The following is a 56,360-nucleotide window of genomic DNA, read 5'->3' on the forward strand; positions in this document are numbered from 1 at the left end:
CAGCTCGTCGTAGGCCAGGTAAGGCGTTAGCGGATAATCACTCAACGCTTGTGCGTAACGCAGGTAGGGACCCTTGTCACCCTTGGCCAGGGCGCGTTTGGCCTCGTCATAGTACTGGCGCTGCACGGTGATGTCGGTGGCCTGGGCGACGCTGGCTGCGGAGGCCGAGAGAAGCAGGCAGGAAACTAGATTTAACAGGCGGCTGCGCATGAGACTTCCGGGCAGTTTGACCATGAAAAGTGACGGCGAAGCCAGCACTGTTGGGATTGCGTTGCTTAAGCTTAGCCGTTTGCCATAGGCGGATGAAAGCATTGTGCTTGTATCCAGTTGTAATCACACGGCCTGTCGTCGGATCTGTCCGGAGGTGCGCCTGCTTAATGTGAAGCGGGCCCAAGTCGGGTAGAATGCGCGCCCGGTTTTTGGAGAAGATCATGACCCTGCTCAAATTAAGCGATGTGTCCCTTGCATTCGGCGCCATGCCGTTGTTGGACAAGGTGTCGTGGCAGATCGCCCGTGGTGAGCGGGTGTGCATTATTGGCCGCAACGGTACTGGCAAGTCGAGCATGCTGCGCCTGGTCAAGGGCGATCAGAAGCCTGACGACGGCGATGTCTGGCGCGCTCCTGGGCTGAAGATTGGCGAGCTGCCGCAGGAACTGCCGGTGGCCGACGGTCGTACCGTGTTCGACGTAGTGGCCGAAGGCCTCGACGGTGTCGGCGCCTTGCTGGCCGAATATCACCACCTGAGCCAGAACATCCACAGCGATGCCGACCTGGAAAAGCTCATGCACGTCCAGCACGACCTGGAAGCGCGTGATGGCTGGCGTTTGCAGCAACTGGTCGACAGCACCCTGAGCCGTCTGCAACTGCCAGCCGACAAGACCCTGGCCGAGCTCTCCGGTGGCTGGCGCCGCCGCGTGCTGCTGGCCCAGGCGCTGGTCTCCGAGCCTGACCTGCTGCTGCTCGATGAACCGACCAACCACCTGGACATCGGGGCCATTGCCTGGCTGGAAGAGGCCCTCAGTGGCTTCGGCGGCGCCGTGCTGTTCATCACCCACGACCGTTCCTTCCTGCAAAACCTGGCCACGCGCATCCTCGAACTGGACCGCGGCGGCCTGATCGACTGGAACGGCGACTACGCCAGCTTCCTGGTGCACAAGGAAGCCGCGCTGGCCGCTGAAGAAACCGCCAACGCGCTGTTCGACAAGAAGCTGGCCCAGGAAGAAGTGTGGATCCGTCAGGGTATCAAGGCTCGGCGTACCCGTAACGAAGGCCGCGTGCGGGCCCTCAAGGCCCTGCGCGTTGAGCGTAGCGAGCGCCGTGAGCGTCAGGGCAAGGCCAATATCATGCTTGATGTTGCGGAGAAATCCGGCAAGCAGGTGATGGTCCTGGAAAACGTCAGCTTCAGCCATCCGGGTGGCCCGCAACTGGTCAAGGACTTCTCCATGGTCCTGCAGCGCGAGGACCGTATCGGTCTGCTCGGCGCCAACGGTACCGGCAAGACCACCTTGCTCAAGCTGATGCTTGGCGATCTCGAGCCTACCAGCGGTAAAGTCGAGTCCGGCACCCGTCTGGAAGTGGCATATTTCGACCAGCTGCGCCATCAGCTGGACCTGGAAAAGACCGTCATCGACAACTTGTCCGAAGGTCGCGACTTCATCGAGATCGACGGCCAGAACCGTCATGTCCTGAGCTACCTGGGTGACTTCCTGTTCAGCCCGCAGCGTGCCCGCACGCCGGTCAAGGCGCTGTCCGGTGGTGAGCGTGCGCGGTTGCTGCTGGCCAAACTGTTCAGCAAGCCGGCCAACCTGCTGGTGCTCGATGAGCCAACCAACGACCTCGACGTGGAAACCCTCGAGCTGCTCGAAGAAGTGCTGTCGGCGTTCAAGGGCACCGTGCTGATGGTCAGCCACGACCGGGCCTTCCTCGACAACGTGGTCACCAGCACCCTGGTCTTCGAGGGTGAGGGCAAGGTGCGCGAGTACGTCGGTGGTTACCAGGATTGGATTCGTCAGGGCGGTTCGCCAAAATTGCTGGGCGTTACCGAGAGCAAGTCGGGCAAGTCAGAGCTGAACACGGCGGTGGTTGAAGCTGTTGCTCCGGCTCCCGTTGCAGCACCGGCAGCCGAGGCGCCGAAGAAAAAGCTCAGCTACAAGCTGCAACGCGAGCTGGAAGCCTTGCCGGGCCAGATCGACGAACTGGAACAGAAGATGGCGGCGGTGCAGGAAGAAATTTCCGACCCGGCCTTCTACCAGCGCCCGATCGACCAGACCTCTGCCGTGCTGGCGCGTCTGGAGCAGATGCAGGCTGAACTGGATGTTCTGGTAGAGCGCTGGGCTGAACTCGACAGCTAAGGGGAGGGGCCCGGCGCAGGTTGCGCCGGGCTGCCCCAGTTACTCTTTTTTCAGCAGGCGTACGGCCAGCACATCACAGGGCGCGCCGTGCAGGACGTCGTTGGCGGTAGAGCCCAGCAGTAGCGCCAGGCCGTGGCGGCCGTGGCTGCCGACCACGATCAGGTCGCAAGCATTCTCCTTGGCCAATTGATGGATCTCCTGGCGGGGTTGGCCGTAGGTCAGATGCGAATCGCCGCGCTTGATCTCGGGATACTTGACGAACAGGCGGTCCATACGCTCTTTGGCCTGGTCGAACTGTTGTTGTTGCAGTTGGGACAGATCCATCGGCACATCGCCACCAAATGCCATGGCCATGGGCTCGACGATATGCACCAGAGAAACTTTGGTCTCGGTCGATGCGGCCAGTGTCATGGCGCGCTTGATGACCGGATCGCATTCTTCGGTCAGGTCGACGGCAACCAGTATGTGTTCGTAGGGCATGAGAGGCTCTCCTGACAGTCGCGATAGTTCAAGTATGGTCGTTTTCAGGCTGATCGCTCAGAACCTCGGCTAACCAGCTCATTTGCAAAGCTTTATGGGAACAACAGATATGACGGTCTGGGTAGTGGTGTCAATCCTTGCGCTGATTCTCAGCCCCTTGGCCTGGTTGCGTCCTTCGCGTAACCAGAGTGGCCGTATGGCCCTGCGTATGGAAGCCCGGCGTATGGGCTTGAACATGCAGCTGGCGCCTCAGCAGTGGCCGCACTGGCTGCCCAAAGAGCCGCCCAGCCCTTGTGCGCAATACGTGCGGCCGCGGCGCCAGGGCAGGGCAGACAGCTGGAGCTACTGGCAAACCACCCCGGGCACCTGGCTCAACCAATGGCGCGAACCCTGCACCGATCCTGTGCTTGCAGAACATTTTGCCCGCTTGCCGGAAAGCGTCTACAAGGTCGAAGCCGGCCCGCAGATGGTTGCCCTTTATTGGGGTGAACGAGGTGAAACGGCTGTATTGCAGGATATTGCCGCGGTGCTGAAAGCCCTGGCCTGATCACGCTCAATAAAAAGCCCGATATACGCATCGGGCAGGCGGGCCAGGCAGGCCGGTCTAAGTCTTGATTCCCTCCCAGTGTAGCGGGCCCTGCGCTACCCGACGTTTTTCCTGCCTTTTTTGTTCGCACTCAGCGTGTATTGATCCTGTGCATGAGTGTGTAAGCCTTTGTCCATTATCGTTGGCGTGAATGCTCATCGATCACCGAAGCCGGTGTTTGCCCACGATCAACAGAAAGTGACCGTAAAGTCGCGTTTTCACACCGCTTTCGGGCATTTGACAACGGCGATCTTTTCGTTGAATGTGTGCATACCCAAATCAAACGGGCGTATGAATTGAGCGTTTGTATTGTCAGAAGGCTCTTACAGAATCCCGACTATCGCGCTGACGGGTGTGCCTGGCGCAAGGATTCGGCAAATCACGGCCAGCGGCCGGCCGGGTCCTTCACCAGCGTTCGGCGTGTACAGTTCAGCTTCCATATCGTGGAGATCAGTTGATGATTTACGAAGGTAAAGCCATCACGGTTAAGGCTCTTGAAAGCGGCATCGTCGAACTGAAGTTCGACCTCAAGGGTGAGTCCGTCAACAAGTTCAACCGTCTTACCCTGAACGAATTGCGTCAGGCCGTAGACACCATCAAGGCCGACGCCTCGATCAAAGGCGTGATTGTCAGCAGTGGCAAGGACGTATTCATCGTCGGCGCGGATATCACTGAGTTTGTCGATAACTTCAAGCTGCCCGAGGCCGAACTGGTCGCCGGCAACCTGGAAGCCAACCGGATTTTCAGCGACTTCGAAGACCTGGCCGTGCCGACCGTTGCCGCGATCAACGGCATCGCCCTGGGCGGTGGTCTGGAAATGTGCCTGGCTGCCGACTTCCGCGTGATGTCCAGCAACGCCAAGATCGGCCTGCCGGAAGTCAAACTGGGTATCTATCCGGGCTTTGGCGGTACCGTGCGCCTGCCGCGCATCATCGGTGCCGATAACGCCATCGAGTGGATTGCCGCCGGCAAGGAAAACCGTGCTGAAGACGCCCTGAAAGTCGGCGCTGTCGATGCCGTGGTAGCCCCTGAGCTGCTGCAGGCCGCCGCACTGGACCTGATCAAGCGCGCCATCAGCGGCGAGTTCGATCACAAGGCCAAGCGTCAGCCGAAGCTTGAAAAGCTCAAGCTCAACGCCATCGAGCAGATGATGTCGTTCGAAACCGCCAAAGGTTTCGTTGCCGGTCAAGCAGGCCCGAACTATCCGGCGCCGGTTGAAGCGATCAAGAGCATTCAGAAGGCAGCCAACTTCGGCCGCGACAAGGCCCTGGAAGTCGAAGCCGCCGGCTTCGTCAAACTGGCCAAGACTTCGGTTGCCGAGAGCCTGATCGGCCTGTTCCTCAACGACCAGGAACTCAAGCGCAAAGCCAAGGCCCACGACGAAATCGCTCACGACGTGAAGCAGGCTGCCGTACTCGGCGCCGGTATCATGGGTGGCGGCATCGCCTACCAGTCGGCGGTCAAGGGCACCCCGATCCTGATGAAGGATATCAACGAAGGCGCCATTGCGCTGGGCTTGAACGAAGCTTCCAAGCTGCTCGGCAAGCGCGTTGAAAAAGGCCGTCTGACCCCGGCGAAAATGGCTGAAGCGCTGAACGCGATTCGCCCGACCCTGTCCTATGGCGACTTCGCCAACGTCGATATCGTCGTTGAAGCTGTGGTCGAGAACCCGAAGGTCAAGCAAGCGGTACTGGCTGAAGTGGAAGGCCAGGTGAAGGAAGACGCCATCCTCGCTTCCAACACCTCGACCATCTCCATCAACCTGCTGGCCAAGGCCCTCAAGCGTCCGGAAAACTTCGTCGGCATGCACTTCTTCAACCCGGTGCACATGATGCCGCTGGTCGAAGTCATCCGTGGTGAGAAGTCCAGCGATGTGGCGGTTGCCACCACCGTTGCCTACGCCAAGAAGATGGGCAAGAACCCGATCGTGGTCAACGATTGCCCGGGCTTTTTGGTCAACCGTGTACTGTTCCCGTACTTCGGCGGTTTCGCCAAGCTGGTCAGCGCCGGTGTCGACTTCGTGCGCATCGACAAGGTCATGGAAAAATTCGGCTGGCCGATGGGCCCGGCCTACCTGATGGACGTGGTCGGTATCGACACTGGCCACCACGGCCGTGACGTCATGGCCGAAGGCTTCCCGGACCGCATGAAGGACGACCGTCGTTCGGCCGTCGATGCGCTCTACGAAGCCAACCGCCTGGGCCAGAAGAACGGCAAGGGCTTCTACGCCTACGAGACCGACAAGCGCGGCAAGCCGAAGAAAGTCGCCGACGCGGCCGTCCTCGAAGTGCTCAAGCCTGTCGTCTACGAACAGCGTGAAGTCACTGACGAAGACATCATCAACTGGATGATGGTGCCGCTGTGCCTGGAAACCGTTCGTTGCCTGGAAGACGGTATCGTTGAAACCGCCGCCGAAGCCGACATGGGTCTGGTCTACGGTATCGGTTTCCCTCCGTTCCGCGGCGGTGCGCTGCGTTACATCGACTCGATCGGTGTAGCCGAATTCGTTGCCCTGGCAGACAAGTACGCCGATCTGGGTCCGCTGTATCACCCCACCGCGAAGCTGCGTGAAATGGCCAAAAACGGCCAGAGCTTCTTCGGTTAAGCGCCCAACGATAGAGAGCGAGAGAATATATGAGCCTGAATCCAAGAGACGTGGTGATTGTCGACTTCGGTCGCACGCCGATGGGCCGCTCCAAGGGTGGCATGCACCGCAATACCCGCGCCGAAGACATGTCCGCGCACCTGATCAGCAAGGTGCTGGAGCGCAACACCAAGGTCGACCCTAACGAAGTCGAGGACGTGATCTGGGGCTGCGTCAACCAGACCCTGGAGCAGGGCTGGAACATCGCCCGCATGGCGTCGTTGATGACCCAGATCCCTCACACTGCGGCCGGCCAGACCGTCAGCCGTCTGTGTGGCTCGTCCATGAGCGCCCTGCACACTGCGGCACAGGCGATCATGACCGGCAACGGTGACGTGTTCGTCGTCGGTGGCGTCGAGCACATGGGCCACGTCAGCATGATGCACGGTGTCGATCCGAACCCGCACATGTCGCTGTACGCCGCCAAGGCCTCGGGCATGATGGGCCTGACCGCTGAAATGCTCGGCAAGATGCACGGCATCAGCCGTGAGCAGCAGGACCTGTTCGGCCTGCGTTCGCACCAGCTCGCCCACAAGGCGACGGTCGAAGGCAAGTTCAAGGATGAAATCATCCCGATGCAGGGCTACGACGAGAACGGTTTCCTCAAGGTCTTCGACTACGACGAAACCATTCGCCCGGACACCACCCTGGAAAGCCTGGCGGCGCTGAAACCTGCTTTCAACCCTAAAGGCGGTACCGTGACTGCTGGTACGTCGTCGCAGATCACCGACGGTGCTTCGTGCATGATCGTGATGTCGGCGCAACGTGCTCAAGACCTGGGCATCCAGCCGCTGGCGGTAATCCGTTCCATGGCGGTAGCCGGTGTCGACCCGGCGATCATGGGCTACGGCCCGGTGCCTGCGACCCAGAAAGCGCTCAAGCGTGCTGGCCTGAGCATTGCCGATATCGACTTCTTCGAGCTCAACGAAGCTTTCGCCGCACAGGCCCTGCCAGTGCTGAAAGATCTGAAAGTGCTCGACAAGATGGATGAGAAGGTTAACCTGCACGGCGGCGCTATCGCCCTGGGTCATCCTTTCGGTTGCTCTGGTGCGCGGATTTCCGGCACTCTGCTCAACGTCATGAAGCAGAATGGCGGGACCTTCGGCGTTTCGACCATGTGTGTCGGCCTGGGCCAAGGTATCACCACCGTCTTCGAACGCGTTTAAGCGTTTCGCTGATGGAAACCGGGGCCTGGTGCCCCGGTTTTTGTTTTTGCAGGATTTTTTTTCAAGAGGGCGAGCAACATGCAGATACAACCAGGCGTATACCGGCATTACAAGGGGCCTGAGTATCGTGTGTTCGGTACGGCGCGCCATTCCGAAACCGAGGAGTGGGTGGTGTTCTACCAGGCCCTGTATGGCGAGTTCGGCCTCTGGGTTCGACCCCTTTCGATGTTTATGGAGTCGGTCGAGGTTGACGGCGAGCAAGTGCCGCGCTTTGCTTTGGTCAAGGCTGAAGCCGAGCTGTTTTCCCGGCCAGATGCCGAGGGTGGCTAACGCCTCGCGCTTGACCTCACTCTGTTGCCACTATATATAGCGGTGCCGCGTCAGGTACCTGCCGTGTTTTTATTTTCAGTATTCAGGAATTTTCCGATCCATGGGCAAATCGCTGGTCATTGTGGAATCCCCGGCTAAGGCCAAGACCATCAACAAGTACCTGGGCAGCCAGTACGTGGTGAAGTCGAGTATCGGCCATATCCGAGACCTGCCCACCAGCGGTTCGGCCAGCGCCAGCAAGGAGCCTGCCAAGCGCGGCAAGGCCGCTGCTGGCGAAGCGCCAGCCCTGTCGCCGAAAGAGAAGGCGCGCAAGCAACTGGTCGCGCGCATGGGAGTTGATCCGGACCACGGCTGGAAAGCCAAGTACGAGATCCTTCCGGGCAAGGAAAAGGTCATCGAAGAACTGCGTCGTCTGGCCAAAGATGCCGACACCATCTATCTCGCAACCGACTTGGATCGCGAGGGGGAAGCCATTGCCTGGCACCTGCGCGAAGCCATCGGTGGTGACGACAGCCGCTACAAGCGCGTGGTGTTCAACGAAATCACCAAGAAAGCCATCCAGGAAGCGTTCTCGCAGCCAGGCGAGCTGGATATCGATCGGGTCAATGCCCAGCAGGCGCGTCGCTTCCTCGACCGCGTGGTGGGGTACATGGTCTCGCCACTGCTGTGGTCGAAGATCGCCCGCGGCCTGTCTGCCGGTCGCGTGCAGTCGGTTGCGGTGAAACTGGTGGTTGAGCGTGAGCGCGAGATCCGCGCCTTCATCCCGGAAGAATACTGGGAAGTGCATGCTGATCTGGGTACCGCCAAGGACGCCAAGGTGCGTTTCGAAGTAGCGCGGGAGAAGGGCGAAGCTTTCAAACCGCTCAACGAAGCCCAGGCCATGGCGGCACTGGAGAAGCTCAAGTCTTCCAGTTACACCGTCGCCAAGCGTGAAGATCGTCCGACCAGCAGCAAACCGTCGGCGCCTTTCATTACCTCCACCCTGCAGCAGGCCGCGAGCAACCGTCTGGGCTTCGGGGTGAAGAAGACCATGATGATGGCCCAGCGTCTGTACGAAGCCGGCTACATCACTTATATGCGTACCGACTCGACCAACCTTTCGGTCGATGCGGTGGAAATGGCCCGCAGCTACATCGAAAGCGAGTTCGGCAAGAAGTACCTGCCTGAAGCGCCGATCGTCTACGGCAGCAAAGAGGGGGCCCAGGAGGCGCACGAAGCGATTCGTCCTTCCGACGTCAACACCCACCCGACCAAGCTCAGTGGCATGGAGCGTGATGCCGAGCGCCTGTACGAGCTGATCTGGCGCCAGTTCCTGGCCTGCCAGATGCCACCGGCGCAGTACCTGTCGACCACCGTCAGCGTCACCGCTGGCGACTTCGAGCTGCGCGCCAAGGGCCGTATCCTCAAGTTCGACGGTTACACCCGTGTGCTGCCGCAACAGAGCAAGCCGGGCGATGACGACGTGCTGCCGGAGATGAACCAGGGCGAAGTGCTCAAGCTGATCCAGCTCGACCCGAGCCAGCACTTCACCAAGCCGCCTGCGCGTTACTCCGAAGCCAGCCTGGTCAAGGAAATGGAAAAGCGCGGCATTGGCCGTCCTTCCACCTACGCAGCGATCATTTCGACCATTCAGGATCGCGGCTACGTGACCCTGCATAACCGTCGGTTCTATTCCGAGAAGATGGGCGACATCGTCACCGAGCGCCTGTCCGAGAGCTTCTCCAACCTGATGGACTACGGCTTCACTGCCGGCATGGAAGAGAATCTCGACGATGTGGCCCAGGGCGAGCGCGACTGGAAAAACGTGCTGGACGAGTTCTACGGCGATTTCAGCAACAAGCTGAAGCTGGCCGAGGATGGCGAGAAGGGCATGCGTGCCAACCAGCCGACCCTGACCAACATCGCGTGCAAGGATTGCGGGCGGCCGATGATGATTCGTACCGCGTCCACCGGCGTGTTCCTCGGCTGCTCGGGCTACAGCCTGCCGCCAAAAGAGCGCTGCAAGGCTACTGTGAACCTGGTGCCGGGCGATGAAATCGCGGCCGACGACGAGGGTGAATCGGAATCGCGCGTGCTGCTCAACAAGCACCGTTGCCCGATCTGCTCGACAGCGATGGATGCCTACCTGCTCGATGAGAAGCGCAAGCTGCACATCTGCGGTAACAACCCTGATTGCACCGGCTACGAGATCGAAGAAGGCAACTACCGCATCAAGGGCTACGAAGGGCCGAGCCTGGAGTGCGACAAGTGCGGTAGCGAAATGCAGCTCAAGACTGGTCGTTTCGGCAAGTTCTTCGGCTGCACCAACGCCGAGTGCAAGAACACCCGCAAGCTGCTCAAGAGCGGCGAGGCGGCGCCGCCGAAGATGGATGCGGTGAAGATGCCGGAGCTCAAGTGCGAGAAGGTCAACGATACCTATGTGCTGCGTGATGGTGCTTCGGGTCTGTTCCTGGCGGCCAGCCAGTTCCCGAAAAACCGCGAGACCCGTGCACCGCTGGTGATCGAGATCATTCCGCATAAAGACGAAATCGATCCGAAGTACCACTTCCTCTGCGAAGCGCCGAAGAAGGATCCTGATGGTCGTCCGGCCGTGATCCGCTACAGCCGCAAGACCAAGGAGCAGTACGTGCAGACCGAAGTGGATGGCAAGCCGACTGGCTGGCGCGCCTTCTATGACGGCAACGCCTGGAAGGTTGAAGACAAGCGCTGATCAATTTTTATTGATCTGATCGCGGGGCAAGCCCGCTCCCACAGGATTAATGGATCCCTGTGGGAGCGGGCTTGCCCCGCGATGCTTTTCAGGCCTGCAATGGTGTAAATTCACAGATCGCCTTGCAGCCTGTCGGAGGGCACCCAGATGGCCCAGGAACTTTACACCCGCACCAATCAGAAGATTTACTTTGCAGGCCTGGCCCTCGAAGCCATGGGCAGGGCACAGGAAAGCCGGGCCATGAATGCCCAGGCCTTGATTCAGGCTGAGCGTGAATCGGCGCTGTTCCACCTGTACGGGGCGCTGCTGGGCTTGTGTCACGAGATTGCCGGTTTTTACCGCTTGCCGCAGGCCGGTGCGCCACGTGCAGAGCTACTGCTGACCCGTGAGGTGCTGGAGGCGGTGGCGATTCCTGAGATGGCGGAGCTGGTCGAACTGGCTGAGCAGCGGGAAACCTGGCTGGCGCAACTGTTAAGCGCTTATGCCGATTTGTTCCGACCGCCGGTCGCGAAAAAAACGCCGAAAACTGACGTCACTCAACCGTTGATTCAGGCCGTGAGCCTTGATGAGCCTGAGGTAGCGCCACTTTCGCGGGAAGAGCTGGAGAGCTGGCGGCAGAATCTCAAGGGCCTGACCGTTCGTTTTCGCGAGGGCTTGAGTGAGTGCTGATTGGGGCGCTCGCTGGTACAATACCGGCCTTTCGTGGAGAACAGCCCCTTATGCCAACGTCCTTTCTAGAAATTGTCGAGTTGCCTGATGGCCGGATCGAGTTGCGCCGTGCCGAGGACGAAGGCTCCCTGGTAACCCTGGATTTCTCCGAGGACGCCAAGGCTTTCCTGCAAGGTCAGCACGTGGAAGTGGCCAAGGCCATGCTCAGTGTTGGCGTGCAGATGGCCGGCAAGCTGGTGGAAGGCGAAGTCGAGCGAGACGACGGGCCGCGCGTTCTGCATTGATCGTCATACAGGGCTTCCTCGTCCTGAGGAAGCCTGGCGAAACCAACCCCTGCGTATCCTGAGTATCAGCCGAGGCGGATGTTCAGGCTTTGTGCGTCTCCGGCACGTGCGGCGTTGCTCAGTTGCTGGCGGGCGCTGCTGCTGACCGTGCTCAGCCAGCTGACCACGGTATGGCTACGGCCCAGGCGCAGGGCTTCACAGGCCAGTTGCAGGGCGCTCTGGTTGCCGCGTGGTTGCAGTAGCAGAATGCGCTCGCGGTTCAGGCCAGCTTCGCGTAGCCATGCCTGGGTCAGGCTGGCCGGCGGGGCGATCAGGGTCAGCCAGCGCTCGTCCTGCTCTTCGCTCAGCTCGCTCAGTTCGCGCAACATGGGGGCCAGCAGGCTCTGGCAGTTGCCCAGCGCACCACGGAAAGACAGCTCGCTGAAAACCTGAGCTGCGCCAGGGTGCGGCGCAGGCTTGGCGGCTTTCAGTCCGGGCAGCACTGGCTGGGCCAGGAATGCTTCGAACAGGGGCAATTGTGCTTGCTGCGGTACGTTCTGTGACGCTGGGGGGAACTGCATGACGCCTCCTTTACCGGCGAATGACGCCGACACTCAAGCCCTCGATCACCAGTTCCTGGTCTTTCAGGTTGACTTCGATAGGGGCGAATTCGGGGTTTTCAGCAATCAGCCAGACTTTGCTGCCTTCGCGCTTGAAGCGCTTGACCGTTACCTCGTCACCCAGGCGGGCGACCACGATCTGGCCATTGCGGGCTTCGCGGCAGGTATGTACGGCGAGCAGGTCGCCATCGACGATGCCGACATCCTTCATGCTCATGCCGTGGACGCGCAACAGGTAGTCGGCCCGGGGGTGGAAGAAGGCCGGGTTGATGTTGCAGGATTCCTCGATGTGCTGCTGGGCAAGAATCGGTGCGCCGGCGGCGACACGGCCGATGATCGGCAAGCCGCTGTCTTCGGCCTTGGCTTCAAGACCGGGGATGCGGATGCCGCGCGAGGCGCCCGGGGTCATCTCGATTGCGCCCTTGCGGGCCAGGGCCTTGAGGTGTTCCTCGGCGGCATTCGGAGACTTGAAGCCCAGCTCCTGGGCGATTTCCGCGCGGGTGGGCGGGAAGCCGTTGTCTTCCAGGCAGCGCTTGATAAAAGCCAGAATCTCAGCTTGGCGTGGCGTCAGTTTTAGCATGTCTATCGCTCTGTCTTTTTATACAGTGACTGGGATTATATACAGTGGGTGGCAAGCTGCAAGCATCAGGCTGCAAGAAAACCCGGCGCCAGGTGCAGATGTCCTTGCAGCTTGCGGCCTGCAGCTGTGATTTAATACGTGACCGGGTAGGCACAAAACGGCTGCGCGGACTTGACAAATCACCGCTTTGAAACGTATGTTTCAAACAAGTGTTTGTCAGGCGGAGTAGTCATGGCCCAGTCGGAAACCGTTGAACGCATTCTCGATGCTGCCGAGCAGTTGTTCGCGGAAAAAGGTTTTGCCGAAACCTCATTACGGCTGATCACCAGCAAGGCCGGCGTCAACCTGGCGGCGGTGAACTACCATTTCGGTTCCAAGAAGGCCCTGATCCAGGCGGTCTTCTCGCGTTTCCTTGGTCCTTTCTGCACCAGCCTCGAGCGCGAGCTGGAGCGTCGTCAGGCCCGTCCTGAGCACAAGCCAAGCCTTGAAGAGCTGCTGGAAATGCTGGTCGAGCAGGCGCTGGTGGTACAGCCGCGCAGTGGCAACGACCTGTCGATCTTCATGCGCCTGCTGGGCCTGGCCTTCAGCCAGAGCCAGGGGCACTTGCGGCGTTACCTGGAGGACATGTACGGCAAGGTGTTCCGTCGTTACATGTTGCTGGTCAACGAGGCCGCACCGCGTATTCCGCCCATCGAGCTGTTCTGGCGTGTGCACTTCATGCTCGGTGCCGCAGCATTCAGCATGTCCGGGATCAAGGCACTGCGTGCCATTTCCGAAACCGATTTCGGCGTCAACACCTCGATCGAACAGGTCATGCGCCTGATGGTGCCGTTCCTCGCCGCCGGTATGCGTGCCGACAGCGGTGTCACTGACGAAGCCATGGCCGCTGCGCAGTTGCGGCCGCGCAGTAAATCCTCAAGCACCACGGTCACCGCCAAGGCCTGATGCCATGGCTGGGCGCGGCGAGCCGCATCGGCTAAGCTAGCGCCCATGCCCAGTCTCGATTTACTGCACATTTCCCTTGCCGATCAATGCCTCTATGGGTTTACCCAGGGGCAGTTGCGCCTGCGTCTGCCTGTGTCCACGGCATTGAAGGGTGCCGGCGAGCGCAATGGCTCCGGTTGCACGCCCCGTGGCTTGCATCAGGTCCGCGCAAAGATCGGCGCCGGATTGCCGCAAGGTGCGGTTCTACGCGGGCGGCGCTGGACCGGCGAAACCTGGACACCGACCCTGCATGCGCAGTATCCCGAACGTGACTGGATCCTCAGTCGTATCCTCTGGCTCAGCGGTTGCCAGCCGGGAGTCAATCGTCTGGGCCCGGTCGACACCTTCCGTCGCTACATTTATCTGCATGGCACGCCTGATTGCGAACCAATGGGTGTGCCGTTGTCCCATGGCTGTGTGCGCCTGCGCAATGCCGACCTGCTGCGCCTGTTCGATCAGGTGCCAGTGCATTGCCCGGTGCGAATCGAAGAAGCCGCGTGCCCCGAATGGGCCAGCGCGCCCCTGAACTGAAGGATCAATTATGAGTGCCAGCCTGCAAGGCTCCTTGATGGTGGACATCGCCGGTACCTGGCTGACCGCCGAAGATCGCCAGCTGTTGCGCCAGCCCGAAGTGGCCGGCCTGATCATCTTTGCCCGCAACATCGAAAGCCCGCGTCAGGTGCGTGAACTGACCGCTTCGATTCGCGCCATCCGCCCGGACCTGATTCTGGCGGTCGACCAGGAGGGTGGCCGGGTGCAGCGCCTGCGCCAGGGCTTTGTACGCTTGCCGGCGATGCGCGCGATTGCCGACAACGACAATGCCGAATACCTGGCCGAGCAGTGCGGCTGGCTGATGGCTACGGAAGTGCTGGCGGTTGGTCTGGACCTGAGTTTCGCCCCAGTGCTGGACCTTGATCACCAGCGCAGCGCCGTAGTCGGCAGCCGCGCGTTCGAAGGTGATCCGCAGCGTGCCACCGTGCTGGCCGGCGCCTTTATTCGCGGTATGAACGCCGCAGGCATGGCGGCATGCGGCAAGCACTTCCCCGGCCATGGCTGGGCCGAAGCTGATTCCCACGTCGCCATCCCGACTGACGAGCGTAGTCTGGAGCAGATTCGCGCCGTCGATCTGGTGCCGTTCGCGCGGCTCAGTGGCCAGCTGGCGGCGGTGATGCCGGCGCATGTGATCTATCCGCAGGTCGACAACCAGCCGGCGGGCTTCTCGCGCCGCTGGTTGCAGGACATCCTGCGCGGTGAGTTGGGCTTTGACGGGGTGATCTTCAGTGATGACCTGTCGATGGCCGGCGCGCATGTGGTGGGTGACGCGGCCAGTCGGATCGAGGCGGCGTTGAGCGCCGGGTGTGATATGGGCCTGGTGTGTAACGACCGGGCTGCCGCCGAGCTGGCACTGACAGCGGCGCAACGCCTGAAGGTCAAGCCTTCGCCACGTATCGCGCAGATGCGCGGGCAGGGCTTTGCGCGTACCGATTATCGCCAGCAGCCGCGTTGGCTGGAGGCGCTTGGGGCGCTCAAAGAGGCTCAACTGGTCGATTGAAACCAGTAGCCAATCGCCGGCAATGCCGGCTCCCACATGGATGCCAGCACCCCGTGGGAGCTGGCGTTGCCAGCGATGAACTCAACTGGTTTTCGACGCTTTGCGCTTGCCCGGCAATGGCGCAAACAACGCATCGATATCCTCGGCTGCCAAACGCCAATCTCCCGCCTGACGCCCATCCAGCACCCCTGCCGCCAATGCCGATTTCTCCTGCTGCAGCTGCTGGATCTTCTCTTCCACCGTGCCTCGGGTAATCAGCTTGTAGACAAATACCGGCTTCTCCTGACCGATACGATAAGCACGGTCGGTGGCCTGGTTTTCCGCTGCCGGGTTCCACCACGGGTCGTAGTGGATCACGGTATCGGCAGCGGTCAGGTTCAGGCCCACGCCACCGGCTTTGAGGCTGATGAGAAAAATCTGCAGGCGCCCGCTCTGGAAGTCCTGTACCGGTGCCCGGCGATCGCGGGTTTCACCCGTCAGCAGGGCGTAGGCGATGGCGCGCTGCTGCAGTTCTGCCTCGATCAGCCGCAACATGCTGGTGAACTGTGAGAACAGCAGCACGCGTCGCCCTTCGGCGAGCAGCTCCTCGAGCATTTCCATCAGGCTTGCCAGCTTGCCCGAGTGAGCACCGCGGGTGGTTGGCGCCTGGCTGTTGACCAGGCGCAGATCGCAGCAGACCTGGCGCAGTTTGAGCAAGGCTTCAAGGATGATGATCTGGCTGCGGGCTACGCCCTTGCGGGTGATCTCCGCGCGCACTTTCTGGTCCATGGCCAGGCGCATGGTCTCGTAGACATCGCGCTGCGCATCGCTGAGCTCGACCCAGTGGATCATCTCGGTCTTGGCCGGCAGTTCGGTAGCAACCTGTTCCTTGGTGCGCCGCAGCAGGAACGGCTTGATCCGCGCGTTGAGGTGCTGCAGGCGCTCATCGTTGCCCTGGCGCTCGATCGGTACCCGGTAGTCGCGATTGAAGGCCTTGGCGTCTCCCAGCCAGCCGGGCAGCAGGAAGTGAAACAGCGACCACAGTTCGCCCAGGTGGTTTTCCAGCGGCGTGCCGCTCAGGCACAGGCGTTGACGTGCTTCCAGCTGGCGCGCAGCCTGGGCGGCCTTGCTGCTCGGACTCTTGATGTACTGCGCCTCGTCGAGGATCAGTACATGCAGCACCAGGCCCTTGAAGTGCGCCAGGTCCTTGGGCAGCAGGGCATAGGTGGTCAGCAGCAGGTCGTAGTCCTGCAAGCGGTCAAAATGCTTGCGACGGCCAATGCCTTGCAAGGCCAGGACGCGCAGACCGGGAGCGAAGCGTGCCGCTTCGTCCTGCCAATTGGGGATCAGGCTGGTCGGCATCACCACCATGGCCGGGCGGGTCAGGCGTCCGGCATTCTTTTCCGTGAGCAGGTGAGCAAGCGTCTGCAGGGTCTTGCCCAGGCCCATGTCGTCGGCGAGGATGCCGCCCACTTCCAGTTCGCGCAGGGCTTGCATCCAGCTCAGACCTTCAAGCTGATAGGAACGCAGGGTGGCGTTGAGACCGTCTGGTGTGTGTGCCGGTTGCTGGCGGATGTCGCGCAGGCGTTCAGCCAGGTTGCGCACGCGGTCGCCGCCTTGCCAGCTCAACGGCAGCTCCTGCAGGGCATTGAGGCGAGTGGCGTCGGGAGTGGCCAGGCGCAGACTGGTTTCACCGGGTTCGCGCTGATAGAAATCGCCGAGGGTGGCCAGCACCGGTTTCAGTCGCCCGTAGGGCAGGGCAACCTGCAGCGGACGGCGGCCGCCGGTGTTGCCTGGAATCGTCACCAGAAGTTGCTCGTCCTCGCGACGCTTGGCCAGTTGCGTACTGTTGAGCAATTCCGGATGGGTACGTAGCAGATTGAGCAGGATCGGCAGCAGGCTCAGGCGCTCACCATCGACCACGATGCCCAGCTCCAGGTCGAACCAGTCCCGTTCCGGCGCTTCCTGGATGCGCGCATACCAGTCGTCCACCGGGGTCAGGTCGAAGGCGAAATCGTCGGCGAATTCGATCTGCCAGCCTTGCTCGCGCAGGGTCGGCAGTTCGCTCAGAACAAAGCGCAGCCAGGCGCTGTCGTTGGGCAGTTCGAAGGGGTCGCCGGCGCTTTCCGGCAAGGCTTTGCTCTGGCGTGTGGCGATCTTGAAACCCAGGCGCAGCAGGGTATCGCGCAAGTTGCGCTCGGCTGCGGGCTGACGCTGAATGCGCAAGGTCTGTTCGGCCTCGTGCTTGATGATGGCGATGTTCTTGGTGCCGCTGACGTACTCGCCAGCGTAACCAAAGGCCAAGGCTGCGCGATGCTGGATATGGCGCTGCATGCGCCCGTTGCGCGGTTCGAAGGCGCTGAATTCGATGCTGCCCAGCCACAACCGCGGTTGTGGCTGGAGGTTGTCAATCAGGTGCTCGGGCATTTTCAGGGCTTGCTGACCTTGAGCAGCAGGGCCAGGTGGCCGCCGTCAAGGAAGGTCAGTTCTCCGTTTTTCACCGTGCTGTTGCTCTGCTTGAGCTGTTCGCTCTGAATCACTGCGCCATTGCCATCGAACTGGTTGACCCAGAGGCTGGCCTCGACGCTGATGAAACGCTCTTCGTTGAGGTTCAGGTTGCCCTCGATCGGGAAGTGCCCGAACTGCTTTTTGCCGTCACTGATGGCGACAGTGCCGGCGTCCTGTGTCCAGGCCTTGTGCAGCAGCACGGTGTACTGGTTGTCGGCACTCAGCTTGGCTGCTTCGTCGGTCATGGCCGGTTGGCGCAGGTCGCCTTCGGCAATGGCCTGGGCGCCGTTGCTCCAGTCTTCCGGGGCGGACTGGCTGGTGATTGCCGGGACGGCGTTCTGCCGTACCAGGATCATTTCAACCTGATAAACGCCTTCAGCGAAAGCGGCTGGAGTAAACAACGCCAGCAGCAGGGTCAGGCAACGAATGGCACGCATGGATCTTCCTTCACGCAGATTGTGGGGTCAGGCGCTCGAACAGCGCTTCGAGGTTGTTGAAACGTTCTTCCGGGCGTTCCATCGGCACCATGAATTTGAACTGGGTGGCGCCTTCGAACTTGTAGCGCTTGGGTTGGCCCTGGATCAGCTTGATCAATACCAGCGGATCGACCGGGGTCTCGGCTTCGAACTCGATCTTGCCGCCGTTGGGGCCGGCATCGACTTTCTTGATGCCGAGTTTTTCCGCCTGCAGCTTGAGCAAGGTCAGGCGCACCAGGTTCTTGGTCGGCTCGGGCAGCAGGCCGAAGCGGTCGATCATCTCGACCTGCAGGTCCTTGAGGCCGTCTTCGTCCACCGCTGAGGCGATGCGTTTGTACAGGATCAGGCGGGCGTGGACGTCCGGCAGGTAGTCCTCGGGAATCAGTGCCGGTAGACGCAGGTTGATTTCCGGGCCGCCACCCAGCGGCTGATCGAGGTTCGGCTGGGTGCCCTTGCGGATGGCCTTGACCGCACGCTCGAGCATTTCCATGTACAGGGTGAAACCGACTGCCTGGATCTGCCCGCTCTGGCCTTCGCCGAGCAGTTCACCGGCACCGCGGATCTCAAGGTCGTTGGTGGCCAGGACGAAGCCTGCGCCCAGGTCTTGAGTATTGGCGATCGCTTCCAGACGCTTTTCGGCGTCCGGGGTGATCTGCTGGCGCGGCGGCGTGAGCAGGTAGGCGTAGGCCTGGTGGTGGCTACGGCCGACCCGGCCACGCAGTTGATGCAGCTGGGCCAGGCCGAACTTGTCGGCGCGCTCGATGATGATGGTGTTGGCGCTGGGTACGTCGATGCCGGTCTCGATGATGGTCGAGGCGATCAGCACGTTGAAGCGCTTGTGGTAGAAGTCGCTCATCACCTGTTCGAGTTCACGCTCGCGCATCTGCCCGTGGCCGATGCCGATACGTGCTTCGGGGACCAGTTCGGCAAGGTCGGCGGCGCATTTCTCGATGCTCTTCACATCGTTGTGCAGGTAATAGACCTGGCCGCCACGCAGCAGCTCGCGCAGCAAGGCTTCCTTGACCGTGCTCTTGTTCTGCTCCATGACGAAGGTGCGCACCGACAGCCGACGTGCCGGCGGAGTGGCGATGATCGACAGGTCGCGCATGCCGGCCACGGCCATGTTCAGGGTGCGCGGGATCGGCGTGGCGGTCAGGGTGAGGATGTCCACCTCGCTGCGCAGGGCCTTGAGCTGTTCTTTCTGGCGCACGCCAAAACGGTGCTCTTCGTCGATGATCACCAGGCCCAGGTCCTTGATCCTGACGTCGTCCTGCAGCAGCTTGTGGGTACCGATGACGATGTCGATCTTGCCTTCGGCCAGATCGGCAACGGCGGCGGCGACCTCCTTGGGCGACTTGAAGCGGCTCATCACTTCGACGGTCACCGGCCAGTCGGCAAAGCGGTCGCGGAAGCTGTTGTAGTGCTGCTGGGCGAGCAGGGTGGTCGGTACCAGGATGGCGACCTGACGCCCACCGTGCACGGCAATGAAGGCGGCGCGCATGGCCACTTCGGTCTTGCCGAAGCCGACGTCGCCGCAGACCAGGCGATCCATCGGTTTGGCCGCCAGCATGTCTTCGCGCACCGCTTCGATGGCGCTCTGTTGGTCCGGGGTTTCTTCGAACGGAAAGCCGGCGCTGAAGGTGGCGTAGTCCACCGACGGGTCGGCGAAGGCATAACCTTTGCGCGCCGCGCGACGGGCATAGATGTCGAGCAGTTCGGCGGCCACATCGCGCACCTGCTCGGCGGCCTTGCGCTTGGCTTTCTGCCAGGCTTCGGAACCCAGGCGGTGCAACGGTGCCAGGGCGTCGTCGCTGCCGGTGTAGCGAGCGATCAGGTGCAGGTTGGCCACCGGCACGTAGAGCTTGGCACCCTCGGCGTATTCGAGGGTGAGGAATTCGGCGGCCTGGTTGTCGATCTCCAGGGTTGCCAGACCCAGGTAGCGGCCCACGCCGTGATCAATATGCACCACCGGCGCGCCTTCGCGCAGCTCGGTAAGGTTTTTGATCACCGCGTCGTTGTTGGCGTCGCTGCGTTTGTCGCGGCGTCGGCGCTGCATGACCCGCTGACCGAACAGTGGGCTCTCGGCGATCAGGGCGATGGCCGGGTCGTCCAGCAGCAGACCTTCGTCCAGCGGTGCGATGGTGATTGCCAGGCGCTCTTTGCCCGCGACGAAGGCGTTCCAGCTATCGACGGTTTGCGGGCGCAGCTTCAGGCGTTCGAGCAGCTCCAGCAGTACTTCGCGACGGCCCGCCGACTCGGCGGTGAACAGCACGCGGCCAGAAAACTGGTCGAGAAAGCCCGACAGCGCTGCCAGGGGCTGGTTGGCTTTGGCTTCGATCGCCAGGTTCGGCAAGGTCCGGGCCGGGAAGCGCTCGCGGCCGACGCCGCTGTCGACGTCATCCTGGCTGACGACCACCCGCGGCCAGCTTTTCAGCCGGGCAAAGCAGTCTTCCACCGGCATGAACAGTTCGGCCGGTGGCAGCAGGGGGCGCGACGGATCGATGCGGCGCTCCTCGTAGCGGTTGCGCACATCGCTCCAGAAGTGCTCGGCGGCCTGTTCGGCGCCTGGCAGGGAAAACACCTGGGTGTCCTGCGGCAGGTAGTCGAACAGGGTCGAGGTGTCTTCGAAGAACAGCGGCAGGTAGTACTCGATACCGGCCGGGGTAATGCCGCTGGACAGGTCCTGGAAGATCGGGCAGCGGCGAAAATCGACGTCGAAACGCTCGCGAAAGCGTGCCTTGAAGCGGGTCACCGCCTCTTTCTGCAGCGGAAACTCGCGGGCGGGCAACAGCCGTACCGACTCGACCTTGTCGATCGAGCGCTGGGTTTCCGGGTCGAAGGTGCGCAAGGTCTCGATTTCGTCATCGAACAGGTCGATGCGGTACGGCAGTTTGCTGCCCATCGGGAACAGGTCGATCAGCGCGCCGCGCACGGCGAACTCGCCATGCTCGTACACCGTATCGACACAGCGGTAGCCGCTGGCTTCAAGGCGCGTGCGCATCTGTTCGACATCCAGCTTCTGGCCGATGTCCAGCACCAGGCTGCTACCGAGCAGGAAGCTGGTCGGTGCCAGGCGGTGCAGGGCGGTGGTGATCGGCACCACGAGAATGCCGTGATCAAGTTCCGGCAGCCGGTACAGGCTGGCGATCCGCTGGGAGATGATGTCCTGGTGCGGCGAGAACAGGTCGTAGGGCAGGGTTTCCCAGTCTGGGAAAGGCAGTACCGGCAGCTCCGGCGCAAAAAAGCGCAGCTCCTGCTCAAGCCGGTCAGCGCTCTGGCTGTCGGCGGTCAATAGCAGGGTAAAGCGCTTGGCGGCGCTGGCAGCCTCGGCAATCGCCAGGCTCAGGGCGGCACCCGGCAGGTTGCCCCAGGTTTGTTTGCCGGCAGTGGCCGGCAGGTGCGGTAGACGCAGAACAGGCACGGGAGGTCGAGCTCCAAGCGTTGCGACAAAGACGCCAATTGTACCGGTCAGAGGCCCGTGCTGTCAGGTTTGCACAGCCTAAATACATGTAGTGACCGAGTGGCGACAGGCGCTCATTGCTCGATGGGCTGCGGGGCGTCATAATGTAGCCCCTTTTTTCTGTCCCTACATGTGGAAGGTTCCCGTGACTCAGAAGCCCGACCAGTGTCTTGGTGAGTGGATTGATCGTGAAGCACTTGCAGAAGCGATGATCCCGCTTATCGGTCAGCTCTACCGCAATAACAATGTGGTGAGCTCGATCTATGGCCGCAGCCTGATCAACCGTTCGGTGATCTCGATCCTCAAAGCGCACCGCTTTGCTCGTCATCGCCAAACCGACGAAACCGAACTCTCTGTCCACGAGACATTCCCGCTGCTCAAAGCCATGAGCGAGCTGAAACTGGGCGCCGCTTCGGTCGACCTGGGCAAGCTGGCCAACAAATTCAAGCAGGAAGGCAACGGCCGCAGCGCCGAGCAGTTCGTGCGTGAAGAAATGGCTGACGTGGTTGGTCAGCAGAACGCTTCGGCGCGCAAAGGCACCGATGTTGTGCTGTACGGCTTCGGTCGTATCGGCCGCCTGCTGGCGCGCATCCTGATCGAAAAAACCGGTGGTGGCGACGGCCTGCGTCTGCGCGCCATCGTCGTGCGCAAAGGCGCCGAGAACGATCTGGTCAAGCGTGCCAGCCTGCTGCGTCGTGACTCGGTTCACGGCCCGTTCGATGGCACCATCACCATCGACGAAGCCAACAACACCATCACTGCCAACGGCAACCTGATCCAGGTTATCTACGCCAAGAGCCCGAGCGAAGTCGACTACACCCAGTACGGCATCGAAAACGCACTGATCGTCGATAACACCGGTGTATGGCGTGACGCCGACGGCCTGGGCCAGCACCTGGCCTGCCCGGGCGCTGCCCGTGTGATCCTCACCGCACCTGGCAAAGGCGCGCTGAAGAACATCGTCCACGGCATCAACCATGGCGATATCACTGCTGACGACAAGATCATCTCGGCAGCTTCGTGCACCACCAACGCCATCGTGCCGGTGCTCAAGGCTGTCAATGACAAGTACGGCATCGTCAACGGCCACGTCGAAACCGTTCACTCGTTCACCAACGACCAGAACCTGATCGACAACTTCCACAAGGGCAGCCGTCGTGGCCGTGCCGCGCCGCTGAACATGGTTATCACCGAGACCGGTGCCGCCACCGCAGCCGCCAAGGCGCTGCCAGTGCTCAAGGGCAAGCTGACCGGTAACGCGATTCGTGTTCCTACGCCGAACGTGTCGATGGCCATCCTCAACCTGAACCTGGAAAAGGCCACCAACCGCGAAGAAATCAACGAGTACCTGCGCCAGATGGCCATGCACTCGGATCTGCACAAGCAGATCGATTACGTCAGCTCCCAGGAAGTGGTATCCACCGACTTCGTCGGTTCGCGCCACGCCGGTGTGGTCGATGCCGAAGCCACCATCTGCAACGATAACCGTGTTGTCCTGTACGTCTGGTACGACAACGAATTCGGTTACAGCTGCCAGGTTGTGCGCGTGATGGAAGACATGGCCGGTGTAAACCCGCCAGCTTTCCCACGCTAAGCTTGGCTTGGTTGTGAAAGACGGGAACCTCAGGGTTCCCGTTTTTTTTGCCTGAATTTCCAGGAGGACGGATGCGCAACGTGTTACTGGTGGGTGTGCTGGTGAGTCTGTTGGGCTGTGGACAAGGCGACACGCTTGAGCGTATCAGCGGGCCGACCATGGGCAGCAGTTACACCGTGCAGTATGTACGCACGCCGCAGGGGCCGGCGCCGGAGCAGGTCAAGCGTGAGGTGGAAGCTATCCTTGAGGGCGTCGACAAGCGCTTCTCCACCTATCGCAGCGATTCGCTGACCGAGACGTTCAATCGTTTGCCCGCCAACAGCTGTCAGCCCATGCCTGCTGATGTGCTGGAGCTGGTGCGCGTTGGTGAGCAGCTGTCGCAACAGAGTGATGGCGCGTTTGACCTGACCGTGGAGCCGTTGCTCGATCTGTGGGGCTTCGGTCCGCAGTCGAGAATGGAAAAGGTACCCAGCGAACAGGCGTTGGCCAGCGCCCGCCAGCGTATCGGGCATGGGCATTTGCGCATAGTGGGTGAGCAGCTGTGCAAGGATGCGCCGGTGGAGGTGGACTTCAACAGTATCGCAGCCGGGCATGCAGTAGACCTGCTGGTTGAGCGCTTGCAAGCCTTGGGCGTCGCGGATTTGCTGGTCGAAGCCACGGGTGAGCTCAAGGCTGTGGGGCGAAAACCTGACGGCAGTCACTGGAAAGTGGCCGTGGAATTGCCCCGTGACGATCGCCAGATTGCCCAGCAAGTGCTGGCGGTGGATGGTTTTGGCGTATCGACCTCCGGTGACTATCGCAATTATTTCGAGGAGAATGGCCAGCGCTATTCGCACACCTTCGACGCGCGTCTGGGCAGGCCGGTGAAACACGACCTGGCGGCGGTGACGGTATTTGATCGTTCGACCTTGATGGCTGACGGGTACTCGACCTTGTTGTTGGTCCTTGGGCCGCAGCAGGGTTGGGACTTTGCACTCAAGCATCAGATCGCTGCGGTGTTCGTGACCCGGGTTGCCGACGGCTTCGTCTCTCGTAGCACCCCGGTGTTCGAGCAGGTGATCAGGCAATAGCAATGATCCTGATTGTGGGAGCTGGCCTTGCCAGCGATGCAGGCGGCGCGCAGTCACTGACTCGTGCCGATGCCATCGCCGGCAAGGCCGACTCCCACAGGGTTTGCACAAATGACATGTAGTGCAGAGAAAAATAGCCTACGACGCGACCAAGGGTTAATGTGCGCGGCGTTCAAGCTTGATTAGACTGCACCCGAATTTTTTCATGGCGCCGCTGGCGGCATGATCTAGCCCCGCTCGCCAATGTGGCGAGCGGGCCTGTTCTGAAGGAGTACGCATGGCTGTCTACAACTACGACGTAGTGGTGCTGGGTTCCGGCCCCGCAGGAGAAGGGGCGGCAATGAATGCTGCCAAAGCAGGACGCAAGGTGGCGATGGTCGATAGCCGTCGCCAGGTCGGCGGCAACTGCACCCACCTGGGCACCATCCCGTCCAAGGCCCTGCGTCACTCGGTGCGCCAGATCATGCAGTTCAACACCAACCCGATGTTCCGGGCCATTGGTGAACCGCGCTGGTTCTCGTTCCCGGACGTGCTTAAAAGCGCCGAGAAAGTGATTGCCAAGCAGGTCGCTTCACGCACCGGCTACTACGCCCGCAACCGTGTCGATGTGTTCTTCGGTACCGGCAGTTTTGCCGACGAGCAGACCATTGAAGTGGTCTGCGCCAACGGCGTGGTCGAAAAGCTGGTGGCCAAGCACATCATCATTGCCACCGGTTCGCGTCCGTACCGTCCGGCCGACATCGATTTCCATCACCCGCGGATCTACGATAGCGACACCATCCTCAGCCTCGGCCACACCCCGCGCAAACTGATCGTGTATGGCGCCGGCGTCATTGGTTGCGAATACGCTTCGATCTTCAGTGGCCTGGGTGTGCTGGTGGAACTGGTGGACAACCGTGGCCAGTTGCTGAGTTTCCTCGACTCGGAAATCTCCCAGGCGTTGAGCTACCACTTCAGCAACAACAACATCACGGTTCGCCACAACGAAGAGTACGAGCGTGTCGAAGGCCTGGACAACGGTGTGATCCTGCACCTGAAGTCGGGCAAGAAGATCAAGGCCGATGCCTTGCTCTGGTGCAACGGCCGTACCGGCAACACCGACAAGCTGGGTCTGGAAAACATCGGCATCAAGGTCAACAGCCGTGGCCAGATCGAAGTCGATGAGAACTACCGCACCCACGTGCCGAACATCTACGGTGCCGGTGACGTGATCGGCTGGCCGAGCCTGGCCAGTGCTGCGCACGACCAGGGCCGCTCGGCCGCTGGCAGCATCGTCGACAATGGCAGCTGGCGCTTCGTCAACGACGTGCCGACCGGCATCTACACCATTCCGGAGATCAGCTCGATCGGCAAGAACGAGCAGGAGCTGACCCAGGCCAAGGTACCTTACGAAGTCGGCAAGGCCTTCTTCAAAGGCATGGCGCGGGCGCAGATCGCCGGTGAGCCGCAAGGCATGCTGAAGATCCTGTTCCACCGCGAGACCCTGGAAATCCTCGGTGTGCACTGCTTCGGTTATCAGGCGTCGGAGATTGTCCACATCGGTCAGGCGATCATGGATCAGCCGGGTGAGCGCAACACCCTGAAGTACTTCGTCAACACCACCTTCAACTACCCGACCATGGCCGAAGCCTATCGGGTAGCGGCCTACGACGGTCTCAACCGGCTTTTTTGAGCGGCTCCGGCCGGTGGCCTGAGCCGGCCGGGGAGACCGATTTCAGCGATTCTCGAGGGTGGCGCTGGCCAAACCGGGAAAGTCTGTAATCAGGCTGTCTACGCCGAAGTCGGCGAGCCTGCGCATCAGCGCCGGCTCGTTGACTGTCCACACCGACACGTGCAAACCCTGGCGCTGGGCCTTGATCAGGCGCTCAGGGGTGCACAGTGTCCAGTTCAACGCCAGTAAGTTGCAGTCATAGTTCTGGGCGACCTTCAGCGGGTCGAGCCAGGCGTACTCGGCGACCAGTCCGCGAGAAATATCCGGCGTCAGCTCAAGGGCTGCCCCCAGCACTTCCCGAGAACTTGAGGTGATGGTGATTTTGTCGAGCAGGCCGTACTGCTGGGCCATTTCGCGAATGGCCAGCACCGTGGTCACGGCACGGGTGCGCGAGGCGCTCTTGACCTCCAGTTGCCAGTGCTCGAAGTCGCACTTCTCGAACAGCTCTTCAAGCCGTGGAATGGGGCAGGGCGATACCCAGCCCGGGCCACCTTCGCGTGCATCGTAAGTCACCAGGTTCGCCGCTTCGTGCTCGACCACCTTGCCGCGTCGGCCGGTGGTGCGCTTGAGGCTCGGGTCGTGAATGACCATCAGTTCGTTGTCAGCCGACAGGTGCAGGTCCAGTTCGCAGCGGCGCACGCCGTGCTTGAGACACTGCTGGAAGCTGGTCAGGGTGTTTTCGGGGGCTTCGCCCTTGGCGCCACGGTGGCCGTAAATCTGGGTCACGTTTGTTCCTTCAAGAAAGGGTGAGACTCAAGAAGCGCTCGGGGCGTTCTGTTCCAGTGCCTGACGTCGTTGTTGTGCCTGTCGTTGCAGGATGTAGCGAGCCAGCAGCTGGCGTTGGGCGTCGGTCATGTCGACGAACTCGGTACCGATTTCGTACAGACCGTCAGGCTGCTGATCGCAGTGGGTGACTCGGGCGCGCAGCAGCAAACCCAGGGCTTGCGGCATCAATACCATCTTCACCGCGACGCGGCTGCCAGCGGCGAGCGCTTGGGCCTGGTTGAACTCGATACCGCCTTCGGACAGCACTACCGCTTGTGGCGCGCTGAGCTGTCCGAGCAGTGTCTGCGCAACCACTGCGCTGAGCAGGTCGATACGTTTGTTCTGCGCCTTGAGGAAGGCGGCCAGGGTGCGATCCTTTTCGCTGAGCTGGCGCAGCAGGTGCTGGGACTCGAATTCGCTCAGGTGCAATTCGCTGAGCAGGTTGAAGAGTGGTGAATCATCTTGCAACAAGTCTGGGCCAAGGGCTTCAGTAGCACTCAGCGGGCTAATTTCCAGTGCGATCCTATCGTCGATACGGTAGTATTCGCGGCGATCTTCTTCATCTAATGTCGACATGGCGAACCCATGGTAGCGGCGGTGGTCTGAGTGTAAAGCTGCTATTCAAGCCCCGCCACAAGGACGTTCCTCTTTCATCCGAACAAGCCCCGACATGTTCAGACCTCTCTTCGTATTCATCGGCACGCGTTATACCCGTGCCAAGCGTCGCAACCACTTCGTCTCGTTCATTTCCCTGACCTCGATGATCGGCCTCGCCCTGGGCGTGGTGGTGATGATCGTGGTGTTGTCGGTCATGAACGGTTTCGATCACGAGATGCGCACCCGGGTATTGGGCATGGTGCCCCATGCCACCCTTGAAAGCGGACAGCCGATCAGCGACTGGCCCGCCCTTGCCAAGCAAGTAAAGCAGAACCCGCAGGTTATGGCGGTGGCACCCTTTACCCAGATGCAGGGCCTGCTGACCCATGACGGCAAGGTGCAGAAGGTGTTGCTCAACGGCATCGACCCGGCCCAGGAGCGGCAGGTCTCGATCATCGACAACTTCATTCGTGAAGGTAAGCTCGACGCCCTGGCGCCGGGTGAGTTCGGCATCATGATCGGTGACAAGGCGGCGGCCAAGCTGGGTGTCGGCATCGGCGACAAGCTGACGTTCGTCGCCCCGGAGGTCACTGTGACCCCCGCCGGCATGTTCCCGCGCATGAAGCGCTTTACCGTGGTCGGCATCTTCCATGTCGGTGCCGGTGAAATCGACGGCTACCTGGGGCTTACCAACCTGTCGGACCTGTCGCGTCTGCACCGCTGGAAAGCCGACCAGGTCCAGGGCCTGCGCCTGAAGTTCGACGACCTGTTCCAGGCGCCGCGCGCCGCCTGGGATATCGCCCAGAACCTGGGTGACCGCGAGTTCTATGCCCGCGACTGGACCCGCAGCCATGGCAACCTGTACCAGGCGATCCGCATGGAGAAGGCGATGATCGGCCTGCTGTTGTTGCTGATCGTGGCGGTGGCGGCGTTCAACATCATTTCCACCCTGGTGATGGTGGTCAACGACAAGAAGGGCGATATCGCCATCTTGCGTACCCTGGGTTCGACCCCGGGGCAGATCATGGCCATCTTCATGGTCCAGGGGACCGTGATCGGCGTGGTCGGTACCTTGATCGGCGGGGTGGTCGGCATCGCCGCGGCGCTGAATGTCAGCGCGGCAATCGCCGGGCTCGAGCGCCTGATCGGACACAAGTTCCTCAATGCCGACGTCTACTTCATCGACTACCTGCCGTCCCAGGTCATGGCCGAAGACGTGTGGATGGTCTGCGGTGCGGCATTGGTCCTGAGTTTCCTCGCCACCCTGTATCCGGCCTGGCGTGCGGCACGCACCCAGCCTGCGGAGGCGCTACGTTATGAGTGAGTTGGGCATGAGTAATAAAGCAGTGCTGAGTTGCCGCAACCTGGGCAAGTCCTACGAGGAAGGCCCGGAGAAGGTTCAGGTGTTGTCCGGTCTGCAACTGGAGTTGCACCCCGGAGAGCGGGTGGCCATCGTCGGCAGTTCGGGTTCGGGCAAGAGTACCTTGCTCAACCTGCTGGGCGGCCTCGACACCCCGACCGAGGGCAGCGTCTGGCTGGCCGGTGAAGAGCTGTCGGCCCTCGGTGAGCGTGCCCGTGGTCTGCTGCGCAACCGCGCGCTGGGCTTCGTCTACCAGTTCCATCACCTGCTGCCGGAATTCACCGCGCTGGAGAACGTGTGCATGCCGTTGCTGATCGGCCGCACCGCCATCCCCGAAGCGCGTGAGCGCGCCGAAGCGCTGCTCACGCGCGTTGGCCTGGCTCATCGCCTGGGCCACAAACCGGCCGAGCTGTCCGGTGGTGAGCGCCAGCGGGTAGCGATTGCCCGCGCCCTGGTCAACCGTCCGGGGTTGGTGATGCTCGATGAGCCGACCGGCAACCTCGACCACCACACCGCCCAAGGCATCCAGGACCTGATGCAGGAGCTGAGCAGCTCGTCGCAGACAGCCTTCCTGGTGGTCACCCATGACCTCAACCTGGCGCGGCAGATGGACCGTGTGCTGCGTCTGGACGACGGCCACCTGGTAGCGATCTGACCTGGCCGTGCAGGGTGCCCGCACACTTAGGCGGGCACCGTGTTTCTTTTCTTTACCTGGGTGCTTCCGTTCATGTTCAGACCCTTGTCTATTTTCATCGGCGCGCGCTACACCCGCGCCAAGCGCCGCAACCATTTCATCTCGTTCATTTCCATGACCTCGATGATCGGCCTGTCCCTGGGTGTGCTGGCGATGATCGTGGTGTTGTCGGTGATGAACGGTTTTCAGCGCGAAATGAGCGCGCGGATCCTCGGCATGGTGCCGCATGCCAGTATTCTCGGTGTGCAGCCATTGGCTGACTGGCGCCCGGCGGCCGAGGCTGCGCTGAAAGACCCGCAAGTGCTCGCTGTCGCGCCGCTGACCGAGATGGAGGGCATGCTTTCCTACAAGGGGGCGATGCAGCCGATCCAGGTCAGCGGTATCGATCCGGCCGAGGAGGGCAAGGTCTCGATCGTTGCCCAGCATATCGTCCAGGGCAGCTTGCAGGCGCTGGTACCGGGCGAATACGGAGTAGTGATCGGCGAGATCAGCGCCCGGCGTTTTCGGTTGAATGTCGGTGACAAACTGACCCTTATCGTGCCGGAAGTGAGCAGCGCTCCAGGCGGCATCACGCCGCGCATGCAGCGTCTGAATGTGGTCGGTGTGTTCAAGGTGGGGGCCGAGCTGGATGGCTCCATGGCCTATATCCATATGGCTGATGCAGCACAAATGCAGCGCTGGCAGCCGGGTCAGGTGCAGGGCGTGCGCCTCAAGCTCAAGGACCTGTACGCCGCGCCGCAGGTGTCCAAGGCCATCGCCGCAAGCCTGGGCGAGCAGTACCGTGCCGATGACTGGTCGCATACCCAGGGCAGCCTGTTCAGTGCCATGAAGATGGAAAAGACCATGATCGGCCTGTTGCTGCTGATGATCATCGCCGTGGCGGCGTTCAACATCATTGCCACGCTGATCATGGTGGTCAATGACAAGGGCGCGGACATCGCCATCCTGCGCACCATTGGCGCGACCCCGGCGCAGATCATGGGCACGTTCATGGTTCAGGGCACCTTGATCGGGATTGTCGGCACCTTGATCGGTGGCGTGCTGGGGGTGTTTGCCGCACTCAATGTCAGCCAGATTGTCGGCTGGCTGGAGCGGGTCAGCGGGCAACACATCTTTACCTCTGATGTGTACTTCATCAGCAGCCTGCCGTCGGAACTGCAATGGGGCGATGTGGCGCTGATCTGCAGTGCTGGCCTGGTGATGAGTTTTCTGGCGACCTTGTACCCGGCGTATCGGGCTTCGCAGGTAGAACCGGCGTACGCCTTGCGTTACGAGTGACCGCTGTTACGACCGCTTCGCGCTCGATCGCCGGCAACGCCAGCTCCCACAAGGGTTGCGTAGAGCGCGGGCTCTGTGGGAGCCGGCCTTGCCGGCGATTGCGGGCTACACCGCTGGCAAGTCAATCACAAACCGCGTCCAGCCCGCCGCCGACTCGGCACGAATACTCCCACCATGGGCCTGGACAATCGAACGGGTAATCGCCAGGCCCAGCCCCGCATGCTCGCTGCTGCCTTCGCGCCGCGCCGGATCGGCCCGGTAAAAACGGTCGAACAGGCGCGGTAGCAATGCCGGGTCTATGGGCTCGCCAGTATTGGCCACCTGCAGGCGCACCTGGTTATTTCCCACCTCGATACTCAAGCGAATCTCGCCCTGTGCCGGGGTAAAGCGCAAGGCGTTATCCAGCAGGTTGGACAGCGCCCGGCGCAGCATGTGCCGGTCACCTTCGAGGCTGGCCTGGCCTTCGCGGTGCAAAGTAATACCGGTTTCTTCGGCCAGCGGGGCGTAGTACTCCAGCAAGGCATCCGCCTCATCAGACAGGGCAAGGCGCTGGCGGCTGGGCATCAACAGACCGTGGTCGGCCTTGGCCAGATAGAGCATGTCGTTGACCAGCTGCGCCATCCACTGCAGCTCTTCAAGGTTGCTGTGCAAGGCTTCGCGGTATTCGTCCAGATCGCGTGGGCGGGTGAGGGTGACCTGGGTGTGCGTCAGCAGGTTCGACAGTGGCGTGCGCAATTCGTGGGCGATATCGGCAGAGAACGCCGACAAACGCTGAAAGGCATCATCCAGGCGCTCCAGCATGGCGTTGACGGTCTGTGCCAGTTCGGCCAGTTCGACCGGCATCTGGTTTTCAGGCAGGCGCGTGGTCAGCGAGCGCGCCGATACCTGTGAGGCGACCTCGCCCATGCGCCGCAATGGCCGCAAGCCGCTGCGCGCAGCCCAGGCGCCGAGCAGGGCGGTGGCCAGGGCGGAGAGGCCGACGGTCAGCCAGATCAGTTGCTGCATGCGTTGCAGGAAGTGCTGGTGGTGGGTGATGTCGAGAAACAGTGTCAGTTGTGCCGACTGTGGGTCGCCGTGCTGCAGATTGACGCACAGGCTGCGGTAGTCGCTACTGGTGCTGTGCACGGTGCTGATCCCGGGCACCTGAGGCGATTCGGGCAGGTTGGTCTGGCTGTCGAACCACACCCGGCCATCGCTGCCCCGCACGCGTACCGCGAGGTCGGCCTGATGGCTCAATTCGGTTTGCAGGGCCGGCAGGCGCGTAGCCAGGCTGGCCGGGTCGTGGACGCCTTCAAGCATCTGGCGCAACACCGACAGCCGACTCTCGAGCAGTTGCTGGTCCAGCTCGATGAAATGGCGTTCACTGGCGCGGCTGAACAACAGGCCCGCGGTCAACGATACCGCGGCCGTGCAAGCGGCAAACAACAGGGCCAGACGGCCACCCAGGGACAATCGGCGCATCAGGCAAGCCGCTCTTCAAGCACGTAGCCCATGCCGCGCACGGTATGGATCAGCTTGTGCTCGTGGCTGTCATCGATTTTCAGGCGCAGGCGGCGGATCGCCACTTCGATGACGTTGGTGTCGCTGTCGAAATTCATGTCCCAGACCTGAGAGGCAATCAGCGACTTGGGCAGTACCTCGCCTTGACGGCGTAACAGCAGTTCGAGCAGGGCGAACTCCTTGGCGGTCAGGTCGATGCGCTGGCCGTTGCGCTCGACCCGGCGGCGGATCAGGTCCAGGCGCAGGTCTGCAAGGCCCAGGCTGGTTTCCTGGGTCGGGCTGCTGCCGCGACGTAGCAGGCTGCGCACCCGTGCCAGCAACTCGGAGAAGGCAAACGGCTTGACCAGGTAATCATCGGCGCCCAGCTCCAGGCCATGCACGCGGTCTTCTACGGCATCGCGGGCGGTGAGGAACAGCACTGGCACCTCGCTGCCAGCTGCGCGTACGGCCTGGAGAATCTGCCAGCCATCGCGGCCGGGCAGCATCACATCGAGGATCAGCAGGTCGTAGTCGCCGGTCAGGGCCAGATGCTGGCCGGTATTGCCGTCGGCGGCCAGCTCCGTGGCAAATCCTGCTTCACTGAGGCCCTGGCTCAAGTACTGGCCGGTCTTGGTCTGGTCTTCGACGATCAACAGTTTCATCGGGGAGGCTCATGGACATGGGTTGCCGGCTGGTTATACCGCGCCGGAGGGGCCAGGTGGCCAAGCTGACAAAGTTGTAATGTTTTTGTCAGGTAGCTGCCAGCGCCGGTTTTCTACAGTGAAGCCTGATTCGTCGCAACCCTGGAGTGGGCCTGACATGAAACACCTTTTTTTCGCTGGCGCCCTGGCGCTATTCAGTCTGCCTGCACTGGCTTCTCCTGCGAATTCTTTTGCCTTTGGCGCGCCTGCAGCGGCTGCCAAGGCTGATCGTAGCGTGGAGATCATCATGGGCGACATGTACTACGCGCCACGCAGCTTGCAGGTCAAGGCCGGGGAAACCGTACGCTTCGTGCTGATCAACAAGGGCGCGGTGGCGCATGAGTTCAGCCTCGGCGACGCGGCCATGCATGCCAGGCATCAGCAGGAAATGATCGCCATGCAGGGGCAGATGGACCACGCGGCCATGGGGCACGGCAGCATGCAGCACGGTGCAATGATGAAGCATGACGACCCCAATACGGTGATGGTTGCCCCCGGCAAGCGTGCCGAGCTGACCTGGACCTTCACTCAGGCCACCCCCATCGAGTTCGCCTGCAATGTGCCGGGCCACTATCAGGCGGGTATGGTTGGGGAGCTGATCATCGGCCAATAACAGCCGATTGCCCTTTGCATGGCACAAACCGATAAACTAGGCACATTTCGTCCTTCAGGTTTGAGTCATGCATCCCGCCGCCGAACATTCCCCGCTGGGCAAGTCCAGCGAATACATCGCCACTTACACGCCATCGCTGCTGTTCCCGATTCCTCGCGCAGCCAAATGGGCCGAGCTGGGCGTCAGTGCCGAAACGCTGCCGTGGCAAGGTGTGGATTTCTGGAACTGCTTCGAGCTGTCCTGGTTGCTGCCGTCGGGCAAGCCGGTGGTGGCGATCGGCGAGTTCGCGATTCCCGCCGATTCGCCGAACATCATCGAGTCCAAGTCGTTCAAACTGTACCTGAACTCCCTGAATCAGACCGTGTTCGAAACACCGGCAGCGTTGCAGGCGTGCCTGGCAAAAGATCTCTCGGCCGCAGCCGGCAAGCCAGTGGTCGTGCAGATTCGTAGTCTGGCCGAAGTCGAAGGGCAGGGGGTGGTTGCCTTGCCGGGCGTGTGCATTGACGGCCTGGACGTCAGCATCAGCAACTACGAGCAACCGCAACCTGAGTTGCTGAGCTGTGACGCCACCCGCATCGTTGAAGAAACCTTGCACAGCCATTTGCTCAAATCCAACTGCCCGGTCACTGGTCAGCCGGATTGGGGTAGCGTTACTGTGCACTACCGTGGGGCCGCGCTGGATCACGCGAGCCTGCTGACCTACCTGATCAGCTTCCGCCAGCATGCCGATTTCCATGAACAGTGCGTGGAGCGCATTTACCTGGACCTCAAGCGTTTGCTCAACCCTGAGTTTCTGACGGTCTATGCCCGTTATGTGCGTCGCGGCGGGCTGGATATCAACCCGTACCGCAGCACCGAAACCGTGACATTGCCGAACCTGCGCCTGGTTCGGCAGTAACGAAAAAGCCCCGTTCGATGACGGGGCTTTTTATTTGAATGGGGTCAGATACCCATACTGTGCAAGCTTACGGCCAGGCGGCGCAAGATACCGGTCAGGCTGGGGTGGTTGGCTTCGAAGGTTTCGACCGCCAGGTTGACGCTATCGACCAGGTCGTTGTCCGGAACGGTGGCTTCCAGTTCAAGCTTGGCCTCGATTTGCCGCATCAGCTCATGCAGGTGTTCGCGCTCTTCTTCTGAAAGCGGTGGGTTTTGCTCCAGTTGCTCGCGCAGCTCGTTGAGTTGCTGTTGCAGTTCGCGGGCAGGCATGGGTGATCTCCCTCTATGAATAGGCACAGTCATGGACCCCGGTAGCGGGTGAAAGGTCCATACCTTGTCTACTAGAGTAATCCACTGCGCAACGCTTTGCATGACCGGGATCAACGGCCCTGTGTCAGGGTTTTTCACCCTTGAGGCGGCGCTGGGTAATGTCGGCCAGGCAGTCGCTCAGCGCTTCGAGATGATCGATCACCGAGTGTACGCCCAGGGCGAACAATTGCAGCGTCGCCTTGCCGCGTTTGCGTTCCTGTTCCTGCGGGCTGAGCGCTTGCCACTGCTGGCTGTCGACCGCGCAGAGCGAGCCGCAGGTGGCAAGGCCGATAGTCCACAGGCCGGCATTGAGCCCCGACTGCAGCAGACGTGGCTCACCGCTGACCAGCACGCAGCCTTCAAGGGTGTGGGTCTTGAGCGTCATTAACGCCTGCCAGCAGGCGTCCGGCGCAGGCCATGGCGCCGGCGCCTGATATTGCGCTTTGATCCAGGCTGGTAGTGGCCTGCCAAAGTGTTCGGCGTCGGCGCTGCTCAACTCGTCAATCCAGGCACAGGGCACCTGTTGCTGATTCAGCCAGTCGAGTGTCCGCAGCGCGCCGGGGGTGGGTTGCGGTTTCGCAGTGCCGCCCGCTTCGACGAGGCAGCCGCGCAGGCCAAACAGCAGAGCGGTGAAGGCGGGGGCGTCTGGCATGGCAACATCCCTGAAATAGCCTGCACACTACGCGCGCTGTATTACACCTTGGTTACGCCATCAGCGCACAGTTGTTCACAAAATCATGACCTTGTTTATGTCAGGCTGTTTATCAGTGGAAGACCCTTTATACTTGTTTCCTTTTTTAGCGTAGGACACGTAGTGTCTTATGCAGTGACTGTCGAGGAGTAACTCTATGCGTAGGATCGGTACAGGCGTGATCAATCGGATGACCCGGGCCTGTGTCTGTGCCAGCCTGCTGCTGGCGCCAATGGGCGCAGCCCAGGCGGCAACCGAGGAAGATCCGTGGGAGAGCATCAACCGGCCGATCTTTACCTTCAACGACACCCTCGACACCTACGCGCTCAAGCCGCTGGCCAAGGGATACCAGGCGGTCACCCCGCAGTTCCTGGAAGATGGCATTCACAATATGTTCCTCAACCTGGGCGACGTGACCAACCTGGCCAACAACATCCTGCAGCTCAAGCCGCATGCCGCCGGGGTCGACACCGCACGCCTGATCGTCAACACCACCTTCGGTCTGGGCGGTTTCTTCGATGTTGGCACCAAGATGGGCCTGCAGCGTAATGATGAGGACTTCGGTCAGACTTTGGGTTACTGGGGTGTAGGCAGTGGTCCTTACGTGATGCTGCCATTGCTCGGCCCAAGCACCGTGCGTGACGCTATCGGCAAATACCCGGACACTTACACCGAACCCTACCGCTACATCGATCACGTGCCGACCCGCAACAGCGCGATTGCCGTGGATGTCGTCGACACCCGCGCCAGCCTGCTGTCGGCGGAAAAGCTGATCCGCGGCGACAAATACGTGTTCATTCGCAATGCTTATCTGCAGAACCGCGAATTCAAGGTCAAGGATGGCGAAGTCAAAGACGACTTCTAATCCGCACAGCAACGAAACAGGCGGCCCTTGGGCCGCCTTTTTCATGCCGGCGATTCAGCGCATGCTGACAACGCAATGCTTCCATTAGGTTGCAGTGAAAGGGGTTTTTATAACTCTTGGTGATTTGCCCGGCAAAGAGCAGCCGCGAGCATCGGCGTACCCTTGAAACCCCCAGCGGATGGGAGTACCGTCTGCGCCTTACAGGGCACCTCTGCAAGTTGCCGGACAGCCTGTCTTGTCCTACAACTCATATAAGAGTGGCTAGAAGCGAATCCAGTACGTGTGCTCATGCCTTGTCGAGCCGCCTACGCCAACCTAATTCTGGCGCCGTTTGCCCACATGCAGAAAACCAGTGCCACGCTGCTGATAATCGATGACGACGACGTCGTACGTGCCAGTCTTGCCGCCTACCTTGAAGACAGTGGTTTCAGTGTCCTGCAAGCGAGTAATGGCTTGCAGGGCCTGCAGGTCTTCGAACAGGAACAGCCTGATCTCGTGATCTGCGATCTGCGCATGCCGCAAATGGGCGGTCTGGAGCTGATTCGCCAGGTGACCGAGCGCGCGCCCGAATTGCCGGTGATCGTGGTCTCCGGTGCCGGGGTCATGAACGATGCAGTAGAGGCGTTGCGCCTGGGTGCTGCAGACTACCTGATCAAGCCTTTGGAAGACCTTGCGGTGTTGGAGCATTCGGTGCGCCGTGCGCTGGATCGCGCTCGCCTGGTGCTGGAGAACCAGCGTTACCGGGAAAAGCTCGAAACCGCCAACCGCGAACTGGAGGCCAGCCTGCACCTGTTGCAGGAGGATCAGACCGCCGGGCGCCAGGTGCAGATGAACATGCTGCCGGAAAGTCCCTGGGTGGCCGACGAGCTGTCGTTCGAGCACCAGATCATTCCGTCGCTGTACCTGTCGGGCGATTTTGCCGACTATTTCCGCGTCGACGAGCGACGCATCGCCTTCTACCTGGCGGACGTTTCCGGTCATGGCGCTTCATCGGCGTTCGTCACGGTGTTGCTGAAGTTCATGACCACCCGGCTGCTGTTTGAATTCAAACGCAATTCCAGGCTGCGCGATTTCAAGCCCTCGGAAGTGCTTGGCCACATCAACCGCGGCCTGATCAACTGCAAGCTGGGCAAGCATGTGACCATGGTTGGCGGGGTGATTGATGAAGACACCGGGCTGATGACCTACAGCATTGGTGGCCACTTGCCGTTGCCGGTGCTGTATACCCCGGGCCAGAGCCGTTATCTGGAGGGCCGCGGGTTGCCGGTCGGACTGTTTGAAGAGGCGACCTACCAGGATCATGTCCTGGAGTTGCCACCACAGTTCAGCCTGACCTTGCTCTCTGATGGCATTCTGGACCTTTTGCCTGGCGGTACACTCAAAGATAAAGAGGCGGCCTTGCCTGAAATCGTCAAGGCCGCGGGTGGTAGCCTGGATGGGCTGCGCCAACGATTCGGATTGGCTACGCTTGGGGAGATGCCGGATGATATCGCCCTATTGGTGTTGAGCAGGAACCTTCAATGAGTACGGGAAGAATCCAGTTCGCCGAACAGAGCGGCACCTTCGTTCTGAAGTTTGTCGGCGAAGTGCGCCTGACCTTGTGTTCAGCGCTGGATGCGACTATTGAAAAGATCTTCACGGCGCTGAATTTCTCGGCGATCGTCATTGATCTGACTGAAACCGAAAGCATCGACAGTACCACCTTGGGCTTGCTGGCCAAGCTCTCGATCCTGTCGCGCCAGAAGGTCGGGCTGTTGCCGACAGTGGTGACCACCAACCCGGACATCTCGCGGTTGTTGCAATCGATGGGCTTCGACCAGGTGTTCAACATCGTTGATCGGCCGATTCCATGCCCCGAGTGCCTGACCGACCTGCCTTCCCAGGACCAGAACGAAGACGTGGTGCGCTCAAAGGTACTGGAGGCGCACAAGATCCTCATGGGCCTGAACGATTCCAATCGCGAAGCCTTCCACGACCTGGTCAACGCCCTCGAGCGTACCTGATCCGGTACTCAGGCGCCTTGCGGCGCCTGCACTAACTGACTAATCCGTTGTCCTGGGTGGAAACTCGGTCGGCGCCGCACCGTTGGCGTTGAGCTGGAAAATCCGCTGGGGTTGCCCCTGTTCATTGAAAAACACCTGGCCCAGGCCTGCGCTGTTCCACAGTCGCTCGCCGGCTTTGCTGTGGCTCGGTGTGCGGGGGATTACCTCCATCTGACGGCGTTTGGTAAACCAGTTGAGCGGTGAGCGGGGCGAATACAGCCAACGGTTGAGACGGTCGAAGGTGTCCAGCAGGCGTCGCGGGAATTCGTTCTTGATGCCACTGCTGGTGATCTGCCACAGGTGCGGACTGCGCTGGCGATGACGGATCAGTACTTCGTAGACGAACGAATAGTGCACATCGCCGGAGAGAACCACGTAATGCCCTGGCGTACGCGAGTGTCGGAAGATGTTCAGGATTACCTGCGCCGCACCACGATGGGCCATCCAGTTTTCCGCATCGACCAGCAGGGGATAGCCCAGCCAGCTGAACACCCGTTGCACGGTCTCAATCAACTTGACGCCGAAGATCGGCGCAGGCGACACGATGATGGCTGAGGGGTGATCGAGCAGGGCCTGTTGCAGCTCGCTCAGGGCTTCCCAGTCGAGCAGACCGGACGGCTTGTTGAAGTTGCTTTCGCTGCGCCAGCGACGAGTACGGGTGTCGAGGACCAGCAGCGGCGGGTCGCTTGGCAGTACGAACTGCCAGCCCTGAAAGCGCAGCACTTCATCGATCAGCTCATCCTGTAACGCGGCATCCAGGCGCTGGTCGGTCAGGGCGCTATGGCTCAGTACCTGGCATTTGTGCACCAGCGCGCGGCAGCTATCGGGGTCATTGCCCCAGCCCTGGCACAGCAGGTAGGCCAGCAAGGCATTGCCAATGATGCGCCTGGAAAAGGGATGGCCGTAGGCGGTTTCTTCCCACTGCGCAGACAGGTTCCAGTCGTCGGTGATGTCGTGATCGTCGAAGATCATCAGGCTAGGCACATGGGCCAATACCCGGGCGACGCCGCCCAGACCGCTGGCAAACGCGCCGATCAGCTGTTGTTCCTGACGGTAGCGGTCCTGACGCTGAACGGTAAGCCCGGATGGCATTTGCGGGTCGATCAGCGACCAGGGTACCGGCGACCAGACCAGCAGGTACATGGCCATGACCTCGGCAAAGGTCACCAGGTGATTATCGGCATTGCTGCTGGTGAAGATCGGCTTGCGCGCGCCGCCGAAGAAGCGCTCACGCAGGGTTTCATTGCTTTCCAGCGCCGGTAGCAGATCTGCGCGGTGGTAATAACTGGCCGGGTGCTGGTAGAGCGCAGTGCCGTTATCGACCACCGCTCCCTGCAGCGCCTCGTCAAACAATCCCAGGCGTTCGATCAGTGCATGTATCGCGCGCAGCATCGGCCCGGCGACATCGTCGGCGTAGACCTGGTCGCCGCTCATCATCAACAGGGCGGGGCGAGCCTTGGGGTCGGTGCATTCCATCAGCAGGCGATCGGCGCAGAGCAGGCCGTCGGCGGCCGGATGATGAGGCTTGCGGCAAGAGCCGTGAAGCAGCTGTTCAAGGCGCGAATGCAGGACAAAGCTGGGTTGCCGGGCGCCGTCGTAGAGCAGGTGTGGCGCCCATTGGGCGACGCCCTTAGCACCGTTGCCGGTTTGCAGGAGCAGGTCATAGTCGATCTGCACATCGCAGGGCAGAGGGCTGTCGAGGCGGATGTCGATCAGGTGCACGAATGCCTGGCGGCCAATGGCGATGACCTGGCAATCGAGGTCGGGCGTGATGCCCGGGCAGTGCAGTGACAGGGTCGGGTGCAACACTTGCGAGCCGACCAGCCAGAACACCATTCGCGTAGGTTCCAGGCGGCGCAGCACAGGGCCGGCCAATACTGCGGGCAATGCGGAAGGTTCAGGCATCAACATCTCTGGAAGCGCAATAGAAAGCATCGCGGGTCAAGCCCGCTCCTACTGTGGGAGCAGGCTTGACCCGCGATGAGGCCTCAAGGCCGCAAAAAAGCAAGGATACTCAGCATTCCCCGCCTCAGTGGCAAATGCGGTTTTGTATCAAGCCTTTGCTGCGAGCAGCGCCTCAAGCTTCTCCTGATCCCGAGCGAACTGGCGAATGCCCTCGGCCAGTTTCTCGGTGGCCATGGCATCTTCGTTCGAGGCCCAGCGGAACTGTGCTTCGCTCAGTTGCTGACGGGCTTCGCCGGCGTTGCCCGGCCTGAGGATACGTGGCAGCTCGCCCTGGTCATCGCTCAGCTGCTGTAGCAGCTCGGGGCTGATGGTCAGGCGGTCGCAGCCCGCCAGTTGTTCGATCTGGCCGATATTGCGGAAGCTCGCCCCCATGACCACGGTGTTGTAACCGTTGGCCTTGTAGTAGTTGTAAATCCGCGTGACCGATTGCACGCCCGGGTCTTCAGCGCCGACGTACTCCTTGCCGGTGGATTTTTTGTACCAGTCGTAGATACGGCCTACGAACGGCGAAATCAGGAATACCCCCGCGTCAGCACAGGCCTGGGCCTGGGCAAAGGAGAACAGCAGGGTCAGGTTGGTCTGGATGCCTTCCTTCTCCAGCACTTCGGCGGCGCGGATGCCTTCCCAGGTCGAGGCAAGTTTGATCAGCACGCGATCGCGACCGATACCGGCTTGTTCATAGAGCGCGATCAGTTGCCGGGCCTTGGCCAGCAGCGCGGGTTGGTCGAAGGACAGGCGCGCATCGACCTCGGTGGAGATACGCCCCGGAATCACCTTGAGAATGCCGGCACCCACCGCTACGGCAAAGGCGTCACAGGCAAGACCGACATCGCCTTTGCTGTGTTCGACCGATTGCTTGAGCAACTCGGCATAACCGGGCATGGCCGCAGCCTTGAGCAGCAGGGAAGGGTTGGTGGTGGCGTCGACCGGTTTCAGGCGGCTGATGGCATCGATATCACCGGTGTCGGCAACTACAGTGGTGAACTGCTTGAGTTGTTCCAGCTTGGAGGTCATGGGCGTGCTCTGTCCTGTGCGATGGATCGACATTACCCGAGCGCTGCCAGCCGCTCAAGGGCTGGCTGGCAAGCAGGGCGAAGGGATAAACCTTCGAGTGTCCAGGCGCGCACAGGTTCCGGAACTAGCGGCCCTGTAGCAACTCACCGGCCTGATCGAGCAGGGCCAGCGGATCCTTGCTCTTGTGGATGTCCACCGAAAGCAACTGACGGAACTTGCGCGCCCCCGGGAAGCCCTGGCCGAGGCCGAGGATGTGGCGGGTGACATGGTGCATGGCGCCGCCGGCAGCCAGGTGTGCAGCGATGTAAGGGCGCAGCTTGGCCAGTGCTTCACTGCGGCTGATTACCGGCGCCTGGCTGCCGAACAATTGCTGGTCGACCTCGGCCAGCACATAGGGGTTGTGGTACGCCTCGCGTCCGAGCATCACCCCATCGAACGTCTGCAGGTGTTCCTGGCACTCGGCCAGGGTCTTGATGCCACCGTTGAGGATGATCTCCAGCTCCGGGAAATCCGCCTTCAACTGCGCAGCTACGTCGTAACGCAGAGGTGGAATCTCGCGGTTCTCCTTTGGCGACAAACCTTCAAGGATCGCGATGCGTGCGTGTACGGTAAAACTGCGGCAACCGGCATCACGCACCTGGCCGACGAAATCGCACAGCTGGGCGTAACTGTCGCGGCCATTGATGCCGATACGGTGTTTGACCGTCACCGGGATCTGCACCGCATCCTGCATTGCTTTGACACAATCGCCGACCAGCGCTGGATGGCCCATCAGACAGGCGCCGATCATGTTGTTCTGCACCCGGTCGCTCGGGCAGCCGACGTTGAGGTTGACCTCATCGTAGCCGGCGTCCTGGGCCAGCTTGGCGCACGCGGCGAGATCCGCCGGCACGCTGCCGCCCAGTTGCAAGGCAAGCGGATGCTCGGCTTCGTCATGACGCAGGAAACGCTCGGCATCGCCGTGCAGGAGGGCGCCGGTGGTGACCATTTCGGTGTAGAGCAGGGCGTTACTGGAAAGTAGGCGTAGGAAGAAGCGGCAATGGCGATCAGTCCAGTCCATCATCGGCGCAACAGAAAACCTCCTGACTACCGGATTCACTGGGTTTACCAGGTTTTCTGCTTGTTGTGTCTGCATCTACATATTTCTCATTTGCTACTGTTTATCATTATCACTGGGTTTGCATGTTCTCGAAACCGGTGCTGCCGCACACATTCGCATCATGCAAAAAGGCGACACAGTTTATCAGGAAAGCCAGGCGCTCGACCGTAAGACAATGGCCCTGCAGTTATGTGCCTGGGGTGATCATGGGCGTCCGCCATGCCTCGATCGCTGATGGCGAGCAGCAGGTTCCAAGCAAGCCGGTATCGTTCGGGGTCGCCTTCATTTAGACTGAAGGCTCTACACTGAGATTACCGATGCAACTAGTGATAGGATAAGTAGCATTACACCTGCACTTTCGGCTATTGATTGAGGCTTGTGAGCTTGAGCGCGACATTCGCAAATGTAAGCTGAAAAATACTAATGCAGCACGGATTTAATTTAGGGTTTTTTTATGTCTGCTCAACGTCACGATGTTTCTGACACACCGTTGGTGACAGTAATCATCGCTTCTTACAATCACGCGCGCTATATAGAAAAGAGCGTAAATAGCGTCATCAACCAAACCTACTCCAATATCGAGTTGCTTGTCATCGATGATGGTTCAACGGATGAGAGCCCGGCGATTCTGAAGCAGCTCCAGGAAAAGCATGGTTTTGATTTACGCTTTCAGGCCAACAAGGGTTTGGCGGCTACGCTTAATGACGCAATTGAGCGTGCAAGAGGCGAGTTAATTGTCCCGTTCGGGTCCGACGACATCATGGTTGCCCATCGTATCGCCACGCAAGTGGAGTACATGAAAGGCAAACCTGAAGTGGGTATTTGTTCAGCCAATATCGAGACCATTGACCAGGATGGTCGGGTTATGGGCCCACGCGAGCAGCGTAAGCGGAATCTGCCCTTCCGCCGTCTGGATTTTGACGATCTTTTTCTAGACCGCAAGCCCGGGCCAATGGCTGCGACGTTGATGCTGCGACGTGAAGCCCTGGATAAAGTCGGTGGCTTTAATGCGAACATTCGGCTGGAGGACGTGTATATCGAGTTGGCGATTGCTCGTGCCGGTTACTTCATCGACGTGCTTGGCGAGGTGCTGGCGCAATACCGTGATCATCCGACCAACACCTTCAAGAATGGCCGGTTCATGGTGGATAACGTACTGAAAACGTATGAGGTGTTCCGTGATCACCCGCAGTACGAGAAAGTGTGCATGAACTTCCGGAACTCCATGGTGCTCAAGTACGCCAACCGCGACAAGACGCTGACTCGGGAGATCCTGGCGGAAATCCCGGTCAAGTACTGGAACAAGAAAACCTTGCGCGGTATCTGGAGGCTGATCAGCTCTTGACTGCTCGATTGCGCGTCCAGTGGATCAGCGATTGGCCATAGACCATGGCCAGTGGCAGCCAGATCAGAAACCAATGTTCTTTGGGGCGTGACATGAAGGCGCTGCCTTCGGTCAGGCCCGCAGCAAAGCCGAAGACAAGCCAGGTCGCCGCGAGGGTGACAGCGGGTTGCTTGCGGTAGATCCAGCTGAAGTACATCGCCAGGCCATACAGCGTCATCCACAAGGCCAACCCCAGGATGCCGCCCGCGTACAACACGCCCAGTTCAATGTTGTGCGGATCGGCGAGGGTTCTTTTCATGCCTGGAATGATCACCGTCATGGGTGAGTCGTAGCCATGGCCCAGCCATGGATGCTCGCTGATCTGGCGCAGCGACTCCATCCAGATGGCAGGGCGGTAGGATACGCCGCGCTGGGTGATGGCTTCGGGATGAATCAGCACAAGACTGAGAATGCCAACAGCTACCACCCCTATGGCAATCATGCTGCGTCTGCGGTCGCCGACGATCATGAGCCACCCAAGGGCTGCCGCTAGTCCCACCAAAGGCGTCCGTGAGCCGGTAGCGATGATCGCTACGCCCAGTACCGCCAGGCAGATAATCGGCAGAGGGCTCAACGCGTTACGTGCCTGGAACCATGACCCCAGCCAGAACGCGGCGAATGCGCCGAATACATGGGCGGTGAGCAAGGGATTATAGAGCGCGCCATAACCGCTTAAACGGTTATCCAGTTCGGGCATTTTGAAGAACATGAAGTAGATCAGCGACAGGCCTGCCGCCAATGCGGCGAAGATAGACGCCAGGCGCGTGCACTTTTCCAGTTGCGCTGGGGTGCGCAGAGCGATGATGCCCGCAGATAACAGCAGCATTGCGATATACAACGGTCGTTTGACCAGGCTGCCCGTTGAATTTTCCGTGTCAGACCAGGCAATGCTCAGGAGGGTGTACGCACTGAAGACCAGGAAGGCCAGAAACAGCGGGTTGCTGGTCAGGGGTTTGAGTAATCGCGGCTGCAGGATCAATGCCAGGAGGGTGGGAAAGGCCAGGAAAATGTAAAAGAGCTTGTGGTACATCGCTCGTTCCCCAGCCCAGAACATCCCTGTGAGGATGACCAGCCAGCCAATCGGCAATACGTAGCTATTGATCATGTTCCCCAGGCGTTGGGCCTTGGTGTCTATCGGTACATCAATCGACATCTCGCGTGCTCTTCCTAATCAATGCCATATTTGTATGTCCTGCGTGGTATTAATTCTGAAACTCTTGGACACCATGAAAGATCGCCTCCTTGCTGAATAAGGGCGGCACAGCAGCCCATGGCCACGGTTCAAGTGGCTGAAGAAATTGTGGGCAGGGGCTGGCAGGAAAATAGCATCAATCGATCATGGGTGCCACGCTGGAGTGGCATCAGGCTTACGGCTTTGGCAGTGATTCGCAGGTACAGCCGGACCACATGGGATAGTCGACTCGGTGTGATGGTCGATGAATCAGGGCGGCAAGCTCGGGAGCTCTGCCGCGGCGTCAGAATGCCAGCTTATAACCGATCATCAGCAGCATGCCAGCCAGGCACGGACGCAGGACGCTGTCGGAAATGCGTCCGGTCAGGTGGCTGCCCAGGTAGATGCCCGGCAGCGAACCCAGCAGCAGGTAACCCAGCAGCGACCAATCCATATTGCCCATGCTGGCGTGGCCCAGGCCGGCGACCAGGGTCAAGGGTACCGCGTGTGCGATCTCGGTGCCGACCAGGCGGCGGGTGACCAGGTAGGGGTAGAGCAGGAACAGGGCTACAGTACCCAGAGCGCCAGCACCGATGGAGGTCAGCGAAACCATGACGCCGAGTATGACGCCGGTGATTACGGTCAGCAGGTTGAGGCTGGTGCCGCTCAGGTGATAGCGGTCGCCTGCGTGTTTGCTGGCGAATGCTTGCAGTTTGCTTTTGAACAGGATGGCCAGGGCGGTGAGTACCAGGACCACGGCCAGGCCTTGCTTGATCACAGCGTTAGCAGCCTGGGTGTCGGTGTCCAAGGTGCTGAGGAACCACAGGGTTGCAGCAGCGGCAGGGACGCTGCCCAGGGTCAGCCAGCCGGTGATTTTCCAGTCGATGTTTTTGTTCTTGCTGTGGACCCAGACGCCGCTGGCTTTGGTAATGGCGGCGTACAGCAGGTCAGTGCCCACTGCGGTGGCCGGGCTGATGCCGAACCAGAGCAGGATCGGGGTCATCAATGAACCGCCGCCGACGCCGGTCATGCCGACGATGAAACCTACGATGAGGCCTGCAATGGTGAAGCCGAATGAACCTACATCCATAATTTACCTAAACGCCCAACGTGCCCGTGATCGGATGGCAGCCAGCATAAAGGTTTTTTTATAGCGAAATAGACTAGTTCGTTATTAGGTTATAACTGGGGTTTTCTAAGGCAGCCCTGTGGGAGCGGGCTTGCCCCGCGATGAGGCCTCTGATCGCTCCGCTTTTTTTGAGCATATCCATTGACGGTGGTGGCGCTGAGTCACCTTTCCGCCCTTACGGCGGGTTACTTTGGCAAACGCCCCAAAGTAACGCAAAGGTCTCGCCCCACCAGGGGCCCTACGCTGCGCTTCGGGTCCCTTCGCTCCGGTGCCGCTACGGGGCATTGCGAGCTACGAGTTGCAAGCAACTCTACGCTTCGCAACTTCGGCTACGCCGCAGGCGCTGCGCGCTAGCCCCTCCACGACACCTCCACTCAGCCCTACTGGTTAACGGGGCGGGTGGATCAAGATCAAGAGCACAATTCGCTTCGCTCTTGCTTTGGGTGCGCCCATCACCGATCCGTCATTACCACCATCACCTGTGCATCACCCCCATCTTCACTTTCCGACAGGTAGATGTGGCCAACATTGCTGTTGAAATAAGCGGTTTCCTGCGCGCCGATACTCACTGCCTCACCGGTTTCGAACTCAATTCTTACCCGGCCACTGAGCACCAGGGCAAACTCCTGCCCAGGGTGGCGAATGAATTCGTCGAACTGCTGCCGCTCACGCGCAATGATCCGCGCAAACATCGGTGTCATCAGGCGCTCGGGAAACTCGCCGGCAATCAGGTGATAGTCATAGGTTCCGGTGCTGTAACCCGGCACGGTAGGTAGCGAGTGGACCACCACGGTGGTAGATGCCGGTGCGTCTTTCATTTCGGATGAGCGAAACAATTGGGCGATGTCGACATTCAGCGCCCGCGCCGCCGCAGCAAGCTTTTCATAGCTCACCGATACCTGCGCCAACTCCATTTTCGACAAGGTCGAGACCGGCACCCCGGAGCGTTCCGACAACTGCTTGAGAGTCAGTTGCTGGCTCTTGCGCACAGTCCGCAGGCGGGCGCCGACTTCGGTGCGGTCGATCGGGGGCTGCGCGCCAGGGCGGTCGGCAGCAGGGGAGCGGTCACTCATCAAGAATCTCGGTCAGGTATCACGGACAGGCATCTTACCGTGGCCGCTTGCGTATTCTGAAATTCTCATATATTAGAATTCTCATAAGTGATAATTTCTGATTCCCTCATCAGGCAATGGCAAGGTTATGACGCAGATATTCGACAGCGTGATCATTGGCGCCGGTATTGCGGGTGCTTCCCTGGGTTACCGGTTGGCAGAGCAGCAAAGCGTGCTCCTGCTGGAGCGTGAGCCGCAACCTGGCTACCACTCCACCGGGCGTTCGGCGGCGATGTTCATGGAGGCTTATGGCACCCCGCAGATTCAGGCGTTGACCCGGGCCAGCCGCGCTTTTTACCAATCACCTCCGACAGGGTTCTGTGAGCATCGGTTGCTGGAGCCGCGAGGGTGTCTGTATGTCGCCAGTCTTGAGCAACAGGCGCTGCTCGCCAGCAGTTATGCGCAGAACCTGGCCAATGGCACCGAAGTGCGCCTGCTCGACCCCGAGGCTGCTGTGGCTATGGTGCCGAGCCTGAAGGGCGAAGCCATTGCAGGCGCGTTTCATGAGCCGGGGGCCATGGACCTTGATGTACACGCTCTGCACCAGGGCTTCCTGCGTGGCTTTCGTCAGGCCGGCGGCGAGCTGCGCTGCAATGCCGAGCTGGTTGAGGGGGCCTTTGCCGAAGGTCTCTGGCAGTTGCACCTGGCCGACGGCAGCGTGCTCCAGGCTCGTCAGTTGGTCAACGCGGCAGGGGCCTGGGCGGATCGGATTGCGACAATGTGCGGGGTACAGCCCGTTGGCCTGCAACCTTGCCGACGCAGCGCCTTTACCTTCGATGGGCCACAAGACCAGGCGTTTGCACAGTGGCCAGCGGTGATCGGGGTGGATGAGAGTTTCTATTTCAAACCCGATGCCGGGCAGTTGCTCGGCTCACCGGCCAATGCCGATCCGGTCGAAGCTCAGGATGTGATGCCTGAAGAGCTGGATGTGGCCACCGGCATCTACAACATCGAAGCACTGACCACACTGACGATCCGCCGCCCCAGTCATACCTGGGCCGGGCTGCGTTCATTCGTCGCCGATGGCGATCTGGTCATTGGACGCGACCCGCACAATCCGGCGTTTTTCTGGCTGGCTGCCCAGGGCGGCTATGGCATCCAGTCGGCGGCCGGTGTTTCGCAGCTGGCCTGTGCGCTGCTGCTGGATCAAGCACTTCCCGCTTCCTTGCACCGCGAAGGTGTCGAGCCGCAACGCTTGTCACCGGCGCGTTTTCGTTAATCCCTCAAAGGACATTGCCATGAGCTCGACTATCCAGCGTATTCCCAGCCACCTGCCGTTCCCGTTTTCCAAGGCCGTCAAGGTCGGGGGCTTTTTGTTTCTCTCCGGCCAGGTGCCGATGACTGCCTCAGGCGAAGTGGTGCGTGGTGACATTCAGACCCAGACCCAAGCCACGCTTGAGCGTATCGGTGAAACCCTGGCCGAGTGCGGCGCAGGGTTCGACCAGGTGGTCAAGGCTACGGTGTGGCTGTCCGACATGACGCATTTCGCCGGGTTCAACGAGGTCTACAAAAGTTTCTTCGCCAATGGCTATCCGGTGCGCTCGACCGTGAGCGCCGGCCTTGCCCTGGGTGTGGATGTGGAGATCGAAGTACAGGCCTGGATCGGTCACGACTGAGGTCGCACACGCCTGCGTGGTACTGGAAAAAACAACAAGGCCTGACCAGGGCCATAGATGCCAGAGGGTTCGAGATGAAAGAGCAGCTGAAAATTGCAGGCGCCTTTATCGGCGTTATCGTGGGTGCAGGTTTCGCCTCAGGGCGGGAGTTATTGCTGTTCTTTGTCAACTTTGGCCTCTGGGGACTGCTCGGCACCCTGGTCAGTGCGGCGCTCTTCACCTTTCTCGGCATGGCCCTGGCAGGTCTGGGCAACCGTCTGCAGGCCGCTTCGCACAAGGATGTGGTGTATGCCATCTGCGGGCGCTACCTGGGTCTGTTTGTCGACTTGCTGATCACCTTCTTCATGTTCGGGGTGACGGTGGTGATGCTCGCCGGTGGCGGCGCCTTGCTCGAACAGCAGTTCGGTATCCCGGCACTCACCGGCAGTGTGCTGGTGACCCTGTTGGTGGTGGCGGTAGTCTGTCTGGATATCCAGAAGGTCATCGTGTTGATCGGTGCCGTCACGCCTTTCCTGATCCTGGCGGCAACGGCTATCGCGTTGTACGCGGTGTTCACCCGCGACCTGAGTTTCACCGCCCTGGACCAGGTCGCCAGCCAGCAGGAAGCGGGTGCCAGCCATTGGTTGCTCGGGGCCTTCCTGTATGTGTCGTACAACGTTGTGGCCGGCGCGCCGATGCTGGCGATCCTCGGCGGTTCGGCACGTCTGGAGAAGACTGCGATCTGGGGTGGGATCCTCGGTGGGGCGGGGCTTGGTGGCCTGATGCTGGTGATGAGCGCAGGCTTGCTCTCACGCCTGGATACAGTGGCTGATCTGCCGATGCCGATGCTGTCGATTGCCAGCGAAATTTCCCCGGTGCTGGGTGTGATCATGTGCGTGATCATCTTCGGCATGATCGTCAACACCGCAGTGGGCATGCACTATTCGTTTCTGGCGCGGCTGCTGCCGGCGGGTACCCGCAGCTTTCGCCTGGGCGCTGTGGTGACGGGCGTGGCGGCGTTTATCTGTAGCCTGATCGGCTTTATCAGCCTGGTCGGCCAGGTTTATCCGTTCTTCGGTTACCTGGGCTTTGTGGTGATGCTGGCGGTGCTGATCGGCTGGGTGCGGATGGGCAGGGTCAAGCGCGCCGTGGCGGTGTAGTAGCAGGCACCTGGCGAGGGCATTGCGCCCTCGCCAGGCCAGCGGGTCAGATCTTGAAGCTGTCGACCAGTTGTTTCAAACGACCGGCCTGTTGGGCCAGGGCATCGCAATGACGCAGGGTGTCATTGAGGTTGGCCACGCCTTGCTGGTTCAACACATTGATCTGGGTGATGTCCAGGTTCAGGCTTTCGACCACGGCAGTCTGTTCCTCGGTTGCCGCCGCCACCGACTGGTTCATGCCGTCGATCTCGCCGATACGCTGGGTGACGCTGCTCAGGCGTTCACCGGCCTGGTTGGCAACCATCACGCTTTCCTCGCTCGACACCTGGCTGGCGTTCATGTTGTGCACCGCCTCGCGCGAACCGACCTGCAGGGTGGTGATCATCTTGTGGATCTCTTCGGCCGATTCCTGGGTACGGTGCGCCAGGTTGCGCACTTCGTCGGCGACCACCGCAAAACCGCGACCGGCTTCGCCGGCACGGGCGGCCTCGATGGCGGCGTTCAGGGCCAGCAGGTTGGTCTGCTGGGAAATACCTTTGATCACATCGAGGATCTGCCCGATGTCGTCGGTGCTGGCGTTGAGGGTTTCGATCTGCTCGCAGGATTCGCTGATCTTCTGCGACAGCGCAGTCATCGCCGAGATGGTTTCTTCCACCACCTGGCGGCCGTCGTTGGCCTGTTCGCTGGCACCGCTGGCGTGCTGCGAAGCATCGGCGGCGTTGCGGGCGATTTCCTGGGTGGCGGCGCCCAGTTCGTTGATCGCTGCAGCCACGCTGTTGGTGCGCATGCTTTGCTCTTCGGAGCCGATGATCGAGGCATTGGACGCGCTCATTACCCGTTCCGACAGATCGTGTACCTGACGGGTAGCCGAGGACACTTCGGCAATCGAGGCGTGAATACGCTCAACGAACTGGTTGAAAGCGCCGGCCAGTTCGCCGAATTCGTCCTTGTTCTCCACCGCCAGGCGGCGAGTCAGGTCGCCTTCTCCCTGGGCGATGTCCTGCATGGCGCGACCCATGGTGGTCAGCGGACGCATCAATACCGGAATCAGCAAGCTGAGCAGGCCGGCGATGGCCGCCACGGCGATGAGCATGGCGATGATGGCCGAAGTACGGAACTGACTGAGAGGGGCGTAGGCCTTGTCCTTGTCGATCGACAAACCGATGTACCAGTCGGCCGATGGCAGACCGCTGACCTGGGCGAAGGAGATGATGCGCTCCTGACCACCGAGGGTCGCGTCATGAATGCCCGGGGCCACCTGCAGGTTGCTGCCTGGATAGATGTCCTTGAGGTTTTTCATCACCTGGTCTTTGTCCGGGCTGACGATCACCTGGCCATTGCGGTCGACCAGGAAGGCATGACCGATACCGCCAAAGTCCACGGCGTTGATGATGTCGACCAGGGACGCCAGGCTCAGGTCGCCACCGACCACGCCGAGCAGTTCACCGTTGGTTTTGCTCTTGACCGGCATGCCAATGGTCACCACCAGGCCACCGACCGCAGCCATGTAGGGCGGGGTCAGCATGGTCTGGTTGGCGGCGACCGCGGCGGTGTACCAGGGACGCTGGCGCGGGTCGTAGCCGTCAGGCATCTTCGCATCCGGGCGCTGGGTGAACACACCGTTGGCCTGGCCGACGTAGGTGAACTGGAAGTTGTTGGTGAATGAAGGTTGGTCGACCAGTCCCGGGAAATCGGCATTGGCGCCTTGGTGGGCAACGTCCTGGGCGAGGTTTTCCAGCACCAGAATCCGGCCGCTCATCCAGTTCTGCACGCTGCTGGCGGTCAGTGCGCCAGCTTGCTTGACCGACGACTCGATGTTTTGCCGGATAGTGTTGCGTTGCAGGTAGTCGTTGTAGAGGGTGAACAAAGCAAATGCCAGAACCACGACGCCGCAGGCGCACAGCAGGATCTTGTGGCGAAATTTCAGGTTCATGTTCCGATACCTTGTGCCAGTAAGGAGGAGTGCCGAGCGGTGCTTTTGGCCAATGCTCGTACCTATCCAGACGGCTATCGGCCGCAACGCTGAAAAATTGAAAGGCAGATTGCCGCAGGGGCTGACAGGATTTTCCTACCCAAGGCTTTGGTCTGCGGCTTGGGGCGTTAAATGCCGAGGTGTCTGACCAGTTCCTGCGCGGCCTTTTGCAGTGGCTGGTTGTGACGCCAGAAAGCATGCACCGGCAACTGCAGTTCGTTGCGGGTGTTCTTGAAGTCCAGGCGCAGCAGACGCCCGGCCTCAAGCAGCGGGGCTACCCGTGACAGGGGAAAATCACCCCAGCCCAGACCTGCTTCGACCATTTCCAGGGCCATGCCCAGGCTGTCGGTGCGCCAGTGCGCCTTGCCGATCAGGGCGCGGGTGTCAGTGATTGGCAGGTCGCGACTGGCCACCAGAATCTGGCGGACATTGACCAGGTCTTCGAGGTAGGCGATCTGCCGCGGCTGGCGTTGCAGGGCAGGGTGGTGCGGCGAGATGGTCGCCACCAGCGACTCCATGCCGATGTTCTGGAAGCGTTGCTGCGGATCGACCGCCAATCCGGCAAAGGCCAGGCACAGGCTGACTCGACCGCTGTGCAGCAATTGCAGGGCCTCCTCCTGAGGGGCGCTGAGCACCTCGACCTCCAGCAGTGGATAGCGTTCGCTGATGGTCTTGATCGCCGTCAGCAGCGGGCCGTGGTCGATGTCCGGTACCACACTGATGGCCAGGGTGCTTTCCAGTCCCTGGGACAATTCCAGGGCATGCACCTGTAACTGCCCCAGTTGCGCCGCGATCATCCGCGCATGGGGTTCCAGCGCCAGGGCCAGGGCGGTGGGCCGGGTTTCCCGGTGGGTGCGTTCGAACAGGGCGTAGCCCAGTTCGGCCTCAAGGTTGCCGACTGCCATGCTCACGGCCGAAGGCACGCGGCCCAGGGCGCGGGCGGCGGCAGAGAAGGATCCGCGGTCAAGTACGGCGAGAAACAGTTCGATGTTGTCGCTGGAAAAATTCAATTGGGCAATCTCCTGTCAGTCAATCTGATAGCTGCTGACTTTTTCTGTCAAGAAGATTGACGCATTCTTGCGCGCCTCTGCCGCCTGGACGGGCGGCGTCTGTTGATGCAATCGAGGTAGTACGGTGCAAGGTGTAAAACGCAAACTGGTCTACGTGACCGCCTACGAAGTGATTGGTCTGTGCATGTCGACCCTGGGCCTGGCCTATCTGTCGGACACTGCGCCGAGCAATACCGGACCGCTGGCAGTGATGATCACCACCATCGCCATGGCCTGGAACTTCATCTACAACACCCTGTTCGAGTACTGGGAAAGCCGTCAGGTCAAGCGCGGACGCAGCGTTGCCCGGCGTGTAGTGCATGCCATCGGCTTTCAATTGACCCTGGTGGTTTATCTGATTCCATTGATTGCCTGGTGGCTGGACATGAGCCTGGTCGAAGCCTTCCTGGTGGACCTGGCGTTCATCATCCTCATCCCTTGCTACACCTTCCTCTACAACTGGTTGTTCGACCGCATTTTCGGCTTGCCGACCTCGGCCCAGGCTGTGGACGACAATCGTGTCGCTGCCTGAGGCGGGTTATTGCGCCGGCAGAACGATGCGCAGCGAGCCGTTTTGCGTTTCATCCGGCTGCTGCCTGGCACCGAGCAGACCTTCCTCGATTTCGCCGGACAAGTAGTACACCCCGGCCATGACGCCGCTCTTGCGGTTATCCATGAGCTCGCGCCATTCCTCGTTGAGCGCCACATTGAGGATCACCCGCAGTTGCTCGATCATGGCTGGTTGCTCCTGGTTGTGGCTGACGATGCCATAACCGGCTGCGGCCACCGAGATCAGGGCGCCCGCGACGCGGCCTACGGCACTTGCTACAGCGCTGGCGATGCCACGTGGTGCCAGGGTCGCACCGAGTTTTTCACTGGCCTGTTGCGCCACCGATGACAGCCCGACATCCGAGCGCTGGGTGCCGGCGCGCACAGCGCTGTGCATGTGCCCGACCAGTGACGCATACGCCGGCTGCTCGGCCAGCGACTTGCTGTAAAGCAACTGGTAAAGCGAGGCGTTGCGCGCCGCCGGGGGGCCCAGGTTGATCGCCTGGATCCGCGTCAGACGCAGATTGAACTGCTCGGGCGGCGCCTGGTAGCGCTGGGCTATCTGTTGCAGTTGCTGACCGAGCAACTGGATGTACAGCTCCATGGCGCGGTTGCGGATGCCTTCGGGGTCGATCTCCTTGGCCACCTGATCAAGCACCCGGCGGTGATACTGCTCTTGCAGGTAAAGCGCCAGGCGCTTCTCCGGCGGCTCCTTGCCTTCGCCACTGTTCATCTTGTACCAGGCCACTTTCATGGTCAGCCATTGCTGGGTCCAGTAACCGGTGAACCAGGGGATGAAATCGCTTTCGGTAAACTGCTGCACGCGGTCTTTCCACACGCGCATGGAGCGTCGGGAATAGTCATTGACCGAGCTGGTACTGGCCAGTGAGGCGTCAATGATTTCCCGATCAATCTGCTCCCAGGTGGCGGGGCTCAGTTGCACGGGAGGTGGCTCGGGGGGCTTTTCTCGCGAGGCACAGCCGCCCAGGGCGAGCAGGAGGATGAGCAGGAAAATGAGGAATGAACGGGGGGTCACAAGCGCTACCCCCTTGCGACGGGATGTTTGGCGGGTTTGTTACCTTGGTGATTTCAGTATAGGTGGGAGGGGAGCGAGGGGCGCATCGGAACTTAACAAGACCGACCAAGTACAACCGTAGGAGCGGGGCAAGGCCCGCTCCTACAGGGTCAGCCCTCCAGGTCCAGCTTGGCCTCGATGTGGTCCAGGTGCTGGTGCATCAAGGCCAGGGCCGCTTCGCCGTCACCCCGTTCGAGCGCATCGATGATCGCGGCGTGTTCTTGCCAGGCGCAATGGCTGCACGGACGGGCTTCGTATTGGGCGATGATCAACGAAGTTTGCGGCACCAGACCATTGAGAAACCGCGTCAGCGGCGCGTTGTTGGCGATCTCCGCCAGTTTCAGGTGGAACTCGCCGCCGAGGCGGATTGCCGTGCAGCGTTGCCCCTGTTCGTGATGCTGGCGTTCGCGCGCGACCAGCTCGCGCAGTTGACGGATTTTCGTCGGTCGCGAGCGTTGCGCGGCCAGGGTGATCAGGGTGGTTTCGGCCAGGCGCCGGGCACTGAGGATCTGCCGCGCCTGTTGCGGGTCGGGGGCTGCCAGGCGTGCAGTGTGGCTCGGGCGCTGGACGATTACCTGCTGGTCGCACAGGCGGCCCAATACCCGTCGAATCACGGTGCGGCTGACGCCAAATGCCTCACCCAGCGCTTGCTCAGGCAGGGCGCTGCCCGGCGCCAGGCGCTGTTCGAGAATGGCATCGAACAGGCGAGGGTAGATCTGCTCGGCCGACAGGCGCACTTCGCCATGGGCAAGCAATGGCGGCAGGGTGGTCACAGGGGCTTGGGCGCTGGCGTTCATCAATGCTCTCCTGAGTTCAAGTGGCCGGATGTTCGTCCGGGATGTTCAGCTCGATACCCATGCGCCGGCCTTCCTGGAGGATGTGGTGGCGCATCTGCGCACTGGCCTGGGCGCTGTTCTTGTTGCGGATGGCGCGGACTACCGCTTCGTTCTCTTCCAGACGCGCCGCCAGGTGTTCGGGGGAGTTGCGCAGTACCGCGGCGCTTTGCTTGAGGGCATTGCTGGTCTGCTGCACGACACTCTGGAAAATCGGGTTGGCGGTGAGGGTGAACAACTCTTCGTGGAAGGCGATGTAGGCGTTGACCCCGGCTTCGCTGTCTTCGGCCTCAAGGGCTTCGCGCATGTCCATCAGGGTCAGGCGCAACTGGCCGATTTCCTTGCTGCTGATCGACTGCGCAACCAGGCCGACGATGAACGGCTCCAGGGTGTAGCGCAGTTGCAGGACATCCTCCAGGCTGGCTTCGGCCACGCCGGCTTGTGGTTGCGCGGTTTCGGCCAGGTCGGCGTCGAGCACCAGCACCCCTTTGCCCGGCATCGAGCGAACCAGGCCGAGGGTTTCCAGTACGGTCACCGCTTCACGCAGGCTGGGACGGCTGATGCCCAGTTGTTCGGCCAGCTCGCGTTGTCCCGGCAACATATCGCCGGAACGCCACTGGCCACGGGCCAGGGCCTGGCGGAGTTTTTCCACCACGGAATTCACTACGGTCGATGAAGTAATCACTGTTCACTCCATGAGAACACTTGCATGGTTTGCTCCTGGGGCCGGCACTGTCAGTGCCGGCCCTTGCACTCAGAACTCTTGTTGATGGGCGTTGGGGGTCTTGCGCTGGGCAAAGCCAAAGCCCTGTTTGCCGGCCAGCACATTATTGGCCCGCTCCATGTCGATATCGCCTTCCCAGCGGCCGATGGCGACGGTCGCCACGCAGTTGCCGATCAGGTTGGTCAGTGCCCGGCCGATGCCCATGAACCAGTCCACTGCCAGCACCAGCACCAGGCCGACCACCGGGATGGCCGGTATCGCCGTCAGGGTCGCGGCCAGAATCACCAGCGCCGAACCCGGAATGCCATGGGCACCCTTGGAGGTGATCAGCGACACCAGCAGGATGGTCAGCAGGTCGGTCATCGCCAGTGGTGTGCCGGTGGCGTTGGCGATGAATACGATCGCCAGGGTCAGGTAGATCGAGAAACCATCGAGGTTAAAGGAATAGCCGGTCGGGATCACCAGG

At 60.9% G+C, this 56,360-nt stretch carries 52 protein-coding genes and 1 pseudogene (2 of these 53 cut by a window edge); 27 read left to right on the forward strand and 26 right to left on the reverse strand.

Annotation, left to right across the window (positions count from 1 at the left end; genetic code table 11):
• On the reverse strand, positions 1-210 hold the beginning of the coding sequence (locus tag AC07OF_RS11420; RefSeq protein ID WP_157191834.1) for a transglycosylase SLT domain-containing protein. The gene continues 1,719 nt to the left of window position 1, outside the view; only the first 210 of its 1,929 coding nucleotides appear in the window; it begins with the start codon at positions 208-210; its stop codon lies beyond the left edge, outside the window.
• Positions 211-431: 221 nt separating this feature from the next.
• Here AC07OF_RS11420 and AC07OF_RS11425 point away from each other — a divergent pair, with 221 nt between their 5' ends.
• Positions 432-2,351, forward strand: a complete 1,920-nt coding sequence (locus AC07OF_RS11425) for an ATP-binding cassette domain-containing protein (protein ID WP_157191835.1) — start codon at positions 432-434, stop codon at positions 2,349-2,351.
• Between the two features lie 39 nt (positions 2,352-2,390).
• On the opposite strand, the gene AC07OF_RS11430 is transcribed toward AC07OF_RS11425, so the two are convergent.
• Entirely contained in the window at positions 2,391-2,831 is a 441-nt protein-coding gene (locus AC07OF_RS11430; RefSeq protein WP_038608878.1) for a universal stress protein, read from the reverse strand.
• A gap of 109 nt (positions 2,832-2,940) precedes the next feature.
• On the opposite strand from AC07OF_RS11430, the gene AC07OF_RS11435 reads away from it, so the two are divergent.
• The 7 genes from AC07OF_RS11435 (at position 2,941) to AC07OF_RS11465 (ending at position 11,220) form a co-directional block, all read left to right on the forward strand.
• Positions 2,941-3,378, forward strand: a complete 438-nt coding sequence (locus AC07OF_RS11435) for a hypothetical protein (RefSeq protein ID WP_157191836.1) — start codon at positions 2,941-2,943, stop codon at positions 3,376-3,378.
• Positions 3,379-3,874: 496 nt separating this feature from the next.
• Positions 3,875-6,022: a fatty acid oxidation complex subunit alpha FadB gene (fadB, locus tag AC07OF_RS11440; protein WP_342624839.1), complete on the forward strand. Its 2,148-nt coding sequence runs from the start codon at positions 3,875-3,877 to the stop codon at positions 6,020-6,022.
• Between the two features lie 29 nt (positions 6,023-6,051).
• Positions 6,052-7,227: an acetyl-CoA C-acyltransferase FadA gene (fadA, locus tag AC07OF_RS11445; RefSeq protein WP_038608883.1), complete on the forward strand. Its 1,176-nt coding sequence runs from the start codon at positions 6,052-6,054 to the stop codon at positions 7,225-7,227.
• Positions 7,228-7,305: 78 nt separating this feature from the next.
• Complete coding sequence (locus tag AC07OF_RS11450; protein WP_038608885.1) at positions 7,306-7,557, forward strand: DUF1653 domain-containing protein; 252 nt, start codon at positions 7,306-7,308, stop codon at positions 7,555-7,557.
• A gap of 100 nt (positions 7,558-7,657) precedes the next feature.
• Complete coding sequence (topA, locus tag AC07OF_RS11455; protein WP_157191839.1) at positions 7,658-10,267, forward strand: type I DNA topoisomerase; 2,610 nt, start codon at positions 7,658-7,660, stop codon at positions 10,265-10,267.
• Between the two features lie 147 nt (positions 10,268-10,414).
• Positions 10,415-10,936, forward strand: a complete 522-nt coding sequence (locus AC07OF_RS11460; protein ID WP_157191840.1) for a DUF6586 family protein — start codon at positions 10,415-10,417, stop codon at positions 10,934-10,936.
• A gap of 50 nt (positions 10,937-10,986) precedes the next feature.
• Positions 10,987-11,220, forward strand: a complete 234-nt coding sequence (locus AC07OF_RS11465; protein ID WP_038608889.1) for a hypothetical protein — start codon at positions 10,987-10,989, stop codon at positions 11,218-11,220.
• Between the two features lie 65 nt (positions 11,221-11,285).
• On the opposite strand, the gene sulA is transcribed toward AC07OF_RS11465, so the two are convergent.
• Positions 11,286-11,780, reverse strand: a complete 495-nt coding sequence (gene sulA / locus AC07OF_RS11470) for an SOS-induced cell division inhibitor SulA (protein WP_038608891.1) — start codon at positions 11,778-11,780, stop codon at positions 11,286-11,288.
• Positions 11,781-11,790: 10 nt separating this feature from the next.
• Positions 11,791-12,399: a transcriptional repressor LexA gene (lexA, locus tag AC07OF_RS11475; protein WP_038608892.1), complete on the reverse strand. Its 609-nt coding sequence runs from the start codon at positions 12,397-12,399 to the stop codon at positions 11,791-11,793.
• A gap of 231 nt (positions 12,400-12,630) precedes the next feature.
• Between lexA and AC07OF_RS11480 the strand changes: the two genes are divergently transcribed.
• The 3 genes from AC07OF_RS11480 to nagZ are packed head-to-tail and all read left to right on the forward strand — an operon-like array spanning position 12,631 to position 14,935.
• On the forward strand, positions 12,631-13,344 hold the full coding sequence (locus tag AC07OF_RS11480) for a TetR/AcrR family transcriptional regulator (protein ID WP_157191841.1): 714 nt from the start codon (positions 12,631-12,633) through the stop codon (positions 13,342-13,344).
• A gap of 45 nt (positions 13,345-13,389) precedes the next feature.
• Positions 13,390-13,914 carry a L,D-transpeptidase gene (locus AC07OF_RS11485; RefSeq protein ID WP_157191842.1) on the forward strand — a complete coding sequence of 175 codons (525 nt, stop codon included), beginning with the start codon at positions 13,390-13,392 and terminating at the stop codon, positions 13,912-13,914.
• A 22-nt stretch (positions 13,915-13,936) separates the two neighbouring features.
• On the forward strand, positions 13,937-14,935 hold the full coding sequence (gene nagZ / locus AC07OF_RS11490; protein ID WP_198325429.1) for a beta-N-acetylhexosaminidase: 999 nt from the start codon (positions 13,937-13,939) through the stop codon (positions 14,933-14,935).
• Between the two features lie 81 nt (positions 14,936-15,016).
• Here the strand turns inward: nagZ and AC07OF_RS11495 are convergent, their stop codons facing one another.
• From AC07OF_RS11495 to mfd, 3 genes are read right to left on the reverse strand one after another with little or no spacing between them, the layout of a single operon-like run.
• A complete protein-coding gene (locus tag AC07OF_RS11495) occupies positions 15,017-17,341 on the reverse strand; it encodes a DEAD/DEAH box helicase (protein ID WP_476445599.1) in 2,325 nt (774 codons plus the stop codon).
• 2 nt (positions 17,342-17,343) lie between these two features.
• Complete coding sequence (locus AC07OF_RS11500) at positions 17,344-17,859, reverse strand: CsiV family protein (RefSeq protein WP_157191845.1); 516 nt, start codon at positions 17,857-17,859, stop codon at positions 17,344-17,346.
• Positions 17,860-17,869: 10 nt separating this feature from the next.
• Positions 17,870-21,319, reverse strand: coding sequence for a transcription-repair coupling factor (mfd, locus tag AC07OF_RS11505; RefSeq protein WP_157191846.1), 3,450 nt, complete (start codon positions 21,317-21,319; stop codon positions 17,870-17,872).
• Between the two features lie 169 nt (positions 21,320-21,488).
• Here mfd and AC07OF_RS11510 point away from each other — a divergent pair, with 169 nt between their 5' ends.
• The 3 genes from AC07OF_RS11510 to sthA all read left to right on the forward strand — a co-directional run bounded on the left by AC07OF_RS11510 (position 21,489) and on the right by sthA (position 25,694).
• Positions 21,489-22,952 (forward strand): glyceraldehyde-3-phosphate dehydrogenase, encoded by a 1,464-nt coding sequence (locus tag AC07OF_RS11510; RefSeq protein WP_157191847.1) that lies wholly within the window; start codon positions 21,489-21,491, stop codon positions 22,950-22,952.
• 71 nt (positions 22,953-23,023) lie between these two features.
• Positions 23,024-24,022, forward strand: coding sequence for an FAD:protein FMN transferase (locus tag AC07OF_RS11515; RefSeq protein WP_495072898.1), 999 nt, complete (start codon positions 23,024-23,026; stop codon positions 24,020-24,022).
• A 277-nt stretch (positions 24,023-24,299) separates the two neighbouring features.
• Positions 24,300-25,694, forward strand: a complete 1,395-nt coding sequence (sthA, locus tag AC07OF_RS11520) for a Si-specific NAD(P)(+) transhydrogenase (protein WP_038608908.1) — start codon at positions 24,300-24,302, stop codon at positions 25,692-25,694.
• A 42-nt stretch (positions 25,695-25,736) separates the two neighbouring features.
• Here sthA and AC07OF_RS11525 read toward each other — a convergent pair whose 3' ends face one another.
• Both AC07OF_RS11525 and AC07OF_RS11530 read right to left on the reverse strand, forming a co-directional pair.
• On the reverse strand, positions 25,737-26,459 hold the full coding sequence (locus AC07OF_RS11525; RefSeq protein WP_038608910.1) for a glycerophosphodiester phosphodiesterase: 723 nt from the start codon (positions 26,457-26,459) through the stop codon (positions 25,737-25,739).
• Positions 26,460-26,486: 27 nt separating this feature from the next.
• A complete protein-coding gene (locus tag AC07OF_RS11530) occupies positions 26,487-27,074 on the reverse strand; it encodes a PilZ domain-containing protein (RefSeq protein WP_157191849.1) in 588 nt (195 codons plus the stop codon).
• Positions 27,075-27,168: 94 nt separating this feature from the next.
• On the opposite strand from AC07OF_RS11530, the gene AC07OF_RS11535 reads away from it, so the two are divergent.
• From AC07OF_RS11535 to AC07OF_RS11545, 3 genes are all read left to right on the forward strand, one after another.
• Complete coding sequence (locus AC07OF_RS11535; RefSeq protein ID WP_157191850.1) at positions 27,169-28,419, forward strand: lipoprotein-releasing ABC transporter permease subunit; 1,251 nt, start codon at positions 27,169-27,171, stop codon at positions 28,417-28,419.
• 7 nt (positions 28,420-28,426) lie between these two features.
• Positions 28,427-29,110: a lipoprotein-releasing ABC transporter ATP-binding protein LolD gene (gene lolD / locus AC07OF_RS11540; RefSeq protein WP_198325406.1), complete on the forward strand. Its 684-nt coding sequence runs from the start codon at positions 28,427-28,429 to the stop codon at positions 29,108-29,110.
• A gap of 72 nt (positions 29,111-29,182) precedes the next feature.
• Positions 29,183-30,427, forward strand: a complete 1,245-nt coding sequence (locus AC07OF_RS11545) for a lipoprotein-releasing ABC transporter permease subunit (RefSeq protein WP_157191852.1) — start codon at positions 29,183-29,185, stop codon at positions 30,425-30,427.
• 105 nt (positions 30,428-30,532) lie between these two features.
• On the opposite strand, the gene AC07OF_RS11550 is transcribed toward AC07OF_RS11545, so the two are convergent.
• Together AC07OF_RS11550 and AC07OF_RS11555 are read right to left on the reverse strand one after the other, a co-directional pair.
• Complete coding sequence (locus tag AC07OF_RS11550) at positions 30,533-31,891, reverse strand: heavy metal sensor histidine kinase (RefSeq protein ID WP_157194707.1); 1,359 nt, start codon at positions 31,889-31,891, stop codon at positions 30,533-30,535.
• Positions 31,888-32,568, reverse strand: a complete 681-nt coding sequence (locus AC07OF_RS11555) for a heavy metal response regulator transcription factor (protein ID WP_157191853.1) — start codon at positions 32,566-32,568, stop codon at positions 31,888-31,890. Before AC07OF_RS11555 ends, AC07OF_RS11550 begins: the two co-directional genes overlap by 4 nt.
• 157 nt (positions 32,569-32,725) lie before the next feature.
• Here AC07OF_RS11555 and AC07OF_RS11560 point away from each other — a divergent pair, with 157 nt between their 5' ends.
• Both AC07OF_RS11560 and queF read left to right on the forward strand, forming a co-directional pair.
• The gene (locus tag AC07OF_RS11560) at positions 32,726-33,220 is read left to right on the forward strand and encodes a cupredoxin domain-containing protein (RefSeq protein WP_157191854.1); all 495 of its coding nucleotides are present in this window, start codon (positions 32,726-32,728) and stop codon (positions 33,218-33,220) included.
• A gap of 67 nt (positions 33,221-33,287) precedes the next feature.
• Positions 33,288-34,118, forward strand: coding sequence for an NADPH-dependent 7-cyano-7-deazaguanine reductase QueF (queF, locus tag AC07OF_RS11565; RefSeq protein WP_157191855.1), 831 nt, complete (start codon positions 33,288-33,290; stop codon positions 34,116-34,118).
• 44 nt (positions 34,119-34,162) lie between these two features.
• Here queF and AC07OF_RS11570 read toward each other — a convergent pair whose 3' ends face one another.
• Both AC07OF_RS11570 and pcrP read right to left on the reverse strand, forming a co-directional pair.
• Complete coding sequence (locus tag AC07OF_RS11570; RefSeq protein WP_038608926.1) at positions 34,163-34,426, reverse strand: DUF4404 family protein; 264 nt, start codon at positions 34,424-34,426, stop codon at positions 34,163-34,165.
• A gap of 124 nt (positions 34,427-34,550) precedes the next feature.
• Positions 34,551-35,117: an HAD superfamily inactivated hydrolase PcrP gene (pcrP, locus tag AC07OF_RS11575; protein ID WP_157191856.1), complete on the reverse strand. Its 567-nt coding sequence runs from the start codon at positions 35,115-35,117 to the stop codon at positions 34,551-34,553.
• Positions 35,118-35,313: 196 nt separating this feature from the next.
• Here pcrP and AC07OF_RS11580 point away from each other — a divergent pair, with 196 nt between their 5' ends.
• From AC07OF_RS11580 to rssC, 3 genes are all read left to right on the forward strand, one after another.
• Positions 35,314-36,021: an MlaA family lipoprotein gene (locus tag AC07OF_RS11580; RefSeq protein WP_157191857.1), complete on the forward strand. Its 708-nt coding sequence runs from the start codon at positions 35,314-35,316 to the stop codon at positions 36,019-36,021.
• A gap of 339 nt (positions 36,022-36,360) precedes the next feature.
• Positions 36,361-37,545 (forward strand): two-component system response regulator RssB, encoded by a 1,185-nt coding sequence (gene rssB / locus AC07OF_RS11585; RefSeq protein ID WP_157194708.1) that lies wholly within the window; start codon positions 36,361-36,363, stop codon positions 37,543-37,545.
• A complete protein-coding gene (gene rssC / locus AC07OF_RS11590) occupies positions 37,542-38,024 on the forward strand; it encodes an anti-sigma factor antagonist RssC (protein WP_013971741.1) in 483 nt (160 codons plus the stop codon). The genes rssB and rssC overlap by 4 nt, the downstream gene beginning before the upstream one ends.
• A gap of 39 nt (positions 38,025-38,063) precedes the next feature.
• Here the strand turns inward: rssC and AC07OF_RS11595 are convergent, their stop codons facing one another.
• The 3 genes from AC07OF_RS11595 to dusA all read right to left on the reverse strand — a co-directional run bounded on the left by AC07OF_RS11595 (position 38,064) and on the right by dusA (position 42,177).
• A complete protein-coding gene (locus AC07OF_RS11595; RefSeq protein ID WP_495072899.1) occupies positions 38,064-39,968 on the reverse strand; it encodes an alkaline phosphatase D family protein in 1,905 nt (634 codons plus the stop codon).
• 147 nt (positions 39,969-40,115) lie between these two features.
• A complete protein-coding gene (gene tal, locus AC07OF_RS11600; protein WP_495072900.1) occupies positions 40,116-41,042 on the reverse strand; it encodes a transaldolase in 927 nt (308 codons plus the stop codon).
• A 124-nt stretch (positions 41,043-41,166) separates the two neighbouring features.
• Positions 41,167-42,177, reverse strand: coding sequence for a tRNA dihydrouridine(20/20a) synthase DusA (gene dusA, locus AC07OF_RS11605; protein WP_495072901.1), 1,011 nt, complete (start codon positions 42,175-42,177; stop codon positions 41,167-41,169).
• Between the two features lie 418 nt (positions 42,178-42,595).
• On the opposite strand from dusA, the gene AC07OF_RS11610 reads away from it, so the two are divergent.
• Positions 42,596-43,486 (forward strand): glycosyltransferase family 2 protein, encoded by an 891-nt coding sequence (locus AC07OF_RS11610; RefSeq protein ID WP_157191861.1) that lies wholly within the window; start codon positions 42,596-42,598, stop codon positions 43,484-43,486.
• On the opposite strand, the gene AC07OF_RS11615 is transcribed toward AC07OF_RS11610, so the two are convergent.
• The 3 genes from AC07OF_RS11615 to AC07OF_RS11625 all read right to left on the reverse strand — a co-directional run bounded on the left by AC07OF_RS11615 (position 43,476) and on the right by AC07OF_RS11625 (position 46,898).
• The gene (locus tag AC07OF_RS11615; RefSeq protein WP_157191862.1) at positions 43,476-44,678 is read right to left on the reverse strand and encodes an O-antigen ligase family protein; all 1,203 of its coding nucleotides are present in this window, start codon (positions 44,676-44,678) and stop codon (positions 43,476-43,478) included. The genes AC07OF_RS11610 and AC07OF_RS11615 overlap by 11 nt on opposite strands.
• 322 nt (positions 44,679-45,000) lie before the next feature.
• Positions 45,001-45,786 carry a sulfite exporter TauE/SafE family protein gene (locus AC07OF_RS11620; protein WP_157191863.1) on the reverse strand — a complete coding sequence of 262 codons (786 nt, stop codon included), beginning with the start codon at positions 45,784-45,786 and terminating at the stop codon, positions 45,001-45,003.
• Positions 45,787-46,277: 491 nt separating this feature from the next.
• Complete coding sequence (locus tag AC07OF_RS11625) at positions 46,278-46,898, reverse strand: helix-turn-helix domain-containing protein (protein WP_157191864.1); 621 nt, start codon at positions 46,896-46,898, stop codon at positions 46,278-46,280.
• A gap of 127 nt (positions 46,899-47,025) precedes the next feature.
• On the opposite strand from AC07OF_RS11625, the gene AC07OF_RS11630 reads away from it, so the two are divergent.
• From AC07OF_RS11630 to AC07OF_RS11640, 3 genes are all read left to right on the forward strand, one after another.
• A complete protein-coding gene (locus tag AC07OF_RS11630; RefSeq protein ID WP_495072902.1) occupies positions 47,026-48,156 on the forward strand; it encodes an NAD(P)/FAD-dependent oxidoreductase in 1,131 nt (376 codons plus the stop codon).
• Between the two features lie 19 nt (positions 48,157-48,175).
• Entirely contained in the window at positions 48,176-48,553 is a 378-nt protein-coding gene (locus AC07OF_RS11635; RefSeq protein ID WP_495072903.1) for a RidA family protein, read from the forward strand.
• A gap of 74 nt (positions 48,554-48,627) precedes the next feature.
• Positions 48,628-49,692 (forward strand): YkvI family membrane protein, encoded by a 1,065-nt coding sequence (locus tag AC07OF_RS11640; protein WP_157191867.1) that lies wholly within the window; start codon positions 48,628-48,630, stop codon positions 49,690-49,692.
• A gap of 46 nt (positions 49,693-49,738) precedes the next feature.
• Here AC07OF_RS11640 and AC07OF_RS11645 read toward each other — a convergent pair whose 3' ends face one another.
• The 3 genes and pseudogenes from AC07OF_RS11645 to AC07OF_RS11655 all read right to left on the reverse strand — a co-directional run bounded on the left by AC07OF_RS11645 (position 49,739) and on the right by AC07OF_RS11655 (position 52,674).
• Positions 49,739-50,524, reverse strand: coding sequence for a methyl-accepting chemotaxis protein (locus AC07OF_RS11645; RefSeq protein WP_371261995.1), 786 nt, complete (start codon positions 50,522-50,524; stop codon positions 49,739-49,741).
• 69 nt (positions 50,525-50,593) lie between these two features.
• A pseudogene (locus tag AC07OF_RS11650) lies at positions 50,594-51,625 on the reverse strand (HAMP domain-containing protein); the annotation flags it as partial.
• A 167-nt stretch (positions 51,626-51,792) separates the two neighbouring features.
• Positions 51,793-52,674, reverse strand: coding sequence for a LysR family transcriptional regulator (locus tag AC07OF_RS11655; RefSeq protein ID WP_495072904.1), 882 nt, complete (start codon positions 52,672-52,674; stop codon positions 51,793-51,795).
• A 124-nt stretch (positions 52,675-52,798) separates the two neighbouring features.
• Between AC07OF_RS11655 and AC07OF_RS11660 the strand changes: the two genes are divergently transcribed.
• Complete coding sequence (locus AC07OF_RS11660; protein WP_038609104.1) at positions 52,799-53,245, forward strand: PACE efflux transporter; 447 nt, start codon at positions 52,799-52,801, stop codon at positions 53,243-53,245.
• A 6-nt stretch (positions 53,246-53,251) separates the two neighbouring features.
• On the opposite strand, the gene AC07OF_RS11665 is transcribed toward AC07OF_RS11660, so the two are convergent.
• The 4 genes from AC07OF_RS11665 to AC07OF_RS11680 all read right to left on the reverse strand — a co-directional run.
• Positions 53,252-54,298 (reverse strand): hypothetical protein, encoded by a 1,047-nt coding sequence (locus AC07OF_RS11665; RefSeq protein ID WP_495072905.1) that lies wholly within the window; start codon positions 54,296-54,298, stop codon positions 53,252-53,254.
• A 149-nt stretch (positions 54,299-54,447) separates the two neighbouring features.
• Positions 54,448-55,134: a GntR family transcriptional regulator gene (locus AC07OF_RS11670; protein WP_157191870.1), complete on the reverse strand. Its 687-nt coding sequence runs from the start codon at positions 55,132-55,134 to the stop codon at positions 54,448-54,450.
• 16 nt (positions 55,135-55,150) lie between these two features.
• Positions 55,151-55,855: a FadR/GntR family transcriptional regulator gene (locus AC07OF_RS11675; protein ID WP_157191871.1), complete on the reverse strand. Its 705-nt coding sequence runs from the start codon at positions 55,853-55,855 to the stop codon at positions 55,151-55,153.
• Positions 55,856-55,924: 69 nt separating this feature from the next.
• Positions 55,925-56,360 carry the 3' portion of a C4-dicarboxylate transporter DctA gene (locus AC07OF_RS11680; protein WP_157191872.1) on the reverse strand. Its footprint extends 875 nt past the window's final position, so 436 of the gene's 1,311 nt are visible here — the last part of the coding sequence; its start codon lies off the right edge, out of view — the gene reads right to left on this strand; it ends in the stop codon at positions 55,925-55,927.

The sequence above is a fragment of the Pseudomonas sp. GW821-FHT10B02 genome (genome assembly GCF_059415665.1).

Excerpts from the sequence above, each read along its gene's own strand:
- AC07OF_RS11425 (WP_157191835.1), top strand. The coding sequence starts at position 432 with ATGACCCTGCTCAAATTAAGCGATGTGTCCCTTGCATTCGGCGCCATG.
- AC07OF_RS11430 (WP_038608878.1), bottom strand. The coding sequence starts at position 2,831 with ATGCCCTACGAACACATACTGGTTGCCGTCGACCTGACCGAAGAATGC.
- AC07OF_RS11435 (WP_157191836.1), top strand. The coding sequence starts at position 2,941 with ATGACGGTCTGGGTAGTGGTGTCAATCCTTGCGCTGATTCTCAGCCCC.
- fadB (WP_342624839.1), top strand. The coding sequence starts at position 3,875 with ATGATTTACGAAGGTAAAGCCATCACGGTTAAGGCTCTTGAAAGCGGC.
- fadA (WP_038608883.1), top strand. The coding sequence starts at position 6,052 with ATGAGCCTGAATCCAAGAGACGTGGTGATTGTCGACTTCGGTCGCACG.
- AC07OF_RS11450 (WP_038608885.1), top strand. The coding sequence starts at position 7,306 with ATGCAGATACAACCAGGCGTATACCGGCATTACAAGGGGCCTGAGTAT.
- topA (WP_157191839.1), top strand. The coding sequence starts at position 7,658 with ATGGGCAAATCGCTGGTCATTGTGGAATCCCCGGCTAAGGCCAAGACC.
- AC07OF_RS11460 (WP_157191840.1), top strand. The coding sequence starts at position 10,415 with ATGGCCCAGGAACTTTACACCCGCACCAATCAGAAGATTTACTTTGCA.
- AC07OF_RS11465 (WP_038608889.1), top strand. The coding sequence starts at position 10,987 with ATGCCAACGTCCTTTCTAGAAATTGTCGAGTTGCCTGATGGCCGGATC.
- sulA (WP_038608891.1), bottom strand. The coding sequence starts at position 11,780 with ATGCAGTTCCCCCCAGCGTCACAGAACGTACCGCAGCAAGCACAATTG.
- lexA (WP_038608892.1), bottom strand. The coding sequence starts at position 12,399 with ATGCTAAAACTGACGCCACGCCAAGCTGAGATTCTGGCTTTTATCAAG.
- AC07OF_RS11480 (WP_157191841.1), top strand. The coding sequence starts at position 12,631 with ATGGCCCAGTCGGAAACCGTTGAACGCATTCTCGATGCTGCCGAGCAG.
- AC07OF_RS11485 (WP_157191842.1), top strand. The coding sequence starts at position 13,390 with ATGCCCAGTCTCGATTTACTGCACATTTCCCTTGCCGATCAATGCCTC.
- AC07OF_RS11495 (WP_476445599.1), bottom strand. The coding sequence starts at position 17,341 with ATGCCCGAGCACCTGATTGACAACCTCCAGCCACAACCGCGGTTGTGG.
- AC07OF_RS11500 (WP_157191845.1), bottom strand. The coding sequence starts at position 17,859 with ATGCGTGCCATTCGTTGCCTGACCCTGCTGCTGGCGTTGTTTACTCCA.
- AC07OF_RS11510 (WP_157191847.1), top strand. The coding sequence starts at position 21,489 with ATGTGGAAGGTTCCCGTGACTCAGAAGCCCGACCAGTGTCTTGGTGAG.
- AC07OF_RS11515 (WP_495072898.1), top strand. The coding sequence starts at position 23,024 with ATGCGCAACGTGTTACTGGTGGGTGTGCTGGTGAGTCTGTTGGGCTGT.
- sthA (WP_038608908.1), top strand. The coding sequence starts at position 24,300 with ATGGCTGTCTACAACTACGACGTAGTGGTGCTGGGTTCCGGCCCCGCA.
- AC07OF_RS11530 (WP_157191849.1), bottom strand. The coding sequence starts at position 27,074 with ATGTCGACATTAGATGAAGAAGATCGCCGCGAATACTACCGTATCGAC.
- AC07OF_RS11535 (WP_157191850.1), top strand. The coding sequence starts at position 27,169 with ATGTTCAGACCTCTCTTCGTATTCATCGGCACGCGTTATACCCGTGCC.
- lolD (WP_198325406.1), top strand. The coding sequence starts at position 28,427 with ATGAGTAATAAAGCAGTGCTGAGTTGCCGCAACCTGGGCAAGTCCTAC.
- AC07OF_RS11545 (WP_157191852.1), top strand. The coding sequence starts at position 29,183 with ATGTTCAGACCCTTGTCTATTTTCATCGGCGCGCGCTACACCCGCGCC.
- AC07OF_RS11555 (WP_157191853.1), bottom strand. The coding sequence starts at position 32,568 with ATGAAACTGTTGATCGTCGAAGACCAGACCAAGACCGGCCAGTACTTG.
- AC07OF_RS11560 (WP_157191854.1), top strand. The coding sequence starts at position 32,726 with ATGAAACACCTTTTTTTCGCTGGCGCCCTGGCGCTATTCAGTCTGCCT.
- queF (WP_157191855.1), top strand. The coding sequence starts at position 33,288 with ATGCATCCCGCCGCCGAACATTCCCCGCTGGGCAAGTCCAGCGAATAC.
- AC07OF_RS11570 (WP_038608926.1), bottom strand. The coding sequence starts at position 34,426 with ATGCCTGCCCGCGAACTGCAACAGCAACTCAACGAGCTGCGCGAGCAA.
- pcrP (WP_157191856.1), bottom strand. The coding sequence starts at position 35,117 with ATGCCAGACGCCCCCGCCTTCACCGCTCTGCTGTTTGGCCTGCGCGGC.
- AC07OF_RS11580 (WP_157191857.1), top strand. The coding sequence starts at position 35,314 with ATGCGTAGGATCGGTACAGGCGTGATCAATCGGATGACCCGGGCCTGT.
- rssB (WP_157194708.1), top strand. The coding sequence starts at position 36,361 with ATGCAGAAAACCAGTGCCACGCTGCTGATAATCGATGACGACGACGTC.
- rssC (WP_013971741.1), top strand. The coding sequence starts at position 37,542 with ATGAGTACGGGAAGAATCCAGTTCGCCGAACAGAGCGGCACCTTCGTT.
- AC07OF_RS11595 (WP_495072899.1), bottom strand. The coding sequence starts at position 39,968 with ATGCCTGAACCTTCCGCATTGCCCGCAGTATTGGCCGGCCCTGTGCTG.
- tal (WP_495072900.1), bottom strand. The coding sequence starts at position 41,042 with ATGACCTCCAAGCTGGAACAACTCAAGCAGTTCACCACTGTAGTTGCC.
- dusA (WP_495072901.1), bottom strand. The coding sequence starts at position 42,177 with ATGCAGACACAACAAGCAGAAAACCTGGTAAACCCAGTGAATCCGGTA.
- AC07OF_RS11610 (WP_157191861.1), top strand. The coding sequence starts at position 42,596 with ATGTCTGCTCAACGTCACGATGTTTCTGACACACCGTTGGTGACAGTA.
- AC07OF_RS11615 (WP_157191862.1), bottom strand. The coding sequence starts at position 44,678 with ATGTCGATTGATGTACCGATAGACACCAAGGCCCAACGCCTGGGGAAC.
- AC07OF_RS11620 (WP_157191863.1), bottom strand. The coding sequence starts at position 45,786 with ATGGATGTAGGTTCATTCGGCTTCACCATTGCAGGCCTCATCGTAGGT.
- AC07OF_RS11625 (WP_157191864.1), bottom strand. The coding sequence starts at position 46,898 with ATGAGTGACCGCTCCCCTGCTGCCGACCGCCCTGGCGCGCAGCCCCCG.
- AC07OF_RS11630 (WP_495072902.1), top strand. The coding sequence starts at position 47,026 with ATGACGCAGATATTCGACAGCGTGATCATTGGCGCCGGTATTGCGGGT.
- AC07OF_RS11635 (WP_495072903.1), top strand. The coding sequence starts at position 48,176 with ATGAGCTCGACTATCCAGCGTATTCCCAGCCACCTGCCGTTCCCGTTT.
- AC07OF_RS11640 (WP_157191867.1), top strand. The coding sequence starts at position 48,628 with ATGAAAGAGCAGCTGAAAATTGCAGGCGCCTTTATCGGCGTTATCGTG.
- AC07OF_RS11645 (WP_371261995.1), bottom strand. The coding sequence starts at position 50,524 with ATGAGCGCGTCCAATGCCTCGATCATCGGCTCCGAAGAGCAAAGCATG.
- AC07OF_RS11670 (WP_157191870.1), bottom strand. The coding sequence starts at position 55,134 with ATGAACGCCAGCGCCCAAGCCCCTGTGACCACCCTGCCGCCATTGCTT.